Below are 56,447 nucleotides of genomic sequence, written 5' to 3' on the forward strand. Positions count from 1 at the left end.
GCCCAAAGCCATAGCCCACGGCCGGCTCGGTGATGATCGTCGGCACCGGCAGTGCGCCCTTGTGGTGAAGCAGGAAGTCGCTCATGTCGAACATCCCGTCCTCGGGGTCGAACAGCGACAGCTTCGGCTTGGGTGCCGGCGCATTGCCCCCCGCCGACGGGGCTTCGGATGGCACGGCTGACGGAACCGGCAACGCCGCGGCTGCACCGTCCGGCAGATCGGGCTCGGCGCGCACCGGCGCCGGCGCGCTGGCCAGCCACGCCGATGCCATCACCGCGAACACTGCCCAGGTACGCTTCATTTGCCGAAGGTCATGTTGAGGCCGGCAAATATCGTCCATTGCGGAACGCCACTGCCGTCATGCAGCACGGAATACTGCGGCTCGACAAACGCGTTGAAGATGGTGTGCCCGTCTTTCCACGCCTTGCCCGCGCCCAGGCCAATCGGCACGTAGTAGGTGCCATGCTGCAGGTCGAAGGTCCACGTCCCCGTGGATCGCACGTACCACCCATGCGGCAGGTTGAAGATCATGAACGGCTGGGCCGTCAGCGACTGCACGTCGGGCCGGCTGCTTTGCCCGGCGAACGAATGCTGCCACTGCACCAGCATGCCCAGCAGCCGCGCGGGCGTGGGGTCCACCACCACGGCGGCCACGCCGGCCTGCCACTTGCCGGTCCCCAGGCTGGGATCGGTGGCGGTCGGCATCGTCAGCAACGGGCCGGCGCCGATCTGCATGCCTTCACTGCGCAACAGGAAGATATCGAACAGGTTGATGTCGCCCAGGCCGGTTTCGTACGAGCCGTCGGCCTTGGGCCGGGTACTGATGGGCACCGTGCCACGGAATATCTGGGGCACGCCGATCAGGCTGCCCGGCGCCACCGGGAGGGTCGGGCGCAATAGCAGGTCGTTGGTATGGGCATTGCTGCCATACAGCCGCGGCGAATAGAAATTCTGGATATTGAATGACGGCGCCAGGTTCAGCGGGTTGTTGCTCTTGTTGGCCAGCTCGGCGCTCGATTGCGCCCCGGCCCCACCTGGAAACGCGCCGACGGCGACGCATAGGCCGCCGGCAACCTGCACTACGAATTTGCGTAGCGATTTACGGGCGGATTTTCCTCCAGCTGGCACTCGCATCGGGTGAACTCCAGAGCAATGATCGACATGGGCCTGTGTGGCATATCAAGCCCCTGCCGGGCAATGTACCGGAGTGCCCCGCCGGATAGACGCCGCGCCGTGATGAACTTTCTTGCACCCCGCCTTAAGCAGTTTCGCATCGCGTCTTCGTGATATTGCAGGCGAAAGCATTACTGGCGTCACACATTGACATAATGTCGAGTCATTCAATAACCCGTACGGGGGATTATCCAATTGCCTTCAATTGCGCCACAGAAAATCTCATCGACACAGTTTCGCGCATTTCATTTCATCTAATTCGAGACACAATAAAATTGAATTCCCCTTTCTCAGCGGTTTTGCCAGACTACGGTCCGACGAATGCCCGCAACACAGCATTCGTTCGGGGCGTGGATCGGTTACTGACCGATCAACTTTCGATCAGTGCAACGCAAAAGGAAACCGTCGTGAAGCACTACACACCTGACAATTTCCAGCTGACGCAAAGCATTGGCTTTCACCTGAACAAGGCCCGCAACAGCCTTCTGATGGAAATGGACTCGGCGCTGCGCCCACTGGACATCAACGGCCAACAAATGGGTATTCTGCTTGCCCTCACGCGAGGAATGGCGAGCACCCCGTTCGAGATCAGCAAGCTCCTTGGCATCGACAGCGGCCTGATGACCCGCATGCTCGACAAGCTCGAGGAAAAAGGCCTGCTCGAACGCAGCCGCAGCATTGACGACCGGCGCGTGGTGAATTTGACCCTGACACCCAAAGGCCGGAGTATTGCCTCCGAAATCCCGACTATTGCGCCGGAAGTATTGAATCAGCGCTTGCAGGGATTTACTGTTGAGGAATTCGAGGAATTTCGCCGACTGCTGTACAAATTCGTGAATGGCGGTTGAATCCGGTTATGCGCGGTACGTGCGGGGGAACACCGCGCGACCACCCTGAGTCCGGCCGGGCATCTCCAACCCGACGCCATCCTGCCGCGAGACACCGCCCGACACCCTTTCTTAACTGTCCGCCCGCAACGACGACACAGCGCGCTGCGCCTGGTCGATGGCTGCGGTGACCGAAGGACTTCCGGCCACATCGGCCCCGGCAATACGGACATTGCCGACGCCCAGGCCCGCCTGATCCAGCGCGCCTTGCAGACCTGCGTCGTCAGGCACCAGCGTGGAAGGCATATAGCTGTAGCCATGCGCCCAGCGGTTGACGGTGATGGCGCGAATATCGCGGGCCGACTGGAAGCCGCCGGCGGCCAGCATGCGGTCCAGCTGCGCGCGGATATCGCGCTCCAGCACATCGAAGGGCGTGCCCAGCAGGAACGCCCGCCCCGCGCGGAAGCGTTCGCGTGCCTGCATGCCGCTGTCGGGCACGGTCGGCACATACAGCATGTGCAGCACCACCGGATCATCCCGCCCGCCAGCCGTAGGCTCCAGCCAGAGATCGGAATAGACCATGGCCGGCGCATGGACGCGCCACGCCTTCAGCGCGTCAAAGGCGCGCCAGTTGTCGAGTGCCACCTTCGCGTAGACAAGCGGCGCCTTGACCTCCGCGCGCAGCGCGGCCTTGGCCGGCGCCGGCAGGGTCGGCACGATGAACGGCACCATCATGCCGTAGCCGGCCACAATCACGTGCTGTGCCTCGACGCGTTGCAGATTGCCCTGCCAGCCGTAGGTCACGCGCGTGATGCGCACATCGGGCTCGACCGCGATCGCCGTGCTGTTCAGCCGGATGCGCACGGCGCTGCCGTCCTGGTCGAGCTTGCCGTAGCCGATGCGGGACGTGCCCGCAACGCCGGCCGCCAGACTGCCGGCTGGCAGCACGTCGGGCACCAGTTGTGCTACCAGCGCCCGGGCGAGCGTGGCGTTGCCATCCGCAAACCACTGGCGCGACGCCGGTGACTTGCCCAGCCGGGCATCCACACCCGGGTCGGGCATGCCGGCGCCGGCAGGCAACCCGATGGCGATGGCTTGTGCCACGGAGATCCCGTCGGCATCCAGCGCGTAGGCGTCCTGGCTGCGGCTGCGCAGGAAACGCAGCGCGCCCAGCCCCAGCCCGGCCTTGTCGCGCAAGAACGTGGCGTAGCGCGTGGATTGCAGATACGTGCGCCGGGTCTCGGCTGGCATCCCCGCCAGAAAATCGGTGGCACCCTGCGCCAGCCGCAGCAGCGCCTCGCGATCCGCTGCGGGTAATGGCGCTTTCTCCAGAAAACCACGCAGCTTGTCGATGGCATCGGTCGATACCGCGGCGCCACGCAGGCGCGCATCGACAATGCCGGCATACGGATCGCCGGCCACCCACTGGTCCCGACCAAAATGCCCGGCGTCGAAGAACACGGCACGCCCGAGGCCGCGGCGTTCATAGTCTTCGCCGGGCAAGGCCTGCGCCTGCGCGGTGGGCGCCAGCCCCAGCCCCGCCAGCAGCGCGCGCACTGCGGCATTGTCGTTGGCCGACGGCGGCATCTCGGCGCTGCCGCCGTACGTGACCAGCGTGCGCCCACGCACCGTGAACTCGTTGCGCTTGGCATGGCCGCCGAAATCGTCGTGATTGTCGAGAATCAGGATGCGACGCCGGGCGCCAAACCGGCGCTGATAGAACCACGCCGCCGCCAGGCCGCTGATGCCGCCGCCCACCACCACCAGATCGTAGGCTTCCCTGGCCAGCACGCCGGGATACGTGGCGCCTTCGCGCGCCAGGCTGTGCGCCAGCGTGTAGGTGCCGGCATGGTTGCCGCGCAGGCCCGTCAACGCGGGCGGATAGATGCCCGGGGCCGGCCCAGGGGCCGCCAGCAGCTGCGCCGGGGCCAGACCCGCTGCCACGGTCATGGCGGTGCCGTTCAGAAAGTCTCTGCGGGTGATCGTCATGGCGTCATGGGGTCTCGGGGGCGCGCACGCCCATCGCGCGGCGGCGCTCGGCCACGGCTTCCGGGGTCACGGGCGCGGCGCGATTGCCCCAGCTGCCCCGGATGAAGGTCAGCAGATTGGCCAGCGCCTGGTCGTCCAGCGTCCAGCCGTAGCCGGGCATGTGGTAGTCGGTGGGGGCCGTGTCCACGCGTGCCGTCACGGCGCCGTCGAGCAGCAGGTTGACCAGCGATGCCGGATTCGGATCGACCACGGTCGGATTGCCGGCCAGCGGCGGAAACACCCGCGCAAAGCCCTTGCCGCTGCTCTGGTGGCAAGGCATGCAGAAGGTGGCGTACTGGCGCGCGCCGGGCGTGTCGAAGCGGCCCTGGTCAAGTTGCTGCTGCGCCGTCGCGTCGAAGCGGAATGGCTGCGTCTCGCCCCGGGCGCCGGCAATGGATTTCAGGTACGTGGCGACCGCATCGAGATCGGCGGCGCTCATATACTGCGTGGACGAGGCAATCACCGTGGACATCGGCCCGAACGACGTGGCGTGGGCGTTGCGGCCCGTGTGCAGGTACTCCACCAGGTCCGCTTTGGACCAAGCCCCCAGCCCGGTCAGGACATCCCCGGTGAGATTGGTGGCCGACCACCCCTCGACGGTGGCGCCTGACAGGAAGTGGCGGCTCCGTTCGTCGATGCCCTTCTCGCCATACAGCATGCCGCGCGGCGTGTGGCATGCGCCGCAGTGGGCCACGGCCTGCACGATATAGGCGCCGCGTTGCCAGGCCTGGCCCTGCTTCGCATCGGCCCGCACCGGATCGCCGCGCAGGTTCAGCCAGTTCCAGGGCACGAGCAGCCAGCGCATGCTGTACGGCCACTGCAGCGTTGTCTCGCGATTGGCCTGTCGCACCGGCTTTACCTCGCTGCGCATCCAGGCGTAGAGCGCCGCCACGTCGTCGCGCGTCATCTTCGCGTAGGACGTATAGGGCATGGCCGGGTACAGCCGTTTGCCATCGCGCGCCTGGCCGTGGCGCACCGCGCGGTCGAAATCGTCGAGCGAATAGCGCCCGAGCCCGGTTTCGGCGTCGGGCGTGATATTGGTCGAATACACCGTGCCGACGCCGGTCTGCAACGGCAGCCCGCCGGCCATGGGCGCGCCGCCTGCGGCCGTGTGGCAGGCCACGCAGTTGGCGATGCGGGCCAGGTAGCGCCCGCGTGCAACCTGATCGGCGGCGGCAGCCGGCGCTGGCCCGGCGCCAAGCGCGGCGCCGGCCATCGGTATCAGCGCCATCGCCAGCCACCAGTATCGGAATATCTTGAATCCACGCATGGGCATCACGGATGGGTTAGCCTCGGGACACACGCTGGCGGCGTATCCACCATTCCACGCCGCCGAACGCGCCCTGCACCAGCAGCGCCAGCAGCGCGGCCGGGATGGCGCCCGCCAGCAGCAACGTCGAATCATTGAGCGCCAGTCCGGTGACGATGCGCTCGCCGTAGCCGCCAGCCCCCACGAAGGCGGCGATGGTCGCCGTGCCCACGCTGATGATGGCGGCAGTCTTGACCCCGGCCAGCACCACCGGCATGGCCAACGGGATTTCCACGTAGCGCAGTACCTGCAGCGGCCGGAACCCAAGCGCCCGCGCCGCGTCGCGCATGCCATGGGAAATTTCCTGCAGGCCCGTGCACGCATTGCGCACGATGGGCAGCAGCGCATAGAGGAAGAGCGCGATCATCGCCGGCCAGACGCCGATCTGCCCGAGCAACGGAATCAGCATGGCCAGCAGCGCCAGCGACGGCACCGTCTGCAGCATGCCCACCAGCGCCAGCAGCACCTGCCCCAGCCGGCGCCGGCGCGCCGCCACGATGCCCAGTGGCAACCCCACCAGCGTAGCCGCGCCCACCGCGCCGCCCACCAGCGCCAGGTGGCGCAGCGTCAGCCGCCAGGTATCGGCACTCACCAGCACCGGGAGCAGGCGATGGCCAACGGCCCGGCCTTCCCCGCCACCGCCCGCAGCGACCGGCCGGCCCGACAGAAATCGCCGCGCAATGGCCGTGAACGATTCCCCGCCGATCTCCGCCGCTGCATTCATGTCGATCATGTCGGTCACGGTGATACGCCCGGCCAGCTGCCGCAACGCCTGCCAGGCGGCCGGAAATCGCTGCGGCACGTCCAGCCGGTACACGATCACGGCCTCGTAGCCGGGAAATACGTGCAGGTTGTCTTCCAGTACGCGCAGGTGGAATCGATGGATCTTGGCGTCGGTCGAGTAGATGTCGGTGCCGTCGATCTGGCCATTGCGCAGCGCCTCGTAGGCAATGCCATGGTCGATGCCGACCGGCTTGTGCGGCAGGCCATAGGCCCGTACCAGCGACGGCCAGCCGTCGGCCCGCCCCAGGAATTCATGCGACAGGCCCAGTCGCATGTTCGGCTGGCGCGCCAGGTCTGCCAGCGTATGCAGGCTGCCCGCACGGGCATCGGCAACCGCGATGGCATAGGTATTCTCGAATCCCAGCGGAATGGCCGCGCCCAGCCCCATCGGCGCCAGCGCGGCGTTGATCTGCGCCAGCGTGGCGCGGCCGGGCAACTTCAGCACCTCGCTGGCCAGCGTGCCGGTGTAGTCGGGGTAAGCATCGATATTGCCGGCCTTGAGCGCCTCGAACACGATGGCCGTGTTGCCAAGACCCTGCAGGTGCCGCGTGCCGACATGGGGCGCCGCGGCCTGCGCCAGGATTTCGCCCAGGATGTACGACTCGGTGAATCGCTTGGAGCCAATGCGCAGGGTGTCGGGCTGGGCAGCGTGGACGGCGGCCGGGCCGAACAAACAGGCAAGCGAGAACCAGACGACGAGCAGCCGGGGCGTGGGGGACAAGCCGGAGTCTCCGGGTGAGTTGTCCCGACATCATAAAGCCATACGAGGGCCATACAAGACATCCCGGCGTGCGCCCATTTCCCCCTCGCAGCCCCGGGCGGTTACTTTGCTTCCGGGCTCACATGGACGGCCAGCCAGACCGTGGGCTGCGCCGCGTCGGTCCAGGCCACCCGATGGCGGCAATGGGCCGGCAACTGCAGCCAGTCGCCGGCGCCGAGCCTGTGGCGGGTGCCATCGTCGATTTCCACGCTGGCGCTGCCGCTGATCACCAGCACCCACTCGTCGTCGGCGCTGTCGTACCAGAAGTCCGGCGGACTGGCCTGGCCGTTCGAGACGATCCGCTCGATCCGGACCCGGCCCGTGGCTTGCCACGACAGCAGGTCCGTAAAGACCTCGCCATCGGTATGGACCGGGATGTCGTGCAGCAGGTTGCCCTGGATGGCGCGCATGGCGATGGCCTTGTTCCGGTGCGTGCCGGTCAGTCGCCCGGGCCGCCGGGCGCGATGACCTCGCGCGTGCCGTTGCGGCCCATCGGCGACACCAGGCCGGCGGCTTCCATCTGCTCGATCAGGCGCGCCGCGCGGTTGTAGCCGATGCGCAGTTGCCGCTGCACGGCCGAGATCGACGCCCGGCGTGACGTCAGCACGAATTGCGCGGCCTCGTCGTAGAGCGGGTCGGCCTCGCCATCGCCGCCGCCTTCGCCAAACAGATCGGCAGCGCCTTCGGGCACATCGCCCGCCAGGATGGCTTCGTCATAGTCCGGCTCGCCGAACTGCTTCCAGTGCTCCACCACGCGGTGCACTTCCTCGTCGGCCACGAAGGCGCCATGCACGCGCTGCGGATAGCCGGTGCCCGGCGGCAGGAACAGCATGTCGCCCTGCCCCAGCAGGCTTTCGGCGCCCATCTGGTCCAGGATGGTCCGCGAGTCGATCTTCGACGACACCTGGAACGCCACGCGCGTCGGGATATTGGCCTTGATCAGGCCGGTGATCACGTCCACCGACGGCCGCTGCGTGGCCAGGATCAGGTGGATGCCCGCTGCCCGCGCTTTCTGCGCCAGGCGGGCGATCAGTTCCTCGATCTTCTTGCCCGCCACCATCATCAGGTCGGCCAGTTCGTCGATCACCACCACGATCAGCGGCAGCGTCGATAGCGACTCCGGCGCGTCGGGGGTCAGCGAGAACGGATTCGGCACCTTCTGCCCGGCCGCTTCGGCCGCGCGGATCTTCTGGTTGTAGCCGGCCAGGTTGCGCACGCCCAGCGCCGACATCAGCCGGTAGCGTTTTTCCATCTCGCCCACGCACCAGTTCAGCGCGTGCGCGGCCTGCTTCATGTCGGTCACCACGGGCGCCAGCAGGTGGGGGATGCCCTCGTAGACCGACAATTCCAGCATCTTCGGGTCGATCATGATCAGGCGCACGTCTTCCGGCGTGGCCTTGTAGAGCATCGACAGGATCATGGCGTTCACCGCCACCGACTTGCCCGAACCGGTCGTGCCGGCCACCAGCAGGTGCGGCGCTCGGGCCAGGTCCGTCACCACGGGATTGCCCGTGATGTCCTTGCCCATTGCCAGCACCAGCTTCGACGCATGGGCATCGAACGCGCTGCCGCTGACGATCTCCGACAGGCGGATCATCTGGCGCTTTGCATTGGGCAGTTCCAGCCCCATGCAGGTCTTGCCCGGAATCGTCTCGACCACGCGGATCGACGTCACGCCCAGCGCGCGCGCCAGGTCCTTCATCAGGCCCACCACCTGCGCGCCGCGCACGCCGACAGCCGGATCGACCTCGAAACGCGTGATGACTGGACCGGCGCTGGCGCCCACCACCGACACCGGCACCTTGAACTCGGCCAGCCGCTGCGCGATCAGTTCGCCGGTCTGCTGCAGCCGTTCCTCGGAAATCTGTTCCGCGCTCTCGCCGGTCTCGGCGGCGGGTTCCAGCAGGTCGGTGCCGGGCAGCCGGTAGTCAACCGGCACGCGGGGGGCTGCAGGCACCGGAAGTGGCGCAGGCGCCACCGTGAACGACGTCTGGGTCGCAGCGGGCTGGGCCGGGGTCAGCGCCACCGTATTGCCCACCACGGCCGGCAGCACGATGCGCGGCTTTGGCGTGGGCTGGACGAAGGCGTTGGCATCCTCTACCGGCGCAGGCTCCGGCGCCGGCACGGTATCGGCCGGCTGCAACGCTTCCGTCACGTCGATGGGTGCCGTCACGACGGTGGCGACTTGCGGGTCGGCCGCCGCATCGAGGGCCGTATCCACTTCGGCCCCGGGGGCCGGTTCGGCCTCGGCTTCCGAGATCGACGCGGCAACGGCGGCGTCGATGGCTTCCGATGCCGTTTGCGCCGGGGCTGTCGGCGCCTGGGATTCCAGCGCCTGGGATTGCGGCGCGCCCGGCTCGATCCACTCCGCAGCGACCGGCTCGGCTTCGGCTTCAACGGCCGGGTCGAACGCGACAGCCGCCTCGGCCGCCAACGGCTTGACAGCCGCCTGGATCGGCGCCGGGTCTGCCGCCGCTTCCAGCGGCCCGGCCTCAGCCGGCACTTCGACGGCGGGCGCTTCGATTGGCTTGCCAGCCAGCGCGCGCAATTCGGCCAGCAGCGTCATCGCTTCATCGCGAAGGGACGCCAGCGTGACGGGTTCGTCGGCCTGCGCCGGTGCGACAGCCTCCTCCGCCAAGTCGGTGGCAGCCGCGATCATCGCGATATCAGCCGCGATATCGGTCGCGATATCAGCCGCGATCTCGGTGGCGCGCGCGACGGGGGTATCGGCTTGCGCGGCCGCCTGCGTGTCGGCCACGGTCGGCGCTTCGGCGACGGCCACGTCCGATTCAGCGGGTGCCGCCACGGCCGCAGCGGGGCTTGCCGCCACCGCGGCGGGCTTAGCCATGGCCTCCGGCAGCGTCGTGATGGCCGAGCGAAGGCCGAGTTGCGGATTGCGGAACGGGCTGCTGACCACAGTGGCCTGTGGTGCGGAGGGTCTGGCGTCGGGCCGGGCTTGCGGTTGCGGCTTCGGTTGCGGCCGGGCTTGCGGCGACGGCGGCGTGGGCACGTCGGGCCTCAATGCCGCGCGGGCCGGTGTGGCCACCGGGTCGGCCTTCACGGCGCCCGGGGCGCCAGCCTGATGCAGCCAGATCTCGCCCGGCTGCGGGGGCGACTGGCGCGTGCGCGGCGGCGGTTGCCAGGCTGGCTGGCGGCGTGCGGATACGGCTTCGATACCCTTGTGACGCGGCGCCGGCCGGCTCTGACCGGGCATCGACGTCGTTTCCCAGCGATCGCCGGATTCGCGCGGCGCGGCCGGCGCGGGCGCGGCCTCGGAGCGCGGATCGGAGCGGAATTCGGAGCGGAAATCCGTGCGGAAGTCGGAACGCGCATCCACGCGCAGATCGGCGCGCGATTCGTGGCGCGATTCGTGGCGTGATTCGTGGCGCGCGGCCGCCGCAGCCGGTGCCTCGTCGGCATCCACGCGCGGGCGGCGCAGCAGGAACAGGCTGCGCCAGGTTTCGCCGAACACCATCGGCGCGGCCAGGCCCAGCACGGCCAGCATCATCAGCAGCGCGCCGGTCCAGCCCAGCATGCCGGACACCGTGCCGGCCAGCGCATGGCCGACGGCACCCCCGGCGGTAGCGCCTTCGCCCTCGCCGCCGGTCAACGCCTCCAGCGTGGCACTGGCGCCCAGCACCAGCACCGTACCCATCCATATACGCAGCGAGCCACGGCCGAACAGGCGGCGATCGCCGGCGAGCACGCGCCCCACCGTTCGCCAGACAAGCGGCAACAGCCAGAAGGTCGACAATCCGAACCAGCCCAGACCCATTTTTGATATGACAGCTTCAAAACCACGGGCAGCGATTGTAGCGGGTCTGGCTGTGCGGGACTGGCCCGGCGCGGAAAAACTTACGACTTTGCCACGCCTTATTGACCCGGCGCCCCGATGCCCGCGCGGAACGGATACCTGGCGAAGATCTGCCCCACCACCTGCTCGATCATCAGCTGGCTGGTCTGGCGCTCCGGCTGGCTGGCATCGCCCTGGGCCACGCCTTCCCAGACGAGCTGGTTCCGTCTGGCATCGACCAGGTCGATGTTCAGCGTGCCCTCGGTATAGGTGTAGGTATCGCTATAGAAACCGTAGCCGGGCCACGGCGCGTAGAGCCCGCCCCGGTAGGCGTAATAGCCCATGTAGCCGGGCGGCGGCATCGGCGCCGGGCTGCTGACGATCTTCTGCTGGAACTGCATGTTGAAGTTGACCAGCAGGTCGGGCTGGCGCGGCGCATATTCATAGCCGCGCGCCGTCATCTCCTTGTGCACCGCGTCCTTCAGATATTGCGTCGTCAGGCTTTCGTAGCCCTGCCGGTCCGTGCCCAGGCGCGGCAGGAAGGCAAAGGTGCGGTATTGGGAAAAGTCGGTGCTGTGGTTGTAGTCGGTACGGATGTCGGGGCCGGTGGCACAGCCTGCCAGCGCGGCGGCCAGCACCGTGCCAAGGGCGGCCGGTACGCGAGACATCATCAGGCCTGACATGGCAGTCTCCCTATTTCCGGGTTACCAGATCCCGCTGGCTAGTTCCACTTGCCGTCGATACCGCCGACGCTGAACCGTCCCGCCCCGAGCAGGGCCACCGCCAGCGCCGCGGCCAGGTACATCGCCTGGAGTTCCAGCGCCCAGCCCCCGGTGGGCGCCATCTCGCCAAGCTGCTTTGCATGGACAAGGGCGAACGCGAACAGCATGTTGACGGCCACGATCAGGCCGGCCAGGCGCGTCCAGAGCCCGATGATCAGCAGGATGGGGGCAATGATCTCGCCGATGTAGACGCCGTAGGCCAGCGCAGCGGGCAGGCCGGCTTGCGTCACCACCTGCGTGACAAAGCCAGGACCGGAAACGAGACGTTTACTAGAGCAGTAAGTCGTTGATTCCCAAGCTCTTCCTTCGCCGAGGTGGTCAGCGAAGGCCTCAATTGTAGCCTTGTTTTTCGTCCCCGGCAAGAAGATCGTCCAAAGAGTTCCACTGACATCCACAGACCTGCACCCGGCAAACCAGAGCCACGTTCGGTACAGCGTCATTGGCGACGGCCTCGAACTAGCAGCCTACGCGTCGTCCTCTGCTCCCGCGTCCCACGACGATAAGGACCAGGCCGATGCTTCCGGTGCCGGCTGCAGTTCGGGTGCTGTCAATGTCAAGAAGCGGCACGCATCGCACATTGCAGCGCCCATCTGTGCAAATCACGCCGAAATAACGCATGCCCTTGCCGCAGCGTGTCGGCGCACGATTCTTTGTCGATATATCAGGATGCTGGGACAAGCATGACAGGCGTGGGTTCGCTACGTCCGGCTGGACGCCGGACGGCGATTACCGCCCCCCCTGGTGCCTCGTGAAACCGCTGGCATATCAGGTCATACCTAAACGGATTTGCAGGGGCCGCAACTTCTTACGACCCTGATAGCGTGGCGTCGCTGTCGAGCCCGCTTTCTACTGCTCGACCATCCAGCGATCGATGGATTTTTGCACATCGGGCACACGACGGCTACCAGTAGCGCGACCTGGTGAGAAGTACTCAAGCCCCATGACGAAGCTGGCCTCGGAACTCGCTTCCTGCACAGGTACCAGGCCGACCATGAGGTCGGCGGCAAAGGAGTCGGCCATGTAGTTCTTCTCCTGGAAGGAGACCAAGCATGCACGAGAGCAAGAATGATGCACCCACATCAAAGGTGTTCTACCGCCCGATCGAAGCCTCCATCCGCTGGGCCGGTCTGCTGCGATACGAGCAGGTGATCCTTGCCTCGATTTCGTCGCCAAGGAATCTGCCACAGTCGCTGGACTGCCCGCGCTGGGGCGAACTGCGGCTGTACACGGACCGCATATACGACGGCATCCTCAATGGGGAACTGCCCTTCGGGCAGAACGGCATCACGGTACGCGACATCGCACTGATCGACTGCCCTGACCTTACGGTTCGCCATATCGACTTGAAGCGCTGGATGCGTCAGCACTACCCCGAGCAGCGACCCGGCTTTCTCTTCTGCCGTAGCGAGCGCATCGCCCATCCCTTCATCACGCTGGAAACGGGGCAAGCCATGCTGGTCGAACGGCTCGCCCTGAAGTCCGCCTTGGAGCAATCCAAGCGCCAACTCCGCGAGTTGCAAGACAAGCACGACGCGCTGCTCAAGCAATCCACAGTCATTCCGGCATGCTCGCAGTGCCCGATCAGTGATCGGGCCGAAGCCACTTATCTGAACATCATCGGGGGCATGCTGGAGCTGATGCTCGGCCAGTCGCCTTCGGGCACGCCGTACTCCAGCTTCAAGACGCAGGAGGCCGTCGTCAGCGCAATGGTTGCCCATCACAGTGGTGTCATGGGGATCGCTGAGCGGACATTGAACGGCAAGTTCGCCACAGCCAGGCGCCGGCTGCATAGCGCCACCCTCTGAGGTCTTCTAGCTTGTATGTGCAGTCACGGATATTGCATTTGCAATGTCTTTCCGCAGCCGTGTCTATTGAATAGAGGTCACGCCAACAAACGCCACTAAGCGTTCAGGAGTGACCGCCATGTCGCAAACACCTGTACTGCCACCGAACGAGCGCCGCATCCTGCGGCTGGAAGAAGTCGAAGCGAAGTCCGGCTTCAAACGCGCCCACATCTACAACCTGATGAGGAAGCGCCAATTCCCGCAGGCGCTGCGCCTGGGCGTGCGCGCCGTCGGCTGGGACTCCATCGAAATCGATCAGTGGATCGCCGAGCGCGTCAACAACCGGGCCTGACCCGTTCTCCAGCGGACTTTTCATCCTCACACGGAGAACGCCATGCAGGTCGTATCCATCATTTCAACGAAAGGTGGCGTGGGCAAGACCACCACGGCCGCCAATCTAGGGGGGCTCGCTGCAGATGCAGGGCTGCGCGTGCTGCTGCTGGATCTCGACGTGCAGCCCACGTTGTCGTCCTACTACGAGTTGCTCCAGCGCGCGCCCGGCGGCATCTATGAGTTGCTGGCCTTCAACGAGCGCGACCTCGGCCAGCTCGTGTCCCGCACGATCATCACAGGCCTGGATCTGGTGCTGTCCAACGACCACCGGGGCGAGCTGAACACCTTGTTGCTGCATGCGCCGGACGGACGCCTGCGACTACGGCACCTGCTGCCGGCACTGGCTCCCCTCTACGACCTGGTGCTGATCGACACCCAGGGCGCGCGCTCGGTGACGCTGGAGATGGCAGTGCTCGCCTCCGATCTCGCGCTGTCACCCGTGACCCCGGAAATTCTCGCCGCCCGAGAGCTGCGGCGCGGCACCATGCAGTTGCTGGAGGACATCGCGCCGTACCGGCACCTGGGCATCGAGCCGCCGCCGCTGCATCTGCTCATCAACCGGGTCCACCCGGTGTCGGCGAACGCCCGGCTGATCCAGCAGGCCCTGCGCGACCTGTTCCAGGACCACACCGGCATCCGCGTGCTGGCCACCGACGTGCCGGCCATCGAAGCCTATCCGCGCGCCGCGACGCGCGGCCTGCCGGTGCATCGGGTCGAGTACCGCCAGCCACCGGGCAGAGTCGCCCCCGCCGCGCTCGACACCATGCGCGGCCTCGCTGGCGAACTGTTCCCGCAATGGCAGCACCGATTTACCACGGTGTCCGGCCGCCCGCCATTTCCTCTTGATACCGGGAGGCCCCGTGGCGAACGCACATGAACTGGCCCGAGGCCACAAGCGGCTGCGCGCCCTGATCGAGTTCGCCGTCGGAGAGGGCTGGCACGTCAAGCGCACGCCAGGCGGCCACCTCAAATTCACCAAGGCAGGCTGCGCCGCGATCTACACCAGTTCGACGGCCAGCGACCACCGGGCGGCGCTCAACGCCCGCGCGCAGATCCGCCGCGCCGAGCGCGAGGCCCGGTCCCGAGCGCAGGGAGGCCGCAATGGCTGAAATGACCTCCCAGCAGATGGCCGGCAAGCTGCTCGCGGCCGGGTTCGAGCGCAGCGGCCCGTCCACCTCGGCCTTGAGCGACCCGATCGCCGACACGCCCATGGTCGTGACCCTGGACCAGTTGCGCCCCTACGACCACGATCCTAGGAAGAAGCGCAACCCGGCCTACGAGGACATCAAGTCGTCCATCCGCGAGCGCGGCCTGGACGCGGCGCCGGCGATCACCCGGCGCCCGGGCGAGGAGCACTACATCATCCGCAACGGCGGCAACACACGCCTGGCGATCCTGCGCGAACTGTGGTCGGAGACCAAGGACGAGCGGTTCTTCCGCATATCGTGCCTGTTCCGGCCGTGGCCCAGCCGCGGCGAAGTCGTGATGCTGACCGGCCACCTGGCCGAGAACGAATTGCGCGGGGGCCTGACGTTCATCGAGCGCGCCCTCGGCGTCGAGAAGGCGCGCGAGTTCTACGAGCAGGAAAGCGGCGCCGCCCTGAGCCAGTCCGAACTGGCCCGCCGCCTGGCCGCCGATGGCTTCCCGGTCCAGCAATCGCACATCAGCCGGATGAACGACGCGGTGCGCTACCTCCTGCCGGCGATCCCGACCGTGCTCTATGGCGGGCTCGGCCGCCACCAGGTCGAACGCCTGTCGGTCATGCGCAAGGCCTGCATGCTCGCGTGGGAGCGCTACGCCAAGGGCCGCACGCTGGTGCAGGACTTCGATGACTTCTTTCAGGAGGTGCTGTCGCAGTTCGATACGCAGGCCGACGAGTTCGCCCCCCAGCGCGTACAGGACGAGCTGATCGGCCAGATGTCCGAACTGCTCGGCATCGACTACGACGTACTGGCGCTTGACCTCACTGAATCCGAAAGCCGCCATCGCGCCCTGGTCAGCGACCCGACCCCACCAACGGCACCGCCCGCGCTGCCTGAGCCTGGCACCATGGCACGCCCGCCTGCGGCACCAGCCCCATCGGCCCCAACGCCGACGGCTACGAATGGGGCGCGCGAACGCGAGGGCGGCTCGGGGACGAACGGCTCGCTCGCAGGAAGCCCCGTGGCTGCTCCTGGCGATCTGCTGCAGGGGCACATCGTTTCGCCTGCACCGACGACGGAGCGGTTGCAATCCATTCAGCGGATGGTCGCCGACGAGCTGGGGGATGCGCTGCCCGATTTCTCGGCCAATGTCTTGCAGTCCATTCCCGTCCAGGCAGGCGGTCTCTACCCGATTTCCGACGTCTGGCACATCGACGCGGGGCTGGACACGCCCGATCGCCTGCGCATCCACATCGCGCAGTTCGCACGGGAGATCGCCGGCGAGGCAGGCCTCGATCAGTGCATCGAGGACCGCGCGGACGGTGTGGGCTTCGCATGCCATGCCAGCGCGCAGCCCCCATCACCACAGGGCCGCGCCGTGCTGGCATTGCTGGCGAGCCTGGCTGGTCAGAGCTTCACCGATGCCGATCTGGACAGCCGGCAGCTTGCCGCCGAGCTGCCGGCGCTGCTGCACGGCCAAGGCGATGCGAACCGGCGATTGAGCGACACCGCGCTGGTCAAGCTGTTCCGATTGCTGCGTTTGGCCCGGCGCCTGCTGGACCTGGAATCCGGTGCCGCAGGCCCTGGGGCGTGAAGGAAGGAGACCAGCATGTCCGCACCGCATCCGCTCAATCAAGCCGTCATCGCCCAGGCGCTCTACGACCTGCGCAACGGCCAACTGCGCCGCTGCAAGGCGATGGGCTTCAGCGAGGCCGAGCTGGATGCGCTCAAGCATCCCGCCATGGTGAGCGTGCTTGCCAACGCCAATGTCTCGTGGTGTTCCGTGTCCGTGAACCGCGAGGTGCTCCGGCGTCTGCTCGCGCAGGCGCAGGACGTGGAGAAGGAAATCGCGACCGTCGATCGCATGTTGCGCCTGGGGGCCAGCACGGAGATGGTCAGCCGCTTCTATGGCCTGACCCATCAGGAAGTCGCCCTGCGCCGTGAGGTGCTGGGCCTGCCCAAGCGCAAGGGGCGTCACCCTGTCCTGGACGAGAAGCAGGACGTCGAACTGTGGCGGCGCTGGAAAGCCATCACCAGCAGCAGGAATGTGGACCTGGAGGACGAGACCTCGATTCTCGACGCGGCCATGGATCTCGCCGAAGGCATGGATCTGCCCCTGTCGGTGGTCTGGGCCGCGATCAAGTCGTGGGTCGATCAGGGACTGGGTTGAGCCATGGCTGTGGACGACACCACACCACGCCATGGCCCCGTCGCACTCGCTGACCTGTTCGACGCGGCGCTGAAAGACCTTGCGCCCAAGTCCAGCCTGCCCACGCCCATACCAGCGCTGTCATCTGCGATACCAGCAGCGTCCGGCGATGCGTTCCTCTTCAGCGGCAACCGGCATGAGACCGTGCCGCGGCGGCTGTTCCTCGACCGCCGCCTGACGCCGCTGGAGCGCAACGCCTGGCAGGTGTTCCGGCTGATGCTCAACGACGACGGCGTGACCGCATTCCCCACCTACGAGCAGTTGCGGCCCTGGCTGGCCTCGATGCCCTGCGCTGGACAGGCCTCGCACGAAACCGTGGCGCGGGCCCTGACGCTGCTGCGGCTGACCCGATGGCTGAGCCTGGTGCGGCGACGGCGCGACGCCAAGACCGGCCGCATCCTCGGCAACCTCTATGTCCTGCACGACGAGCCGCTGACCCCCTTTGAAGCGATGCAGCTCGACCCGGACTACCTGCAACTCGTCAGCCAGGCGCTCGGCCATTCGGCCAAAGCCGTGCAGATCGTGGGCCTGCACACCCTCAAGGAAATCGGCGAAGACCCGATGCTGGCCGGGCGCACCCTGCCGTCGAGGCTGCAAGTCCTGGCCGAGCGCCTCGCCAGCCAGGGCGTCGGGGCGCACGAAAGTTATCCACAGGAGGACGCCACGCACGAATCCGAAGAAGGGGTGACGAGCCTTCTTCGGAATCCTGATGACCCCACTTCGGAATCCGAAGCAGGGTCGAAACCCACATCAGACGCCTCTCTTCGGAATCCGAAGCAGGCCCGTACAGTACGTAGTAGTCGTATTAATGAAGTACGTACTACCGCGCAGGCACAGGCGCAGGCGCGCGCGCTGGGCGACCTGCAATGGCCCAAACGCTTCGCGGAACTGAAGGCAGAGCAGCAGACAGGTGCGCGGGTGGCATTGCAGCAGGTCGATGCCGCGCTGAGGCAGGCCGTGCTGGACGAATGGGCTACACGATGCAGCAGCCATGGCATCCGCAATCCTGCGGGGTATCTGTTCGGCATCATCCAGCGGGCCATCCATGGCGAGTTCAACGCCTGGGCCAAGAAAGACGCGCCATCGGCACACGCTCCGCCGAATGAGCGGCCACCACCGGCACCGCCAACATCCCAGCCGCAGGGCAAGCCGGTGCCGCCAGAAGTCGCCAGGCAGCACATCGAGCGGCTGCGCAACCTGCTCGCTAGCAAGTGAGCGGGCCTGCAAGGCGGTGAAGTGGATGCCAGTGGCTTCCAGTAGAGCTATCCCCTGGGGATAGTTCTACTGACGGCTACACGTCGAACCGCTGCACGCCGGGCTCCGATCGCCTGCGGCGGGAGCGGCCTTATCCGGGCTGAGCCGGGCGTGCAGCGTTCCTTGGCGCTCCATGGAGCTATCCCCTGGGGATAGCTCGCGACGCATTCGACCGCCACGCCCTGAACCGGGGATTGGCGGGTTTCGGTTTGTTGACTGACTGCCTTCCGCTTCCTGCCGAAGCTGGCCGCTCTTTTCCAACAACGAGCGGACACCATGGCAACGACCAACGAACCCTTGCAACTGAATCTCGGCTCCTTGCGCAGCGCGATGTCGCTGACGCTGCACACGCACCACGCCTCGCGCATCTGGCACGGCCGCGCCGCCGCCGAGGGGCGACCGGGCATCGTCGGCCTGAACGGCTACATCGCCCAGATGAACAAGATGCGGCGCGGCTCGGAGCAGGACGACCCGTACAGCGACTTCTGGATGCTGCGCATCGAAGACAAGCTCGACCAGACCAAGGCCACGCTGCAATCGCTGCGCGAGCAGGTGGACCAGGCCCTGGCGAGCGTGCCGCCGGCACTGACCCTGGGAGAAAACCTCAACGTGCAGCCCGTCAAGCTGCCGCTGTTCGTCAATGCGCAGTTGGGCTTTGCTGCCGTGTATCTGCTGGCCGATTACGACGACATCGCCCGCAAGCTGATCCTCGCTCACCACACCGCGCTGATCGATCGCTCGACGCTCGAACGCTGGCTCAACGAAGGCGCACATGCACTGCGCAGCCTGTTCTCGCTGGCCCAGCAGTACCGCTACTCGGGCTGCACCCGCGACGACTTCGCCGCGAAGAACGCCGCAGCGCGTGCGGCGCTGGAGAAATTCGGCGAACTGCCGCAGGACGTGCTGGAAGGCACGCGCCGCTCGAAGTTCGCGCCGCCCATCGTGCGCCGTGGCCTGCAGCAGCGCGGTGACGGTCCTGCCGCAGCCGCATCGCCCAGCGACGAGGCCACCACCACCGAGACACCCGAGGCCACCGCGGGCGAGGACGCGCAGGCATGAGCGACCCGAACCGCGACACCCGCTACTTCCGCCCCCTGCAACAGACCGCCTTCATGCGGCTGGAACACGCAGGCTCTCAAAAAGGCCTTTTAAAGCCTTTTAAAGGTAAAGGGGACTTGGAGGCCTGGGCCAGCCAGTGCTTCGCCATGCGCGACGAGTTGATTGGCTTGGCGCAGCGACAGGTGCTGCCACAGGCCGTCGGGCATCCCTTCCACCTGCTCCCCATCGAGCTGGCCCAGCAGACCACTGGCGCAGGTACGACCTTTCTGCGCTGGCGCAAGCACGACAGGTCGGCCATGGGCGTGGCCCTGTGGCAGGAGCTGATGGCGAGCACAAGCACACCCGTCAACCTGCTGGCCGACCTGTACGCCATCGAGTTTCAGCGCATCACGCTCAACATGCAGATCAGCCTGTTGCACACCTTGGGCAGGCAGGCCCAGGAGTGCGCCAGCAAGGCCACCGAGGCGGAAGACGCCTACCTGCGCCGGCTCAAGTCCACGCCACCCGCGCTGCTCGATCGGTGATCGCGCCGGGCAACCCAGCACGCGCCCGTCACCGACCAGGTGCGGGTATTTCAACCACCACGGAGATTGCAACATGAGCACGCATTTTTCTGGCGAGGGCAACATCGGTTCGCCCCCTGAGTACCGGGAGTTCCCCAACGGCAACGACGAGCCGCGGCGCTTGCTGCGGCTGAACGTGTATTTCGACAACCCCGTCCCCACCAAGGGCGGCGACTTCGAGGATCGCGGCGGCTTCTGGGCACCGGTGGAAATCTGGCACCGCGACGCGGCGCACTGGAAGGACCTCTACCAGAAGGGCATGCGCGTGCTGGTCGTCGGCCGCATGGAGCGCGAACCCTGGACGGACAACGAGGATCAGCCGCGCGAGACTTGGCAGATCAACGCGCGCAGCGTCGGCATCCTGCCGTTCCGCATCGAGTCCGTGACCCTCAGCCCCAGGCAGCAGGAGACCGCGCAGGAGGCGCAGCCGAAACCCCAGGCCTCCCAGGACCCGACCACGCCGAAGGAGCCGAAGCGCAGGAAGTGACCCGGCATGGGGCGACGGCAGTCGTTCGTCGCCCTGTGTCCTCGCGAGCTATCCCCTGGGGATAGCTCCATCAACGTCCACCGGCTTTCACGCTCCCGCAAAAAATCGCGGCTCCCGGCCACCACGCTCCCGGCTGCACGCCACTCCCGACCCCGCCATCCCATCCCGTGAAAGTGGTCGCCACCGCATGCGGCTTGTTTGCTGCTGTACCTGGTGGTGCTCGGCATCCTCGATTCCAGCAACTCAATCAACCACGGAAATCGGATGGACGGACATGCGGCTGTTCTTGTGCGAGAAGCCCTCCCAGGGCAAAGACATTGGCCGGATTCTCGGCGCGACGCAGCGCGGTGAAGGCTGTCTCAGCGGCTCCGGCGTCACCGTCACCTGGTGCATCGGCCATCTCGTAGAAGCGGCAGCCCCCGAGGTCTATGACGCGGCGCTCAAGCGCTGGTCGCTGGAGCAGTTGCCCATCGTTCCCCAGCAGTGGCGGGTCGAGGTCAAACCGAAGACCGCCACGCAATTCAAGGTCGTCAAGGCGCTTCTGGCGAAGGCGACCCATCTGGTCATCGCCACCGATGCCGACCGCGAGGGCGAGTTGATCGCCCGCGAGATCATCGACCTGTGCGGCTACCGCGGCCCTATCGAGCGGCTATGGCTGTCGGCGCTCAACGATGCGTCGATTCGCACCGCGCTCGCCAAGTTGCGGCCGTCGTCCGACACGCTGCCGATGTACTACTCGGCGCTGGCGCGCTCGCGCGCCGACTGGCTGGTGGGCATGAACCTCAGCCGGTTGTTCACCGTGCTGGGCCGGCAGGCAGGCTACGACGGCGTGCTGTCGGTCGGGCGCGTCCAGACTCCGACGCTCAAGCTCGTCGTGGACCGCGACCGCGAGATCGGGGCCTTCAAGTCTGTGCCGTTCTGGGCCATCGACGTGTCGCTGTCCGCAGGTGGACAGGTTTTCAGCGCGCAGTGGGTTCCGCCCGATGGCTGCACCGACGATGCCGGCCGCTGCCTGCAGCAGCCGGTCGCCCAGCAGGCCGCGCAACAGATCCGCACTGCGGGCAGCGCCCAGGTGGTATCGGTCGAGACAGAGCGCGTGCGCGAAGGTCCGCCGCTGCTATTCGACCTGGGAACGCTTCAGGAGGTCTGTTCCAAGCAGCTTGGGCTGGATGTTCAAGAGACACTTGAAATCGCGCAGGCCTTGTACGAGACGCACAAGGCCACGACGTACCCGCGTTCGGATTCCGGCTACCTGCCTGAAAGCATGTTCGCCGAGGTGTCCACGGTCCTGGACAGCTTGCTCAAGACCGACCCTTCGCTGCATCCCATCATGGGCCAGCTCGACCGCTCCCAGCGCTCACGCGCCTGGAACGACGGCAAGGTCACGGCGCACCACGGCATCATCCCGACGCTCGAACCCGCGAACCTCTCTGCGATGAGCGAGAAGGAACTGGCGGTGTACCGGTTCATCCGGGCGCACTACCTCGCGCAGTTCCTCCCCCACCACGAGTTCGACCGCACGGTCGCCGAGCTGTCCTGCGGCCAACAGAAGGTGGCGGCCACCGGAAAGCAGGTGGTCGTCAAGGGCTGGCGCCTGGTGCTGGCCGAGCCGCAAGCGGACGAGGACGGTGAAGCCACGGCGCGCAGCCAGGTGCTGCCCGCATTGCGCGAGGGCCTGGCATGCCAAGTGGCCGAGGTTGAGATCAAGGCGCTCAAGACGATGCCGCCCAAGCCCTACACGCAGGGCGAACTTGTCAAGTCGATGAAAGGCGTGGCGCGCTTCGTGACCGATCCGCGCTTGAAACAGAAGTTGAAGGACACGACAGGCATCGGCACCGAAGCCACGCGCGCCAACATCATCACCAGCCTGCTGACGCGGGGTTATCTCGTGAAGAAAGGACGCTCCATTCGCGCATCGGATGCGGCGTTCACGCTGATCGACGCCGTGCCCGCGGCGATTGCCGATCCCGGAACCACCGCCGTGTGGGAGCAGGCGCTCGACATGATCGAGGCCGGACAGCTTACGCTGGACACCTTCATCGGCAAGCAGGCCGCATGGATTTCGCAGCTGATCGCGCAGTACGGCAGCACCTCGCTGTCCATCAAGGTTCCCCAGGGACCCACTTGCCCGCAGTGCGGCGCACCGACTCGCCAGCGCACCGGCAAGACTGGCCCCTTCTGGTCGTGCAGTCGCTACCCCGACTGCAAAGGCACGCTGCCGGTCGAAACCGGCGCGTCCAAGCGCGGTGCCTCGCGCCCGCGCAGTAGCGGCCGCAAAGCATCCTGACCGACCCCGCTCCCCGAGAGCCACGCCCGTCCTCAAAGGCGTGGCCCATGTCCCGCATGCCCTGCGGGACGCCCAGCGCGCAACGCCTTCTCCTGTCCGTGTGCGCGTCCCGCCCAGCCGTCCCCGGCTGCGGGACCTGAAGGCAGCTTCTCCACGAACCATGTCCGGGTTTTCCTGGCGCGTTCTGCTGATCTGCATTTTTCCGCCTCTGCGAAGGGTCCCCCGATGGCTTGCCAGCCTGCGAGCCACCCGGAGACCCTTTGCGGTCAGCGGTATTCGATGCCGTGCCCAACGGCGAAAAACTGGGCTCCTTTTGTGCGCGGATGTGCGCCAGAAGATGCCGGCGCCAACCACGACATGCGCCGGGTGCGATTGCTGACAGCAGACGGTTCTAGCGACGACCGGGCCTGCAACAGCCCACGGGTGGTTCCGTCCTCCCGAGCCGGAGGCCACACGGCCTTCGGCGCCTTTCTCCTGCCGATCAACGTCCGGCCCGACCACACGGTCCAGGGCCACACGAACAGGAGACCCGACATGAACCCGCAACCTCGCACCCCACGCGGTGCGCCCCAGGCCGCGCCACTGCTGTACGGCAGCGTGTGCAGCGGCATCGAGGCCGTGAGCCTCGCCTGGCAACCCCTCGGCCTCGAAGCCGCGTGGTTCGCCGAAATCGAGCCGTTCCCGAGCGCCGTGCTCGCCCACCGCTATCCCCGCGTGCCCAACCTGGGCGACATGACCGCGATCGCCCGCCAGGTGCGCGCCGGCACCGTGCCAGCGCCCGACATCCTGGTCGGCGGCACGCCGTGCCAGTCGTTCAGCGTGGCCGGTGCGCGCCGTGGGCTGGATGACCCGCGCGGTGCCTTGACCCTTGCCTATGTGGAGCTTGCCAATGCCATCGACCAAACCCGCCGCCAAGACCGCCGCCCGGCGGCAACGCTCGTCTGGGAAAACGTCCCGGGCGTCCTCAACGACCGCAGCAATGCCTTCGGTCATTTCCTCGGCGCATTGGCCGGAGAAAGCCGTGCGCTCCAGCCGCCAGGGGATCGGTGGGCGCACGCTGGTTATGTGTCTGGACCCTGCCGCCGCATCGCGTGGCGCGTGCTCGACGCGCAATATTTCGGTGTCGCCCAACGCCGCAAGCGCGTGTTTCTTGTGGCAAGTGGTGGAAATGACCTCGATCCCGCAGAAGTACTTTTTGAGCGCGCAGGCCTGCACGGGGATTCTTCGCCGGGCTGCTCGCCGTGGCAAGACGCTTCCCGCACTGCTGGACATGGCGCTGCAGCAGCAGGCGGCTACGCCGGATTGAAGCAGCCCTATGGTCCGGTCACCATGACTTTCGGGTTTGGGGGGGGCAATACGGCCGGTCCCATCGACGTGGCCGCTTGCCTGACCGCCGCGCCTGGTCCGAAGAACGACTTCGAGGTCGAAACTTTCCTCGCGCAGTCCATCGCAGGCAACATCACCCACACGCTCAGCACCGCAAACGGCGGCAAGGGCAGCAGCGAAGACGGCACCGGCAAGGGTGTTCCAATCATCGCCTTCACCGCCCAGGGCAGCGGTGCGGATGCGATGGCGAACCAGGCGCCGACGCTGCGCGCTGGTGGGCACCGCAACAGCCACGCGAATGCGGGTGTGGTGCCAGCCGTCGCTTTCGCGCAAAACTCCCGTGGTGAACTGCGGCTCGAATCCGGTCACGGCCAGCTCGCCGGAACGCTTTCCACGGGCGGCGGCAAGCCGGGCCAGGGCCGGCCCATGGTGCTCAGTGTCGCGCTGCGTGGTCGCGCCAAGGGACTGGCCTTCGAGTTGGGCGGCAGTGTAGCGGCCGCACTGCGCACCAGCGGCGGCGGCGCGGACAAGCCCCATGTGCTGGCCCCCGACTTCGAGGCGCATTTCCGCTACGACTGGAACGACCCCGGCCCCGGCGACTGGTCGCACTGGCGGGTGCGGCGGCTGATGCCCGTGGAGTGTGAGCGGCTGCAAGGCATGCCCGACGACTACACGCTGATCCCGTACCGCGGCAAGCCCGCAGCGGACGCCCCGCGCTACAAGGCGATCGGCAACTCCATGGCCGTCTCGTGCATGGCATGGCTGGGCCAGCGGCTGGTGCAGTGCCTGCACAAGACGGGTTCAACCGATTCGGATTGATGCACGACGACAGCGGCGGTTGACGCCACTCTCATTCCTGCATAGCCGAAGCATCGGCATTGCCAGCAGCCACGGTCTTTCAGGCTGCGCCGCGGATTCTCCCGCGCCGACCTCCTTGTCCGCATCGCACCGTGCCGCGGACACGCGCCCGCCCCGGGCGTTGGTGCTGCTTCTCCAACGGGCCATCCGCCCATTTCCCTTAGACCGGCCATTGCCGCCCAGCACGCCATCGCGGCGGGCTTCGGCGTGCGCCGCTTCATCCCCGCGCCTGACCGGTGCACCACCTCATCCAAGGAACCATGCCATGAGCACCATCCGTCTACAGACGAACCAGAACCGCCTGATCGAAACTTTTCGCCATGCGTTCACCCAAGCCTCAATGCTGGGCGAGCTGCTACAGAACGCCCGGCGCGCAAAGGCCCGCCACATCCACATCACCACCGAAGGCGACACACTCACCGTCAGCGACGACGGCGAAGGTATCGCCAACCTCCAGACCCTCATCTGCATCGCCGAATCCGGCTGGAACGAGGAACTGAAGGCCCGGGAAAACCCCTTCGGCATCGGCATCCTCTCCACGCTGTACTTCGCGCGCAGCCTGCGCGTGCATTCGCTGGACATGGCCTTTCGCGCCACCACCGCCGCGATCATCAACGGCGAGGACATCGACGTCATCGCCGCGCCAGCGCGCGTCGGCACCGAGATCCGCTTGTGCGGTGTCGAGCCTCCCTACAAGGGCCCGACACTGTCCCAGTGGGTCGCGCAGCAACTGGTGCGGCTGTGCGAAGCCTTCCCCGTCCGCGTGACATTGAACGGCGCGGAGGTCGAGCGCCCGCTGTCCCGGCCAGCTCTGGCCTGGCGGGACACGGACGTCGGCCGGGTTCTCATCGACCTGGAAGGAGCGCAGTCACAGTACCGCTGCTACCTCCAAGGGCTTCCCATCGGAAGATGGCCCTCTTCGCAACGGCACCAGATCGTGGTGCTGCGCGATGACATGATCGCCCGCCCGCCGGATCGCCAGCATCTGCTCCACGAGGAAGAGGACGGCAAGCGCATCCAGGCTGCGGTCGCGCAGGCCTTCCGTCAGGCGTTGATCGAAGCCAAGGAGCGACTGTCCGGTGCCGAGTTCGTGATGCTGTACGCATCCACGTGCCTGTCCTCATCGAACGCTGATCTGCTCAGCAGCATTCCCTTCGCGCCGCGCAGTTGGTTCCGCGACTGGACCCATGAGCCGCCAGGCTTTCGCAGCCACTGGGCCAGGCACTGGGATCGCCATCACGCCGAGGGCGTTGTCGCTCGGGAAGCGCTCCAAGAGGTCGGTGTCTGGTCCATCGACGCCGAAGACGATGATGATGTGCCGACCGCCGAGGTCTATCTGGCGGCCAGACAGGCTTTTCTGCTGGAGGAGCACCGCCTCGATGGTGACCACTGGCTGCGCGACTTGCTGCACTACGCAGACCCGGATCAGGTCGGCATCCACCACGGCGAAGTGCTGCACGTGGATGACAGCCTGCCATTCAACGGCGACATCATCGGTGTCACCTTGGTCGGAACCTTGTCCGCCAGCTTTGGCGGAGACACCCGCGAGTATGCGGTGGCTGCCATCCGCAGGCATGGCAGGCTCTACGTGACGCCTCATGCGGGAGACGTCACCAGGCTCTTGTCCGACTACATCTTCGATGACCGCTACGACCAAGGTCGCGAGGATGCGGATGCGCAGACCATCGCCACGTTCATCGCGGTCGGCTGCTCGGATTCGCCCGCCCGCGCCATCGAGGAACTGCTGCCCAGGTCCTGGCGATACACCCAGCAGCCCAAGCTCGCGGGTGCCGCCGTGTGCCTGAGCTTCGACGCCGAGGGCAAGCTCGCGAGCGTGCAGTGATCCTCCCTTTCAGCTCCCTCCGGGGAGCTTTTTTTCTTGGGGCGCGGCAATCCGGTGGCGACGAATCCAGATTGCCGGATGACGCACGCCAGCGCAGCGCCGATGCTCCCTCGCATGTGTCGCTGCCGACGCAGCGCCCATGCCCGCAGCCAGGGTGGCCAGGCTGCCGTGGGTTCCCCCCACGCCACCCGCCAGTTCGCCTCGGCATCTCACCGGCGAACGCTGCCCACCGGGGCACCGATGCCTCCTTTCTCCAACCCACGGGATGGTCGCCACATCCCATCAGGGGCGTGTCGCCACCCGGTCGATTTCAGGACTTTCCATGGACAACATCACCCAGCAAGACCGCATCACGCTAAAGAACCTCAAGGTGGCCGACTTCGCCAGCGAGGAAACGCTGTGCTTCAGCGCCACCGTCGTGTTCGACGGCACTCCCATCGCCGAGGCCCGCAACGATGGCCACGGCGGCTCGACATTCCTCCACGCACTCAACGGCAAGGCTGCGCAGTTGGCGCAGGCCGAAGCCTTCGCCAAGAGCCTGCCACCTGCGCCGCTCGACCTCGGTCAGGAGGGTGAAGACCCTCACTACATCGACATGACGCTCGACTTCCTGGTCGATGAACTGTCCGACGCCATGCACGCCGAGCGCAAGGTGCGAGCCGCGTTCAACCGCGACATCGGCAACAAAGTGCTGTTCATCAAGGATGGCAAATTGATGTTCATCAAGGGCATCAAGCTCAAGGCCATCGCCGACCGCAAGGCGTACTTCGCTTCTCTGCGTGCCCGGCAGGCCCAGCCCATCGTCATCCTCGCCGAACTTCCTCCCGAGCAGGCATTCGACCTGTGGAAGCAGCATGTCCTGGGCGACAAGCCCGACTGACCCAGCGCCGACACACCCTCCTGACAGCCCCGCACTCGATGCGGGGTTTCTTTTTTTCCGGCGGCCATCAATCGGGGCTGGGCCGGATGCCGTTTTCCAACTGACGCGGCACGGCTCGCGCACGAAGCTGCCCGCATGTTCGCTGATTCGTCAGCACATGCCAGCAGCCCGGGTTTCAGGCTGCCGCGGGTCTCTCCCGCGTTGCCCACCAGTCCGCATCGCATCAAGTCTGCGGACGCGCGTCCCCGTGACGTCGATGCTTTTTATCAACCGCGTGCGGGAGCTGCCATCCCGTGAGGGACGAGGCCCCGCTTTTCCAAGGAGCCCGTCCATGTCCCAGCAAGCCTCTTTCGGCCAATTAGCCTCGACCTACTGCGGCAAGTTCCTGCCGCTCGAAGTCCTGCAAAGCGCCGCCGGTCACTACATCGGCACGCGCGATACCGAAGGCCCAGTTTCGCGGGAATCCCACGAGTACTTCCGCAGCTATGCCGCGGCTCAACGTGCCCTCGAAAGAGGCGGCTGGTCCCAGCTCGCCATTCCCTGATCCAACTGGAGGAATCACGTCATGAACCAGCTACTGCCGCGGGAAGTCGTCGATCAGATCATGCGGGAAGAACAGCATTTCGCTGCCGCGCCCCAGGCCTTTTTCGAGGCATGGAAGCGCGGCGCCGAGATCGCTGGCCCCGAGTGGTTCGGCGACGGCACCCGTGAAGGCCTGAACCAGGCCAAGAGCAAGTGGGATCTGCGTCCCAACCTGCTGCGGCTCAACGACGCTCTCGGCGTCCTGAGCGGCGGGCAGCGGATGTTCCTCTCCGCGATGGTGAGCTTCTACAACGCCCGCGAGGGTGCCGCGATGCTCAAGCGCTGCGGCTTCGAGGGACTGTCCGATCTGGGCGGCCTCGACCTCGAACGGCGCCAGGTCATCGCCGCCCTGGTCCTCAACTACGCAGGCTGGTAAGCCGATCCCGGCGGACCTCCGCGACTTTCTTCGATCCCAACGAGGGACATCCGTCCCTTCGGGGCGGTGTCCCTCCCTTTTTTCCCAAGGAGTGACCCATGCCCCGAAATCCATCTTTCGCCGTCGTTCTCGAAGGCGGTCTGGTCCAGGCAATCCTCGTCCAGGATTGGCCGGCCCACCTGTCGCTGCCGCCGTTCGTGGTGGTGGACTACGACACCGAGGGCGCCGACGACGACGAGATCACGCGCTTTCCCATCGGCGACTCCGAAGCCGAAGCCGTCTGTCGCGGCGAATCACCTACCGTCCACGAGGCGCTGGCGGATTCCGTGTCGCCACGCGCAGTCCTCGCCGCACTGGACGAGCCTGTCGTCGATGACGGACCCGATCCGCTGGCGATCGCGCGGAGCGTGCGACAGGACATCCTCGACCTCGACGCCACGCTCAACACGGCCGAACAGCCGCCGTCGGGCGAGGACTACAACCACCTGTATGTGCTGGCCAACTGCGGCCTGATCGACGTACTCAAGGCATTGGGCGACCCGACCGACTTCGGCGAATAGCACCAGCGCCACTCCATCACCGACGCCGACAGGCGCCGGACCTCCCACCGGGTCCAATTCCCGGTTCCGGGAATTGGCTCCATTATTCAATCTGGAGAGTTCCCATGTCCCAGAAACCTAACCCTTTTCTTCGCGGCTACTGGAATCTGAAAATCGTCCGCACGCTGTCCATCAGCTACGAGGATGGAAGTCCGCATGTCTGGCGGCCCATCCATGCCAGTCAGCAGCACCTCTCCGACGAGGCGCTGATTTCCTCCTCCTGCATCGTCACCAGCGATTTCGCCGTGGTCAGCAATAGCCCCGAACCTGTGAGCGCCGAGGTACTAGCCGAATGCGATGCCGGTGAAGGCGTCAGCGGCGAAGGTGTGACCGGTGCCGTTGTCTATGCCGTCCATGGCGACGACTTTGACGGTCGTCCGGTCCACATCGGTGACACCTATTCGGCCGAAGCCGCGCGGGAAGTCGTGCAGCGCCTGAGTTTCGAGACCGGCTATTACAGCCGTTGCTGGGAAATCAGCACCGCACACATCAGCCAGGAGACCGGCCAGTACCTCGCCAACCTGGCAGACCTTGCCACGCCGGAGGCCTTCCTGTTCATCGCGTTCCGGGTTCCGTACAGCCCCGCGATCGGCGTCAAGCTGATCTCCACGCCCTGGACGGACCAGAACCTGGAGCACGCCGAGGGCATCAGCGCCGAACAGCTTCGGCAGGAGCACCGGAACAAGGGCATGCCGGACGATCTGGCGAACATCCTTGAACTGGCTGGCCAGGCCGATGTGCGTATCCTGATCCTCGACGCCGACGCTCCCGTGCTGCTGGGCCTGCCGCTGGTCGAGTCCTAGCAGCCTCGATACGCGCCGTCTTTCCTCTTCGTTCTCCCCATGCCAGCCCGACTCCTCGCCAGGAGCCGGGCCGGTCCAATTTCATAGGAGCACCCTCATGTTCCCCGACCTCATCTTGCCCGTAAGCGACTTCGAGCATCAGCTCGGGGCCTGCGTCAACGCTATGGGCCAGGACGACGCCATCGGCCAGATCCTGGTATTCGAGCGCATGCGTGGCACGCTGCACATGCGCCATATCGCCAGCGCCGACCTGGTGGACACCGACATCGACGACTACGAAATGGTCGTGTTCGATGGTGGCAACACCAGCGGCGACACGTGGAAGCACGTTTTCTTCCCGCGTCAGCGCGAGCATTACTTCGTGTACGAAGCCTGACCCCAAGCCCCTTCCGAGGGGCTTTTTTTTGGTGCGCCCGGCAGGGCGCACTCACTTGGAGGTGCAAGTCCTCTACTCGCCCGACAAGGGGAAGAGTTAGCCGAAGGCAAGGGTTCCGTGGGCGACCGCGGGTCTGAAGGAAGCCGGATGGCAAAGCGCTGGCCTGACGCACAGGAAGCGGATACGAGGCGTAGTGACTGGGTAAGGCGGCCGAAATCGTCAAAGCCCGAAACTTGTACTGGCGTTGCTACGTAGATCCGACAGGCATAAGCGCGAAGGTGGGTGCGCAATACCCGGGGAGATCTGGTCACGTGCTGGGGCATATTCCAGCTACCGGAGCCGCAAGGCAAGGGATGCGTGACCAGAAGTCAGCAGAGGGCATAGTAGTTCGAGGCGAAGGCGGTGAGCCGATGAGTACCCCGAACGAAGGCCCGAACAGAGGATACCGAGAGTAGGACAGATGATCTCGACGCTGGTTGATGAAGCAGAAGCCCTGGTGACAGGGGCCACGGAACCCAGTACCGGCCGGAAGCCGGGGGGAAGGTCTCGTGGTGCTGAAGCTGGCGCGGCGACAACTGGGCAAACGAAATCGGAGAGCGGCTCGCTCCTGGAGCGGGTCGTAGAGCGCAGCAACATGAGGCTGGCGTATCGACGGGTCAAGCGCAATGGCGGATCGGCCGGGGTTGATGGTCTGACCGTCCAGGAGCTCGGAGCTTGGCTCAAGATGCACTGGCCCAGCGTGAAGCAGGCGCTGCTGGCGGGGACGTATATGCCGCAAGCGGTGCGCCGGGTGGACATCCCCAAGCCAAGTGGCGGGGTACGTAGTCTAGGCGTGCCAACGGTGGTGGATCGTCTGATCCAGCAGGCGTTACATCAAGTTCTCCAGCCGATCTACGAGCCGACCTTCTCGGCCAGTAGCTTCGGGTTCCGGCCGGGGCGCAGCGCGCTCGACGCAGTACGGCAGGCGCAACGCCATGTCCAAGCCGGACGGCGCTGGGTGGTTGATATCGATCTGGAGAAATTCTTCGATCGGGTCAACCACGACGTGCTGATGGCGCGGGTGGCGCGCCAGGTACAGGACAGGACGACCCTCAAGCTGATCCGTCGCTTCCTGGAAGCGGGGGTGATGGCGGGCGGGGTGGAACAGTCCCGTACGGAAGGGGCGCCCCAAGGCGGCCCGCTGTCGCCGTTGTTGTCGAACGTACTGCTGACGGATCTGGATCGGAAACTGGAGAAGCGGGGCCTGGCGTTCTGTCGCTACGCTGACGATTGCAACATTTACGTCGGCAGCGAGCGGGCGGGACACCGGGTCATGGCAGGCATCAGGACCTATCTCGAGAAGGTCTTGAGGCTAAAGGTGAACGCGTCTAAGAGCGCGGTTGCTCGACCGGGAAGCCGTAAGTTCCTGGGATATCGGGTAGCCGAACGCCACGCAAGCGTCAGCCTGTACGTCGCCCCGGAAAGTATCGGGCGGCTCATGGAGCGCGTGCGTGACGTGATGCGGCAAGGGCGCGGTCAGTCCTTGGTGAAGGTTATCCAGAGGCTGAACCCGCTGCTACGCGGATGGGCGAACTACTTCCGCCTAACCGTGCAGCGGCGGCGCATGCAGGATCTGGATGGCTGGGTGCGTCGTCGTCTTCGCTGTCTGCTCTGGCGGCAGTGGAAAACTGGGCGTACACGCCAACGCCGCATGATTGCGCTGGGGCTGGACCCGCAACGGGCCTGGAAATCCAGCGGCAATGGTCGCGGCCCATGGTGGAACGCCGGGGCATCTCACCTTCAACAGGCGTTGCCTAACGCCTACTTCACGGCCATGGGGCTGGTCTCGATCCGCGACACCGTGGATCGCCTCCAGCGTATCAACTGAACCGCCGTATGCGGAACCGCACGTACGGTGGTGTGGGAGGGCTGAGGGGGTAACCCCTCACCCTACCCAATCCCGTAGCACAGGAAAGCGGGTGTGGCGCGGTGCGGTTTCCTGCGGGCGGGCCACGCATCCCTAAACCATCCTTGCCCCCATGTTCGTCGGCGCAGCCGACACATGCCCAGGCAGCCAAGACCTTCGAGGCTGCAAGCACGGGAAACCGCGCTGGTCGTTTCTTCCCACGGACGCTCCGCGTCCATCCACCCACAAGGGACCTCTCCCTTGCGGGCGGGGAATCCCTTGTTCTTCCTCAAGGAGATTCCCATGGACCGTTCTCTCATCAAATCCATGATGCCTTCGCTTGTCGCAGGCCATGTGCCCCGCAACTTGCGGTCGATCAAGTACCGCTTTTTCGATGATCAGCCGCAGTCCTCGACGCTGGGCTTCGCCATCGATCCCCAGCCCTTCGACGGCAAAGTGGTCGCGGCCAACGACGACGCCATCGTCGTCAAGCTCAAGCCCAGCGAGTTTGCGGTGCTCGATCCCAACCTGGTCACCACCGTTCCCAGCGAGGGCGCCAAGGTACATGTCCAGCCCTACGCACGGCGCCGTTTCGACGGCCTGCGCGCGGACACCCCGGAAGTGATCACCGAGAAGACCGCAGACGGTGTTCCCTACACCATCACCAGGCACATCCTCGGCTCCGCGCCGGCCAAGCTGCCCATCCCCGAGCCGCAGTGCATGGAACTGGGCCAGCTCATCCAGCAGTTGGAGGAAATGCCGGCGCCCGACGGGTTCCGGCGCATCACCCACATGCTGGTCGATGCGAGCGCCCGCGACTTCACCTGGGTCGATCCGAAGCCGTCCAAGATCATCGAGACACCCCCGGCGATCGGCTTCACGGTCTCGACCGCGAAGTTCGAGGGCCAGGTGACGATCCTCTACGACCGCGGCGGCGACACCTACGTGGTGGAACTGCATCGGGATGGCGAACTTGTCGATCGGCATGACGAGGTCTATTTCGACATGCTCGGCGAAGTACTGGAGAGACTCATCGACGACGGAAACTGGCCGGATCGACGTGAGCGTGATCGATGCCAAGGCTTCCCGGCGACGCCAGGCGGTGCCGGCGTGATGTTCGAGGCGAGCGAGTGCTGGGTGGTGTATTCGCCCAACGAGTCCGCCATCAGCGACAGCGCCGGCTTCTGGTCCAACGAGTTCGGCTGGGTCCAGTTCGACCAGGCGACGCGCTTCTCGACGCAAGAGACCGGGAGCTTGCAGCTTCCGATCTCAACGGGTGGGGATGCGCGCTTCGTTCCCTGGCACGAAGCCCAGCAGCACTACGGCTGAGTTCGCAGCCTGCCGGCGACTTGCCCCCACAGGCCTTCCATCCGTTCGGGTGGAGGGCCTTTTTTTCTTCATCCCCACAGGAGATTTCAACCATGGCACTGCGATTCAAAGGCACCGATCTGCGGCCGGTGCTGGCCGAGGCCGTCGCCAACCAATGCCGCGTCGTCCTCGCCAAGGACCAGGGCGTGTACTTCCTCGCCGAGCGCGGAGAGCGCCGCCCCGATGGCCGCGTGAAGCTGCTGGCCTACGCCGTCGGCTGCAACCCGGATACCGACCGTTCGATGACTGGTGGGAACTGGCACGCGCCGAGCTGGGCGGCGACGACTTCGGCGAGTTCTTCGACCCGAAGGAAGGCGTCTTCGCACGCATCCTGCACGGCACGGACGATCTGATGCTGTCCGCCACCCCCACGCAACTGTCGCTGGAGGTGGTGCCAGTGGTGTAGCACGGCTACCACCGTCCCTCACAGCCCCCGTCACGGGGGCTTCCTTTTCTCCGCACCGCGGTCATTGCCGCTTGTGCGCGTTCGTCTCCGGCCGCCATGGCCCGCCCCGTCGGCATGCCCGCCGACATGCCCTCGGAGACGACCGCATGCACGACCCGTTCAAGATCACACAGCCGACCTGCATCAGCTTCTCGGGCGGGCGCACCAGCGCCTACATGCTCTGGCGCGTGTTGCAGGCCAATGGCGGCCTGCCTGCCGACACTCTGGTCTGCTTCGCCAACACCGGCAAGGAGATGGAGGCGACCTTGCGCTTTGTGCGCGACTGCGCCGAGCACTGGCAGGTGCCGATACGCTGGCTGGAATACCTGCCCACGGAGCCAGGCTTCACGCTGGTGGACTTCGATCGGGCCAGCCGCCAGGGCGAGCCGTTCGAGGCGCTGATCCGCAAGCGCCAGTACCTACCTAATCCCGTCGCGCGCGGCTGCACGACCAGCCTGAAGATCCGCCCGATGCACCGCTACCTGCGGCATCTGGGGTGGACGGACTGGGACCAGATGATCGGCATTCGCGCCGACGAGCAGCGCCGCGTCGCCAAGATTCGCGCGCGCGGCCATTCCACCGAATCGACCCGCGAGACCATGTGCATGCCGCTGGCGGACGCCGGCGTCACCGTGCGCGACGTGGACGCCTTCTGGCAGGCTCAGCCGTTCAACCTCGACCTGCTGACGGTAAACGGGCGCACGCTCGAAGGGAACTGCGACCTGTGTTTCCTGAAGCCGCGTGGGCAGCGCCTGGCGCTCATCAAAGCCCGGCCCGAGGCGGCCATCTGGTGGGTGCGCATGGAGTCGCTGAACCTCGCCAGCAAGCCCAGCGGTGCCCGGTTCCGCGCCGATGGCCCGAGCTATGCCGACCTGGCGCGCTTCGCCGCCGATCAGGGCGATCTGTTCGACACCGCCGAAGAGCCGATCGCCTGCTTCTGCGGCGACTGACGAATAGGGATGCCCCCGGATGCCGATTGATTGCTGCCGCGCGCGCGAGCCCCAGCCATGCTGACCCCATGCCTGCTGACGTTGTCAGCGACATGCCAGGCAACCATCGGTCTTCGAGGTTGCCGCGCAGTACCTACTGCGTGACCGAGCCAGCTCGCACCGCATCCATTTGCGAGCGGCCACCAGTCTCTGGTGGCGGATGCTTTCGCCTTATCAACCCACCGCGGGGTTACGCACCTTTCCCCGCATGCGTGGGGCCGGTGTGTCTCCGCTTCATCCCTATGGAGATTCACCATGAGCAACACGTCCAACGAGAAATCGTATTTCGACCTCCACACCTCCGGCATCGGCTACATCCAGCGTGCCCGCGAGGTTCCCGTCCGGGGCGGCCGCCGTGCGCAGCCGTTCCTGGCTTGCACCATCGCCGCGCTGGTCGGTCCCGCCAAGGACCCGACCTACCGCTACTTCGACGTCAAGGTCTCGGGTGCCGAGGCCAAGAAGCTGGTCGAACGCTACATCGGCGTCGACGATCCCAAGCAGCGTCCGCTGGTGCGCTTCCGCACTGGCGATCTGCGCGGTGATCCGTACATCCGCGACAAGGGTGAAAAGAAGGGCCAGGCCGGCGCGTCCCTCAAGGCACGGCTGCTCAAGGCCGAGCCGCTTGACCGGGCCGAACTGGCTTCGATCAAGCAGCACGAACTGATCACCCGCGGCATCGGCTACCTCAGCCGAGTGAAGGACGTCACCCCCAAGAATGGCGACCCCTTCCTGTCATGCACCATCGCCGCCCTGAGCGGACCTGTCGATGAACCGGAATATCGGTACTTCGACACCATCGTCGCCACCCCCGAGGCCGAGCACCTGGTTCGCCGGTGCGTGCAGGCCATCGAAGGGGACCGCAAGGTGCTGATCGCCTTCCGTCTGAACGACATGAAGATCGATCCGTACATCCGCACCAAGGGCGAGCGCGCCGGGGAACCGGGAGCGAGCCTGGAATCGACGCTGGTCCACATCGGTCTGATCAAGATCGACGGCACCCAGGTCTATCCGACGAGCCAGGCGCAAGCCGAGGCGCCGCAGGCCGAGGACGCACCCGCGCCCGAAGCCGAGGTTGCCGCCGACACCGCTGCCGACCAGCCTGTCGAGCCCGCCGAGCGCGAGCCCGCAGGTGAAGTCGAGGAGCAGGAGCCGGCATTGGCTGCTTCGTTCTGATCCTGCATGGCCCCTCACGGGGCCTTGCCTTTTTCCTATTCCCAAGGAGAACCATCATGGTAGCCACCTCGGAAGCCACAAGATCAGTCCTACCCATCGTCGTCCCGGGCCAGCTCACGTTGCGAACCATCCGCGGCAAGAACGGCCCGTTCACGGTCGGTCGTTTGACCACGCCCATCGGCGAATTTGCCGTGAAAGACCCGGAATTGGAGCAGTATCCCGAAGGCAAGTACGACGGGGAGTTCGTCATCCGCGTGCGACGTGAAGTCGCTTAAGTAATTGTTCCAACGGAGGAAACTCCGCGGAGGAACCTGGTGTTCCGTCATCAGTAGCCTACCGGCACATGCAGGACTGGTAACGGTCTTGTGTGAAGCTGCCGGGACAATGTAGCTGGGCCCTCGGGCTGCGCTGATGCCGTGAGGCAAGGCGTTATCTGCAAGCATCAATGCGGATACGGCGCTAGGCTGGGTGGTATGACCAACGCAAGTGAACTGCTATTAAACATCGTTACGAATAACAAGCCAAAGATGCTGACAGGCTTGAACCAAAAGGTATGCGGTCGGTTGCTCTCTTTCGGATTGAGAGCACACGGACATCATGACCGCCGGTGAAAAGGCAGGGTCTAACCCATCTCGTTACTCAAGCGAAACACGGTAAGCCCGTATCGCTGCCCATTGGGGCAGGCAGACCGTAAGGAATGCTGTTGGCGGTGCGGGTATAGGAATGTGGAAAAAGCGAATGCTGTCCTGTAATGGGGCGGATAGGGGTTGAGCCGCAAGGCGACATCACTCCACGCGAAAGCGGGCAGACTTCCACTTGGTCTTTCTCTACGAGAGAACTTGTCCAACCTTCTTAAAGAGGGAATTGCAGATGACTACGCAAGAAATTGCTTGCGCGGGTGCGCCCTCACGCGAATCGGTCACATGGCACAGCATCGACTGGGCTGCGTGTCACCGTGAAGTGCGAAGGCTCCAAGCGCGTATCGTAAAGGCGACACGGGAAGGAAAACATGGCAAGCTGAAAGCCCTGCAATGGATTCTGACCCACTCGTTCAGCGGCAAAGCATTGGCCGTCAGACGAGTCACCGAGAACCAAGGCAAGAAGACGCCGGGTGTGGATGGCATCACATGGTCCACCCCGGAAGCCAAGTCTGAAGCCATGTTGTCACTCAAGCGGTGCGGGTATCGTCCCCAACCGCTGAAGCGTGTCTATATTCCCAAAGCCAATGGGAAGATGCGGCCGCTGGGTATCCCGACCATGAAGGACAGAGCGATGCAGGCGCTATACCTGCTTGCTCTTGAACCCGTGGCCGAGACCACTGCGGATAGGCGCTCATTTGGGTTCCGACCAGAAAGGTCCACGGCGGATGCTATCGAACAGTGCTTCAAATCACTGTCCATGAAGGCGTCTCCGCAATGGGTTCTGGAAGGCGACATCAAAGGCTGCTTCGACAACATCAGCCATGACTGGCTCATGGGTCATGTACCGACAGATCGCGAGATTCTGAGGAAGTGGCTCAAGGCCGGATACATGGAAGATCGGCAACTTTTTCCAACCGAAGCCGGTACCCCGCAAGGGGGCATTATCTCGCCAACCCTGGCGAATCTCGTCTTAGATGGTCTTGAAGCGAAGCTGTTTCAGACGTTCGGCAAAGAACGTTTTATAAATGGCAAGCAGATCACCATGAAAGTCAACTACGTGCGGTATGCGGACGACTTCATCGTGACAGGACGCTCGAAAGAGCTACTGGAACAAGAGGTCATGCCGATAGTCAAGGAATTCATGCGGGAACGGGGGCTCACGCTCTCACCGGAGAAGACCAAGATTACGCACATAGACGAGGGCTTTGATTTTCTAGGTCAAAACGTGCGCAAGTACAGCGGCAAGCTGTTGATTAAGCCGTCGAAAACGAACGTGACAACCTTTCTGGAAAAAGTGCGCTCCGTGGTCAAAGGAAACAAGGCGCTAAATCAGATACATCTGATCAAGCTACTTAACCCGATGATCCAAGGCTGGGCAAATTATCACCAGCACGTCGTCTCAAAAGCGACGTTCGCGAGTGTCGATCATCAGATTTGGCATGTGTTGTGGCAGTGGGCCGCCCGTCGGCATCCGCATAAGGGTAGTGTCTGGATCAAGCAGCGCTACTTCCATTCCGTAGGCTCCCGTAACTGGGTGTTTGCGGCGGCGACAGGTGAAAAGTTCCCCGATGGGAATTCGATCCTGGCGGTACTGCGGAAGGCAACGGATACGCCCATCCGGCGACACCGGCTAATCAAGTTGGAGGCTACTCCACTCGACCCGCTGTGGGAAACGTACTTTGAGGAGCGTATGAGCCTCAAGATGCAGAACTCACTGAGGGGCAGGAAGAAGCTCATCAACCTCTGGTTGGATCAGGATCGCCGTTGTCCAATCTGCCAGCAATTGATCACGCAGGAATCGGGGTGGCATGTCCACCACATCATCCGGCGGGTCGATGGCGGAAAGGACGGGAGTACCAACCTCGTGATGGTGCATCCGAACTGTCATAACCAGATCCACGTCAATGGTCTCAAGGTGGTGAAGCCGGTTCGCGAAAGCGAGCTTTGAAAGGCTTGAGCCGTATGAGGGGAAACTCTCACGTACGGTTCTTAGGGGGGGATGGGCCAGTAATGGCCTGTCCCTACCCGACTACATCTTCGCGAAGTCCTATCCGGTCGCGGGCGGCGCGCGCTTTGAAGTCCGCGCCAACCTCGACGGCATGACGCTCAATGGCATCGACAAACTAAGCCGTGACGAGGCCCGCAGCTTCGCCACCCAGGAAGTCGATCCGCTTGATGAAGAGCAAGAGGCACAGCCAGCGGCAACGCCGGCCAAGCCCGTCAAAGCATCCAAACCCGCCAAGCCCGCACCCGTGCAGGCGTCGGCGGACCCGCTGGTCGATACCACGCCTTTCGGGGTGGATGCGCCGACGCCCGCCGCGGTTGCTGCCACCGGCAGTGCCGAGGATGGCGATGCCGCGCTGTTCGGCAGCCTGTGGCCGCTGGGCGAATCCGTGAAACTGGATTCGACCATCGACCGCCGCGCGTTGCGTGCGCAGATCGCCCGCCTGGGTGAACTGGGCTACGCGCTGGACTTTAAGACGCAGGAGTGGAGCCGCCAGGCCGAACTGCAACCTGCGTGATCGCAGACGCCGCATCCGCGGTGTTCTTCATCCACCCGCCGGGGTTCCTTCCCCATGCGGGGGGAGGCTCCGGCTTTCTTCTGGAGGTCTCCACCATGTCCACCATCGCTTGCGATACACCTCATACCGCGCTGGACGAACCCGCGTGGCGCGCTGTCTGCAAGACGGCCGCCGAGCATGCCCAGCGTGGTTGCGGCCTGTCCTGGGATCACTGGGTCACTCTCTTCAGTTCGGAGATCGACGCGCAAGCCAGTCGATTGCCGGAAAACCAACGGGCTCAGGCCCTGGAAATCGCGACCCAGGAATGGGACTACGCAACGCCTGCCCAACGGCAGGAAACCCGGGACTGGAACGCTGCAAACGGCTACTGCTCCCATGGCATCGAACTGGGCTACTGCCCAGCCGGTTGCGGTTCCTAGTCCGCACCGGACTCCATCGCCGCACACGCGGCATTCCATCACCCGCTGGGGGTTCTCCCCCAAGGAGAGGCCTCCGGCTCCATTCTTCAGGAGGCCTCTCATGGGCTGGTATTTCTCCCCCCAATCGCGGTCTGAACTGATCGCGGAACTGATCGCACCGCAAGAGACCGAGCGCGCCAGCGTCAAGGTCATCGCCCACGCGCTGCGCGGCAACGTCCTCTGGTCCGTCGCGGAAGTGACGGCCAAGGTCGAAGGTGTGCATCGTCATCTGGCGCCGGGCCAATCCCTGCGCTACATCCGCTGCGATCTGCTCGAACGCAGCGGCGGCCAGTGGGGCTACAAGCCGCTGGACGAGTCCATGCACCCGTACTACTACTCGTGCCCGCTGTCCTATCTGGACCTCGCACCGGAGCAGTCCGCCGACTGGCGTGCAGGCGTTCGCGCCTACCACGCGCGGCGGCGCACACCCACGGCACCTGCGGCATCCACCGCAGCGCTGATGGCCTGAGCCAGGAGGAACCGACATGGACCCGATCCTGGCTGCGCTCCCGCCCTCGCTGCTGAAGCTCGTTGAAGGGAGTTTGTCCAACGACGAAGTTTCTTCCGACGAGGAAATGCTGGAGTACCTCATCAGCAATGGCCTCACCGAGGAACAGGCACGGCAGGCGCTGACCTACCGCGACCAGTACCTCAACAACATCTACCTGGACGGCTTCACGCCGATCACCGCGGTGGACGACGCACTCCACTTCAACCCGCACACCCGGCAGTTCGAGCCGGACTGAGCGAATTTCTTCCACCCCCTGGGACAGTGCTTGCCCCAGCGGGCGGTGCTGTTCCCGTTTATCCGAGGACACCACCATGCCCGCACACACTTCTTCTACCACGCTGTATCGCATCGACGAATGCTCCGACGTGATGGCCGACGCTTGCGTCGGCGACGACCAGGGCAACCTGATCTTCCTGTCGATCTGGGCGCGGGACACCGCCGTCCAGCAGTTCCTCGCTCGTCTGACCCTCGGGCGCGACAAACAGGGCCTGGACCAGTTCCACGTCATCACCGACCAGGGCGGCAGCGTCCCGGTGTTCATCGGCAACGTCGATCGTCTGGAAAAGCGCATGACCCGCGCCTACCGGCGAACGCTGTTCGGTTCGCTGTCCAACGTGTGGCTGTTCGACCGCCGCTGCGTCAAGCCCGACAAGGCCAACGCCAGCGCACTGGCATTGCTGCCCAAGGGCAGCGCCCACCGGCTTGACCGCCTGTGGATGCTGCTAAGGGACACCTGCCCACTGCCGCTGCTCGACCACTGGCGCGAACCCGTGCTGGAACTGCTACAGACCCGCGAGATGCTGGCCCGTCTTCCGTTCGCCCTCGGGCCGCTGGAAGGCCATCGGCTCGCCATCGACGTGCCGGCGCTGACCCTGGCGCTGGGCTCTCTGATCCGCAGTGACGTGCTCACCGCCTATCCCTATCCGGCCAAGATTTGGACGCCGGAAGCGGTAGCGGCTTGACCCACCCGCGAGGGCACGCCAAAGCGTGCGTTCGCACTTCATCCCCGCCAACCAGGAGACTTCCATGGCCCTCATGTTCCCGCGGCTCGCCCGCAATTTCGCCAAGAACGGGTATTACCCGACCGACGAACCCACGCTCGAAAGAGCTCTCAACGCACTGATGCCCAGCGATGGTCCGATGTGCATCCTCGATCCCTGCGCCGGCGAAGGCGTGGCGATCGCCGAAGCCGCTCATGCCCTCGGGCGCGAGCAGGCCAAGGCGTTCGCCGTCGAGTTCGACGCGGAACGGGCACGCCATGCCCGCGGCCTTGTCGATCACTGCCTGCACGCGGACCTGATGGACACGATGATCTCCAAGCAGTCATTCGGGCTGCTCTGGCTCAACCCGCCGTATGGCGACCTGTCCAAGGACGTCAACGGCAACATCGGCTATCAAGGTCAGGGCCGTCCCCGCTTCGAGAAACTGTTCTACCAGCGCAGCCTGTCGCTGTTGCAGTACGGCGGTGTGCTGGTCTTCATCGTCCCCGGCTACGTGCTCGACGCCGAGCTGGTCGGCTGGCTGACGCGCCACTACACGGACCTGCGGATCTACCGAGCGGTGGAGACGCAGTTCAAGCAAGTGGTGATCTTCGGTCGCAGGGTGCGTCAGCGCGAGCTGGCACCCGATGGTCTCAAGGCCGTGCGCAATCTGCTGCTGCAGGTCGGGCTTGGTGAAGTCGAAGCCGAGGAGCTGCCGAGCGAATGGCCGTTCCTGCCGTACATCGTTCCCGCCAGTCCGGCCGAGCCGGAGCATTTCTTCCGCGTGACGATGGAGCCGGAGCAATTCGCCGATGAAGTCGGCCGGCTGCAAGGCCTCTGGCCGTCGCAGGACACGCACCTGGGGGCAGCGCAGCAGTCGCTGCGTCCACCGGCGCGTGCCTTGTCCCACTGGCATCTCGCCCTGGCCCTGGCCGCGGGCGCGATCTCGGGGGTTGTGCGCTCCAAGACCGGGCGCGTGCTCGTCGTCAAAGGTGACACCCACAAGGACAAGACGCTCCAGCGGGAATTCACCGAACGCGAAGACGGCTCCATCGCCGAGACCCGCATCCTCACCGACAAGTTCGTGCCTGTCATCCGCGCGTGGGACATGACGCCCGGCTCCGCTACACGGGGCGAGGTCCTGACCATCCGTTAATCCATCGGACGCGCTGTCGTCCTGCTGTACCACATCGAAGGAGAAACACCATGTTCCCCAATCTGTTCAAGCGGCCCGCGCCGCAGAAGCAACCGTTGTTCGCACCAGGTACGTTGCAGTTGAGCGAGAAGGTGCATTGGCTGGCCCGCAAAGGCCTGATCGACCCCTTGGCTCTTGTCCAGCGCCATGTGCGCGGTGACTGGGGCGAGACCGATGAGGCCACCCGTCAAGCCAACGATGTCGCAATCCGTGGGGACGATCCGATGATCTCCCACTTCAGGATCACGCCCGAACTGGTGTTGATCGTCAAGACCAGCGAGGACCACCAGACCACGGTGATCCAGCTTCCCGAAGAACGGGACATGATCTGACAGCACCATCGTCGTCTTCATCCACCTGACGGAGCCACTTCACTCCGCCAGGGGTGTCGTGGCTCAATGACTCATCAAGGAGGAGCCCATGGCATCACATCACATTGAAACCTACTGCCACGGGCTGGCGTTTCCAATCGGTGCGCTCATCTTCAGCAGGGGCATCGATCGCCTGGTCCGCACGGGTCGGCTCGACCCGATCCCGTACTTCAGGCGCCACACCCGTGGCGACTGGGGCGACGTCAACATCCAGCAATGGCAGGCCAACAGCACTGCACTGCAATCCGGTGCATCGCTGGAATCCCGCTACGTGATCCATCCGGGGCTGGCCATCCGCATCGTCACCGATGCGGAGCGCAGCGCCACCGTCATCGTGCTGCCGTCCGAAGACTGAGCACGATTCACCAGCAGGCCGCCACGGCCGGCAACTTCGACCACCTCGGCCAAGCGCCGATTTCCTTCCCACTGCGGGGCATGCCATTGGCCCGCTGGGGGTAGTGCATGCCCCATTTTTCATTGGAGCATCACCATGTCCCTCGATCTCGAAACCACTGCCGCTGAAGCCGCGCCCGTACAGGGCGAACTGCTCGATGCGGAATCTTCCCCTCTGACCCTGAGCCTTCAGGATTTTGTCGGCGAGTTCGGCGACGAACTGCTCGACGCCCTCAATAGCGCGAACCCGCCGGTCTATAACGGCCAGCCGCGGGCGCACCGGCAACTCGTCGTCGCCAGCCTCAAGCGCAAGCTGTTCCCGGCCCAGGCCGAAGTCGTCCACGCCGCCGCCGAGCTGCTAGTCGATCGGGGAGAACGCGCCGCGATCGTCAATGGCGAAATGGGTTGCGGCAAAACGACCGTCGGCATCGCCACGGCCGCCGCGCTCAACGCCGAAGGCTACCGCCGCACCCTGGTTCTTTCGCCACCGCACCTTGTTTACAAGTGGCGGCGCGAGATCCAGGAAACGGTAGCAGGTGCCAAGGTCTGGGTGCTCAACGGGCCGGATACGCTCGTCAAGCTAATCAAGCTGCGCGAGCAGTTGAATGTCCAGCCCACGGGCCAGGAGTTCTTTGTCCTGGGCCGGGTCAGGATGCGGATGGGCTTCCACTGGAAGTCCGTCTTCACCCAGCGGCGCACCCGCCACGGCGACGTGGCGGCCTGCCCGGACTGCGGCAGGGTCATCACCGACCTCGACGGCGAGCCGGTCAACCCGGTCGCCCTCCAAGCCGAGGAACACCGCAGGAAGTGCAGCCACTGCGCCGCGCCCCTGTGGACACTGATCCGCCCGCGCAGCCTGTCCGGCAGCGACCAGTCCTCGGCCGTGCTGAAAGCCCTCAAGCGCATCCCGACGATCGGGGAAGTCACCGCGCAGAAGCTGATGCAGAAGTTCGGCGACGGGTTCCTGGCGTCGATGCTGGGCGACAACATCCATGAGTTCATCAACTTGATGGATGGCAACGGCGAACTGGTCTTCTCTGACCGCCAGGCGCATCGCATGGAAAGAGCGATGGCGAACATGGAGTTCGGCTTTGGCGAAGGCGGCTACCAGCCGTCCGAGTTCATCAAGCGCTATCTGCCGCAAGGCACGTTCGACTTGTGCATCGCGGACGAGGCCCACGAGTACAAGAACGGTGGCAGTGCCCAAGGCCAGGCCATGGGCGTGCTGGCGGCGAAGGCTCGCAAGACCTTGCTGCTGACAGGCACGTTGATGGGCGGCTACGGGGACGACCTGTTCTACCTGCTGTTCCGAGCCCTGCCTGGGCGGATGATCGAAGACGGCTACCGCCCGACCACGAGCGGCAGCATGACCTCGGCCGCCATGGCGTTCATGAGGGACCACGGGGTCCTCAAGGACATCTACTCCGAAAGCACCGGCACGGCGCACAAGACGGCCAGGGGCACCAAGGTATCGGTGCGCACGGTCAAGGCTCCCGGCTTCGGGCCGAAGGGGGTCTTGCGGTGCATCCTGCCGTTCACGATCTTCCTCAAGCTCAAGGACATCGGCGGCAACGTCCTGCCGCCGTATGACGAGGAGTTCCGTGAAGTCGCAATGGACGTGGCGCAAGCCGCGGCCTACCGCGACCTGGCGGGTCGGCTGACCGCGGAGCTGAAACAGGCTCTGGCGCGACGCGATACGACGCTGCTGGGCGTGGTGCTCAATGTGCTGCTGGCTTGGCCGGACTGCTGCTTCCGGTCGGAAACCGTGGTGCATCCGCGCACGCGCAACACCTTGGCGTTCGTCCCGGCTCAGTTCAACGAGTTCGAGGTGACGCCGAAAGAGCGCGAGCTGATCGACATCTGCAAGGAAGAGAAGGCGCAGGGCCGCAAGGTTCTGGCCTACACGGTCTATACCGGCACGCGCGACACCACGTCGCGCCTGAAGGTGCTGCTGGAGCAGGAAGGTTTTCGGGTGGCAGTGCTGCGCGCGAGCGTGGATGCCAGCCGCCGCGAGGACTGGATCGCCGAGCAACTGGACCGTGGCATCGATGTGCTCATTACCAACCCTGAGCTTGTCAAGACGGGATTGGACCTGTTGGACTTCCCGACGATCGTGTTCATGCAGTCGGGCTACAACGTGTACTCGCTCCAGCAGGCGGCGCGTCGCTCCTGGCGCATCGGACAGAAGCAGTCCGTGCGCGTGATCTATCTCGGCTATGCCGGCTCCTCTCAGATGACCTGCCTGGAGCTGATGGCCAAGAAGATCATGGTCTCGCAGTCCACCTCGGGCGACGTGCCCGAATCGGGCCTGGATGTACTTAACCAGGACGGTGATTCCGTCGAAGTGGCGCTGGCCCGGCAACTCGTTGCAGCGTAAATTCTGCGACAACGCCGGCATCCCCATTGGGATGCCGGTTTTTTTTTGCCGCCCCTCAGTAAGGCGCGGAGCTTGCGTTGCCTAGGCTACTGCTGCAAGCCGGCGGTCCGCATCCGATTCTCCAACTCGTCCAAGAACGGGGAGCGTCCAAGCCGCATCGGGCCGAATCGACCATCGACAAAGCCCGAATAGAGCATGTGGACCTCGTCACGGGCGCGGGTCAGGCCCACGTAGAAGAGGCGACGACTTTCGCGCAATTTCTCGGGACTCTCATTGCGCCACGGCAGGTTCCCAAGATCGAGACCGACCATGATGACCACGTCGTACTCGCAGCCCTTGGCCGAATGTAAGGTCAATAGATTGAGGTGCGCTGGCGACCCATCTCGCCCCCCGAGGCTCACGATATCCAGGGAGGCCAATGCGCCACCTTCCGCGAGTGCCGCCGTCATACGGTCCAACTGCTCCTTCTGGTCGGCGAGCGCGCTCTCTGCGTCCAGCAGGTCATCGAGGATACCGGTCCGAAGCGCTGCAACGAACTCACGCGCAGGTTGAACATCCTGGCGCAGGGACCATAAAAGCGCGGTCAGCACTTGCCCCTCGCGTTTGGCCTGGCTCTCGTCCAGATGCGCACGGCGGAAAGCCAGATAACGTTCGATCAAACCACGCAACTGCGGCCGCCCGATGCGCCAGCCGCCTGCGCACCAGGCTGCGCAGTCCTCGACCCAACTCGTCAGGCCCACCTTGCGATAAGGCGCGGCATTGTCGACCCGGATGTAGTCGAGTCCGCTGGCCGTCGCCACCTCGGCAACGACGTCGCCTGCGCGGTAGTCCTTGTAGAGGATTGCGATATCACCAAGCGTCCGACCGGGCTTGGCCGCCAGAGCCGCCGGAATGATCTGCGCAATGGCATGCGCGGCCTGATCCGCTAAGCCCCCAGGACGCAGCACGAACGCGATGGACGCCTGACGCGTCGGGTCGTTCGCCCGATAACCGCGGGCTTCGCCCAACGCCAGCTCCGAGGCGTTAACGATTCTGGTACCTGATCGATAATTGAGCTGAAGCTGGACCCGCTCAATATCGTCGCGTGCGGCCAGTTCCGTGAGCAAGCCGCCGTCGGCCCCCGTGAAACCATAGATTGACTGATCCGCATCGCCTACCGCGAATAAGCGAACACCGCCATCGAACGCCAGGCGCTTGACGATCCGATGCAGCGCGACGCCCAAGTCCTGGTACTCGTCGACGGCGAGCACCGGAAACTTCGCCTGGACCAATGGCAGCACCCAGTCGTGCTCGACAATCAGCCGCTGGCCGAAGACGACCATGTCGTCGTAGTCGATTAATCCCTCGTTACGCAACGCCGCTTCGTAGGCGATCGCCCAAGCGGCAAGCTCCTCCTCGCTGCGCCACATGACGCTGTTTCGGTCGAGAACAGAGCGTCGGTGCCGCCCCAGATCGATGGCCTTGTACGGATGATTGGGCCCGAAGAGCGCGTCCCCCGACTGCCTCAGCAAACGGTCGCTCACCCGCTGCGTTGCCACCGCCAATGGAAACGGAATCGGCAGTTTGGCCAAGCGCCCGTAGGGCATCAGCAGATGGCGCAGGCAAAAGCCATGCACCGTGCCAATGAACAGGTTTGGTGCCTCTCGCAATCCCAAGCCTTCGAGGCGGCGAGTCAGTTCGCGCGCGCATTCCTGGCTGTAGGTAATGCATGCGGCTCCACGAGGGGCGCGGACGTCCTCGGCCAAGATGCGTGCGAGCTTCAGCACCAAGGTCTTCGTCTTGCCACTCCCCGGTCCGGCGAGCACCACGCAGTGCCCTTGCGAGTCGTATGCCGCCTGTTGGCCGGGATTGCCGGCTAGGTCTGCGGCCTGCGCCAGGTAGGCGGAGCTGACACTAGACGACGGCATCACGGATGTACTCAAGCGCAGAGCGAATGTAGTCCGGGCACGTGTCATCCGATACCGACACCGCAAGCGCCTGTGCAAACCGCCCCTTACCAATGCGCTCAATCATCGCCAGCAAACGGTCTTCATCAAGCTCATCTGGATCGTCCACCCAAGACTGCAGATCGTCCAAGCTTGCCCGCTTCAAAGGCAACTCTCGTTCGATCACCTGTTGCATCGACTCGGCCAAACCACCTGCGAATAGTTCAGGCTCCAGCGTGTTCTCGTTGACGAAGTATCCGAGTTCCACGGCGCGCTCCAGGACATCGTCCACGTCCCACTCGCCGTGATCGTCGCCCGGCTCGACCACATCGAGGACATTGGCGAGGCGCCGACGTACGCGCGGCGGCTTTCCGTCGACCGGGTCACGGTCGGTCAAGATCACATGCGGGATGTTTAGGCCATGAGGCCCCAAGAGTTTCACGTAAGGAGTGAAGTTGGTGCCGCCCACCGAACACACCGTGATTCCCAGCATGTCGAGCGGGATACCCAGCGCTTCCGCGAATGCTGGGATGAGGAAGCGCTCCGCATCGCCCTCGACCAGAATGACGCCCCGTGAAAAGAAGATTTCGCCGCGCGTCACATCAATGTAGCGCTGCAGGTCTTCCTCGTCGCGTTGAGTGAAAGGAGCGTTCGCCGTAGAGACCGCCACGGTCTTCCCCTCTGACGCATCGTGACGAAGCAGGACGATCGACCGTATCGGCGCAACACTGGCGATATGCGGCGAGTGCGTGGTCAGAATCGTCGTGAGCGGAGGCACGTCCTCTTCGCCCTGTGCACCGGTGCCCAGGAAGTAGCGATACACCAGCCGCTGGACGTGGGGATGCAGGTGCGCCTCGGGCTCTTCCACTACGAAGAAGGTGTGGTCACGCTCGCCGTCCGACACCAGCCGGTCTAGTTCGAGACTCTTGAGCGCCAGGAAGATCAGGTTCGCCGTCCCGAGACTTGCGTCGCCGATGCCGCGAGCTCCGTTGTCGATCAGCAGCCGCAAGCTGCGCAACAGGGCATCGACGCGCGTCGGCGCCAGCCCGAGGCCTAGCGGGACGGCATGCTGCGCTCCCGCGAGGGCGACCAGCCTTTCGCTGATCCGTTCCGCAGCCTCTATTACCTCGTTGTGACCGGCAAGTTCCTGTTGGGCTTCGTCGACCTGCTGCTGAATCTCCTCTCGGGCGTCTTCATCGAGCGACGCTGCAAGGTCTTCGATGAGCGGCCGCAACGGTGAGTGACGCCAGCTCGCAAGATCCTTCTCCGCATCACGCAAAGCAACCTGAACGTCCAACGGCAACATGCGACGGAGCGCGCCGCCGATACGCATCTCGGGGTCGTTGCCGCCGAAGATCACGTACTCGTAGTCCCTCAGCGAATCGGGCTCCTCGGCCAGTCCGGCCTTCGGCTGAAAGCGATAGGTCAAGCGCGCCACCATGGGTGGCCCAGCCTCGATCACGCAGTCGTTGAGGTGGGCCATCAGTCGCGGATCGTCCGTGAAATCGGTAAGGTCGACCGACACCTCGATGGCTTCGCCGAGCTTGTCTGCGCCGAGGCCGTCCCAAAAGTGCTCAAGCCCCAATTGCCGGTCACGCTCGGACAATGCTGGATCGAGGATCAGTTGCAGGGCACGAATGAAGTTGCTCTTGCCGACCTTGTTCTCCCCCACGATGACGATGCTGTCGCCGGTCTCGACATCCACGTCCGAGAAATTGGCGAAATTGACTAGCCTGACACGTGAAATCCGCATTTCAAATCCCCCTTCCTTTTGGCATTTGATAGTAGCAGTCAGTGGCGAACTGCCCCATTCAGCTACTGAACAAACCGGACCACCTCCAGTTCGCATTCTTTGCTGATTGGCTGGACGCATCCGAAGAAGGTATCGGCTTATTGCAACAGAGAGCCGAGCCATGCAAGCCATTTGTCCGATCCGGCGTCTGGCCGGTGCCAGCCTGCTGGCAGCTACCGTCCTGACCACCGGCTGCGCGACGACCGCCGCACCGGTCGTGCCACCGCCCATCGAGCAGGCGATCTCGATACCCGAGCCGGCCGCGCCGGAACTCGTGCCGGTCGTGCGCTACGGTCGTTACACGCTGGTCGAACTGGCACCGACGGCCGCGCAGCGCGACCTGCTGTTGCAGACCATCGACGTGTCGATGCCGGAGGATGCCCGCGCAACGGTGGGCGATGGGCTGCGGCATGTGCTCAAGCGCAGCGGCTATCAGCTCTGCGAGACCGCGCACGCGGTAATTGAGCTGTACGCACTGCCGCTGCCGGCGGCGCACCTGCACCTCGGCCCCATGACCTTGCGCGATGCGCTGCTCACGCTTGCCGGCCCCGCTTGGGAACTGCACGCGGACGATCGGGCACGGCAAATCTGCTTCGAGCGGCCTGGCGACAGTATGTCCGCAGACAACGCATCCGCGCCGCCCGTCACCGAGGCGGCGCAGACGTTCCCGCTGGCACCCATGCCCGTGGTTTCGGGAGGCCAGCCATGAACGCTCCGCAATCCGCCCAGCGTTCAACCGCCGCCGTGGTGGTGCAGAGCCTGCTCTGGCTTTGGCTGTTCGGCCTCAGCGTCTTCGTAGCCCTCGGCTACCAGGCCATGCACGACCAGGCCGACCAGGAGAGGCTGGATTCCCGCCTGCAACGCCTCGAAGCGCAGGCAACAGGCCTGGCCGAGACCATCGAGACCATCCAACAGCGTCCGGCCGTCGCAACGGCGGTAGACCTCAAAGACACCCGCCAAATCCTTGAAGCACGCGCGGCCCAGGTCGAGAAAGCGCTGAGCGGCTATGCCGCTGCCGACGACCTTCAGTCGCTGCGCGCCGAGGTCGAGCAGCTCAAGACGCGCCAGACCGCAGCACGCGCCGCGGCACCGGCCCAGTCGCGCGCACCGAGCAAGGCTGCTGCCAGGCCCGAGCCACCGCCGCTCCCGTTCCGCATCGTCGGCGCCGAACTGCGCGCCGGCCAGCGCAGCGTGTCCGTCGCGCCGAGCAATGGGGACTTCACGCCTGACCAGCTTCAGGTGCTGCTGCCCGGCGATGCGATCGGCCTGTGGCGCTTGCTGGCCGTCGAAGGCAGCACCGCGGTGTTCCAGGCCGGCGACCAGACCCGTCGCATGGCGATTCCCTGACCGGAGCACACCACATGAAGCCGTCGATCATCCTTTCTGCGCTTGTGCTGGCGTCCGCCCACTGGCCCGCCTGGGCGCAGCAGCCGACCACGGCGCCCACGCGCAATGCGCAGAGCCAGGAACGTCCGCTGGCCGCCCGCATCCCGGAAGACCGGGTGGCAAGCGACTGGGGCCTGCAACCGCAGGAATGGACGCGCTATCGCGAACTGATGGACGGACCGCTGGGCATCTACTCGCCCAACCTGGACCCGCTATCGGCCCTGGGCATCGAGGCACGCACCGACGAAGAACGGCGGCGCTACGCAGAACTGCAGGTGCAAGCCGAAGCGCGCCGCGTCGAGAAGCTGCTCGCCTACCAGCGCGCCTACGACGAAGCCTGGCAGCGGCTGAACCCCGGCATGCAGCGGGTGAACCTGCCGGACGACAAGCCGGTCGCCGGCGCCACGCGCGGCTCCGGCCGCACGGCAGTATTCGTCAAGGACGGCTGCGTGGCCTGCGGCCAGCTCGTGCAGCGCCTGCAATCCGCGGGCGCCGAATTCGACCTGTACATGGTCGGCAGCCGCCAGGACGACGCGCGCATCCGCGACTGGGCCAAGCGCGCGAACGTCGATCCGGCGCGCGTGCGCAGCGGCAGCATCACGCTCAACCACGACGGCGGCCGCTGGCTAACCTTGGGGGTGCCCGGCGATCTGCCGGCGGTCGTGCGCGAGGTGAACGGTCAATGGCAGCGCCAGCCGTAGCCGCACCCCTGCGCGCACTGGTGCTCGCCGCTGGCCTGTATGCCTGCGTCGCCCAGGCCCAGGAGGTTCCGCCACCGGCCTACCAGCTCGCCGCGCAGCGTGCGGGCATCCCCTCGACGGTGCTCTATGCCGTCGCCTTGCAAGAGAGCGGCATCCGCCGCAATGGGCGTATGGTCCCATGGCCCTGGTCGCTCAACGTCGCCGGCCAGTCGCGCCGCTACGCCACCCGCGCCGACGCCTGCGCTGGCTTGCAACAGGCGATGCGCTCCACGCCGCACACGCGCATCGACGCGGGCCTGGGCCAGATCAACCTCGGCTATCACCGGCAGCGCTACGCCAGCGCGTGCGACTTGCTCGATCCGTACCGCAACCTCGCCATCGCCGCCGAGATCCTGAAGGAGCAGCACGCGCCGGGGGAGGACTGGCTTCTGGCGATCGGTCGCTACCACCGCCCCGCGGGTGGCGAGCCTGCCGCCCGCTATCGGCGCAGCGTGTCGCGCCACCTCGCCCGCGTGCAGGGCACGCGCCCAACCGCCGCAGCACTCGCCGCGCGCCAGGAGACCTCACCATGACGAAACCCCATTTGACCCTGTGGAGCCTGCTCGTGTCGCTGGCGGGCCTGCCGTTGGCCCTGTATGCCGGCGAGCCGCTGATTGTGGTCGAGGACCGCGGCGGCACGTCGGCGCTGCCGTACTACGAAGCCCTCAACCTCCAGCCGCGCGCAAATGCCCCGGCCCGGCCGCCCATCCCGACGCCACAGGTTCCCGTCACACCGGCGGACGAGGCCGCGATGCTGCCGGTGCGCAGCGCCAAGCTCACCCCCGGCACCGTCTCGCGGCGGGTGATCGAGGCACCGGGCCTGCGGCCGTTCGTGCTCATCGGCGACGACGAGACCTCCCATGCCTGGCTGCGGCGTCGTGCGACCTCGCTGCGCGAGCGCGGTACGGTCGGCCTGGTCGTCAACGTCGAGACGGTGCAGGCCCTTGCACGGCTGCGCGCCCTGGTGCCCGGCGTACCGCTCGCTCCCGTGGGCGGCGACGACCTGGCGGAGCGCCTGGGCCTGCGGCACTACCCGGCGCTGATCACGGCCACCGGCATCGAGCAATGAAACCATGTCTGGGAAGCAACCAGTCGAAGTACTGTTGCGGCCAGCGGTGGAGCTATACACCGTCGCAGCGTGTGCTGGCGCCGCGTTTTTGTGCGTGGTGGCCCCGTGGTCGCTCGCGCTGAGCCCCGCCATGGGCGTCGGCAGTGCGCTGGCGTTCGCGGCCTATGGCGCCATCCGCTACCGCGATGCCCGCATCATCCTGCGCTACCGGCGCAACATCCGCCGCCTGCCGCGCTACGTGATGACCAGCAAGGACGTGCCGGTCAGCCAGCAACGCCTGTTCGTGGGACGCGGGTTCCTGTGGGAGCAGAAGCACACCCATAGGCTCATGCAGACGTACCGGCCGGAGTTCCGCCGCTACGTCGAGCCGACGCCGGCCTACCGGCTGGCGCGGCGCTTGGAAGAGCGGCTGGAATTTGCGCCGTTCCCGCTCTCCCGGCTGTCGACACTCACGGGTTGGGACGTGCCATTCAATCCTGTACGCCCATTGCCGCCTGTGGGCGGCCTGCCGCGCCTGCACGGCATCGAACCGGAGGAGGTGGACGTCGGCCTGCCGCTGGGTGAGCGCGTCGGGCACTCGCTGGTGCTGGGCACTACGCGCGTAGGCAAGACGCGACTGGCCGAGTTGTTCGTGACCCAGGACATCCGGCGCAAGAACGCCGCGGGCGAGCACGAGGTCGTGATCGTCATTGACCCCAAGGGCGATGCGGATCTCCTGAAGCGGATGTACGTCGAAGCCCTGGGTGCCGGCCGCGAAGGCGAGTTCTATGTGTTCCACCTGGGTTGGCCGGACATCTCCGCACGCTACAACGCCGTGGGCCGCTTCGGCCGCATCAGCGAGGTGGCCACCCGCGTCGCGGGGCAGCTTTCCGGCGAAGGCAACTCAGCCGCCTTCCGAGAGTTTGCGTGGCGATTCGTCAACATCATCGCCCGCGCCCTGGTGGAGCTGGGACAGCGGCCCGACTACATGCTGATCCAGCAGCACGTCATCAACATCGACGCGCTGTTCATCGAGTACGCGCAGCACTACTTCGCCAAGACGGAGCCCAAGGCCTGGGAAATCATCGTCCAGCTCGAAGCGAAGCTGAACGACAAGAACATCCCGCGCAACATGATTGGGCGGGAAAAGCGCGTCGTGGCGCTGGAGCAGTATCTCTCCCAAGCCCGCAACTACGACCCGGTGTTGGACGGCCTGCGCTCTGCCGTCCGCTACGACAAGACGTATTTTGACAAGATCGTCGCCAGCTTGCTGCCGCTGTTGGAGAAACTGACAAGCGGCAAGATCGCCCAGCTCCTGGCCCCGAACTATTCCGATCTGGCCGACCCGCGCCCGATCTTCGACTGGATGCAGGTCATCCGCAAGCGTGCCGTCGTGTATGTCGGCCTCGATGCACTGTCCGACGCCGAGGTTGCCGCAGCGGTCGGCAATTCCATGTTCTCCGATCTGGTTTCGGTCGCAGGGCACATCTACAAGCACGGTATCGACGACGGCCTGCCGGGCGCATCGGCCGGCACGCGCGTGCCGATCAACGTCCACGCGGATGAATTCAATGAACTCATGGGTGACGAATTCATACCGTTGATCAACAAGGGCGGCGGTGCCGGGCTGCAAGTCAGCGCCTACACGCAGACGCTCTCCGACATCGAGGCCCGCATTGGCAACCGCGCCAAAGCCGGTCAAGTCATCGGGAATTTCAACAACCTCTTCATGCTGCGCGTGCGCGAGACCGCGACCGCCGAACTGCTGACCAGGCAATTGCCGAAGGTCGAGGTCTATACGACCACCATCGTGAGCGGCGCGACCGATAGCTCGGACATTCGTGGGACGACGGACTTCACGTCGAACACCCAGGATCGCATCAGCATGTCCAGCGTCCCGATGATCGAGCCGTCGCACGTCGTCGGCCTGCCCAAAGGCCAGTGCTTCGCGCTGCTGCAGGGCGGCCAGCTTTGGAAGGTCCGCATGCCGCTTCCGGCCCCCGACTCCGATGAAGTGATGCCGGCAGATCTGCAGCAACTGGCCGGGTACATGCGCCAGAGCTACAGCGAGGCCACGCAGTGGTGGGAGTTCACCAGTTCCCCGGCCTTGCAGGACGCGGCTTTACCCGACGACCTGCTGGACGATGTCGCTCCGCCCGAGCCTGCCGCGGTGACCTCCGCCACCGACGACGACGCCGACATCGGGGCCTCACCGTGAACGACGCCGCTGCTACCACACAGCGGGAACAGAGCCGCCGGCAGGGACTGATCGTCGGCACCATTACGTTCCCGTTCCGGTTGCTCGCAGTGCTGATCGGCTCGCTGCTGTTCTCGATCGTGGTCGAGTGCGTCGGTATGCACCTGTTCTGGAAGGACCAGGGCTGGCGCCACTCCCAGCAGATGCTGCAGTACGAGCTGGGGCACCTATCCAGCCACTTCACGCGCAGCGTGGTCGTGCAGGAGCCTGGGCGCACGGCGCACGAGCTGGTGGACACCGGCTACGAATGGGTGTTCGTGCGTTCCGGGCTGCTGGAGCGCATGAGCCAGACCGCCGAGCGGGCCCGCGCGCCCAGCCAGGCCGGAGGGCGCAACTTCCGCTGCTACATCAGCCAGGTTTATGTCTGGACCGAGAGCTACCTGATCGCTGCGGCCTTCACGACGCTCACGTTCCTGGTTCGCTTGCTGGTCCTGGTGCTCACGCTGCCGCTGATCTTCACTGCGGCGTTTGTCGGCCTGATCGACGGCCTGGTGCGGCGCGACGTGCGCCGGTTCGGCGCGGGCCGGGAATCCGGCTTCATCTACCACCGCGCAAAGGCGAGCCTGATGCCGCTGGCCGTGCTGCCCTGGGTCACCTATCTGGCCTTGCCGATCTCGGTGCATCCACTGCTGATCCTGTTGCCGAGCGCCGCCTTGCTGGGGCTGGCGGTATCCCTGACTGCGGGGAGCTTCAAGAAGTACCTTTGAAGGTTGAGCACGCCGCGCAGCGCTGATGCTCAGGCCTTCATCCGCGCACGCACCTGTTCCCAGGCCTGCGCAGCGCGCACCTGCGCTTCCTGCATTTCGGCTCGGATCAACTCAGTCATCTCGGCGTGGCCGGCTTCCGCTTCCTCCCAGATGAAGTACCGGCGCATCTGGTGCGTCACACCATCCACAAAGACCATCGTCTCGAACAGGAGTGGATCTCCACTAAGTCCGTGGTTGTGGTCCAGCCCAAGAAAGACCGTGGAGATACGGACGTCATCGACCCAGGTTTCCACCACCCGCCGATCAGCTACTGAAAACCAGGCGCCCCACTCGGCAATGCTCTCGCACGGTACGGCACGACGACCGTCGAGCTTGTAGTGCATGTGGCGAGGGAATTGGGGAAGCGGCATACCGAAAGAGTACCCGAAGGCGCTCGCGCTCCCAAAGCCGACGCCAGTTTCTCGCCACGCTGACGCGGCGCTAGTTCCCACTCTCCAGACCCTGAAACCGCGCGCAAGCCCATGAATCCGGGCATGCGCGGGTTCCTATTGTTTGCGGCCTAAAAGTACCTCGCTGCCCACGATCAAGCCATTGCTGATCACACAGGAATGGCGCGATGTTGGCTCCGATCTGGCAGCGCGCCGCGTATCGCGGCGTGCCCATTTTTCTCGTGACGGCCCTGCTGCTGGGTCAGTCCCCGATGGTGTTGGCCGAGTCCCCGGCACAGCGCCAGGAACTGGTCGCCGCGCTGCGCCAACTCGACGCGCTGGAGCGCACCGTCGCCGACAGCGCCGCGCGTGCCCCCATCCAGCCGGGCGAGCGCTACCACTTCGATTACCCGCGGTTGCTGGCTGACCTGGCGCGCGTGCGCGCCGGCATCCAGGCCCATCTCACACCGTCGCGTGCCCAGCCGCGCGACCTCTCCGAACTGGCCGGCGACTACCGCACCGAGCGGTCCGCTTCGCCATCGCCGACGACGACTTCGGAAGACACGCCATGAACGGCGCC

Annotated in this window: 54 protein-coding genes and 5 pseudogenes (2 of these 59 running past the window's edge); 46 read left to right on the plus strand and 13 right to left on the minus strand. The window is 65.3% G+C overall.

Translation table 11 applies throughout. The annotated features are described in order from the left end of the window. Window positions 1-301 carry the beginning of a BamA/TamA family outer membrane protein gene (locus tag AC3G88_RS12930; RefSeq protein ID WP_488773077.1) on the minus strand. 935 nt of this gene lie to the left of the window's left edge, so 301 of the gene's 1,236 nt are visible here — the first part of the coding sequence; it begins with the start codon at window positions 299-301; its stop codon lies beyond the left edge, outside the window. Next, complete coding sequence (locus AC3G88_RS12935; protein WP_488773078.1) at window positions 298-1,080, minus strand: hypothetical protein; 783 nt, start codon at window positions 1,078-1,080, stop codon at window positions 298-300. The genes AC3G88_RS12930 and AC3G88_RS12935 overlap by 4 nt, the downstream gene beginning before the upstream one ends. Before the next feature lie 500 nt (window positions 1,081-1,580). Between AC3G88_RS12935 and AC3G88_RS12940 the strand changes: the two genes are divergently transcribed. Then, the gene (locus tag AC3G88_RS12940; RefSeq protein ID WP_249641081.1) at window positions 1,581-2,021 is read left to right on the plus strand and encodes a MarR family winged helix-turn-helix transcriptional regulator; all 441 of its coding nucleotides are present in this window, start codon (window positions 1,581-1,583) and stop codon (window positions 2,019-2,021) included. A 111-nt stretch (window positions 2,022-2,132) separates the two neighbouring features. Here the strand turns inward: AC3G88_RS12940 and AC3G88_RS12945 are convergent, their stop codons facing one another. The 8 genes and pseudogenes from AC3G88_RS12945 to AC3G88_RS12980 all read right to left on the minus strand — a co-directional run bounded on the left by AC3G88_RS12945 (window position 2,133) and on the right by AC3G88_RS12980 (window position 12,475). Beyond that, the gene (locus tag AC3G88_RS12945; protein WP_488773079.1) at window positions 2,133-3,989 is read right to left on the minus strand and encodes a flavin monoamine oxidase family protein; all 1,857 of its coding nucleotides are present in this window, start codon (window positions 3,987-3,989) and stop codon (window positions 2,133-2,135) included. Between the two features lie 4 nt (window positions 3,990-3,993). Further along, window positions 3,994-5,298, minus strand: a complete 1,305-nt coding sequence (locus AC3G88_RS12950; RefSeq protein WP_488773080.1) for a c-type cytochrome — start codon at window positions 5,296-5,298, stop codon at window positions 3,994-3,996. Between the two features lie 16 nt (window positions 5,299-5,314). Then, window positions 5,315-6,841 carry a glycine betaine ABC transporter substrate-binding protein gene (locus tag AC3G88_RS12955; RefSeq protein WP_488773081.1) on the minus strand — a complete coding sequence of 509 codons (1,527 nt, stop codon included), beginning with the start codon at window positions 6,839-6,841 and terminating at the stop codon, window positions 5,315-5,317. A gap of 101 nt (window positions 6,842-6,942) precedes the next feature. Then, complete coding sequence (locus AC3G88_RS12960) at window positions 6,943-7,290, minus strand: cupin domain-containing protein (RefSeq protein ID WP_153947742.1); 348 nt, start codon at window positions 7,288-7,290, stop codon at window positions 6,943-6,945. A gap of 29 nt (window positions 7,291-7,319) precedes the next feature. Continuing rightward, window positions 7,320-10,664 (minus strand): FtsK/SpoIIIE family DNA translocase, encoded by a 3,345-nt coding sequence (locus tag AC3G88_RS12965; protein ID WP_488773165.1) that lies wholly within the window; start codon window positions 10,662-10,664, stop codon window positions 7,320-7,322. Between the two features lie 89 nt (window positions 10,665-10,753). Continuing rightward, complete coding sequence (locus AC3G88_RS12970; RefSeq protein WP_488773082.1) at window positions 10,754-11,356, minus strand: DUF4136 domain-containing protein; 603 nt, start codon at window positions 11,354-11,356, stop codon at window positions 10,754-10,756. Between the two features lie 38 nt (window positions 11,357-11,394). Then, window positions 11,395-11,712, minus strand: a pseudogene (locus AC3G88_RS12975) (DoxX family protein); the annotation flags it as partial. 589 nt (window positions 11,713-12,301) lie between these two features. Then, window positions 12,302-12,475, minus strand: a complete 174-nt coding sequence (locus tag AC3G88_RS12980) for a hypothetical protein (protein WP_023082351.1) — start codon at window positions 12,473-12,475, stop codon at window positions 12,302-12,304. Window positions 12,476-12,504: 29 nt separating this feature from the next. Between AC3G88_RS12980 and AC3G88_RS12985 the strand changes: the two genes are divergently transcribed. From AC3G88_RS12985 to AC3G88_RS13160, 36 genes and pseudogenes are all read left to right on the plus strand, one after another. Then, a complete protein-coding gene (locus AC3G88_RS12985) occupies window positions 12,505-13,260 on the plus strand; it encodes a hypothetical protein (RefSeq protein WP_023082350.1) in 756 nt (251 codons plus the stop codon). 118 nt (window positions 13,261-13,378) lie between these two features. Continuing rightward, a complete protein-coding gene (locus tag AC3G88_RS12990; protein ID WP_023082349.1) occupies window positions 13,379-13,591 on the plus strand; it encodes an AlpA family transcriptional regulator in 213 nt (70 codons plus the stop codon). A gap of 42 nt (window positions 13,592-13,633) precedes the next feature. Further along, entirely contained in the window at window positions 13,634-14,509 is an 876-nt protein-coding gene (locus AC3G88_RS12995; RefSeq protein WP_023082348.1) for a ParA family protein, read from the plus strand. Further along, complete coding sequence (locus AC3G88_RS13000; protein WP_023082347.1) at window positions 14,493-14,741, plus strand: hypothetical protein; 249 nt, start codon at window positions 14,493-14,495, stop codon at window positions 14,739-14,741. The genes AC3G88_RS12995 and AC3G88_RS13000 overlap by 17 nt, the downstream gene beginning before the upstream one ends. After that, window positions 14,734-16,368, plus strand: a complete 1,635-nt coding sequence (locus tag AC3G88_RS13005; RefSeq protein WP_023082346.1) for a ParB family protein — start codon at window positions 14,734-14,736, stop codon at window positions 16,366-16,368. The genes AC3G88_RS13000 and AC3G88_RS13005 overlap by 8 nt, the downstream gene beginning before the upstream one ends. A gap of 15 nt (window positions 16,369-16,383) precedes the next feature. Next, a complete protein-coding gene (locus AC3G88_RS13010) occupies window positions 16,384-16,944 on the plus strand; it encodes a DUF2857 domain-containing protein (RefSeq protein ID WP_023082345.1) in 561 nt (186 codons plus the stop codon). Window positions 16,945-16,947: 3 nt separating this feature from the next. Then, the gene (locus tag AC3G88_RS13015) at window positions 16,948-18,198 is read left to right on the plus strand and encodes an STY4528 family pathogenicity island replication protein (RefSeq protein ID WP_023082344.1); all 1,251 of its coding nucleotides are present in this window, start codon (window positions 16,948-16,950) and stop codon (window positions 18,196-18,198) included. 315 nt (window positions 18,199-18,513) lie between these two features. Next, complete coding sequence (locus tag AC3G88_RS13020) at window positions 18,514-19,296, plus strand: PFL_4669 family integrating conjugative element protein (RefSeq protein WP_023082343.1); 783 nt, start codon at window positions 18,514-18,516, stop codon at window positions 19,294-19,296. Further along, window positions 19,293-19,820, plus strand: a complete 528-nt coding sequence (locus tag AC3G88_RS13025; protein ID WP_023082342.1) for a DUF3158 family protein — start codon at window positions 19,293-19,295, stop codon at window positions 19,818-19,820. The genes AC3G88_RS13020 and AC3G88_RS13025 overlap by 4 nt, the downstream gene beginning before the upstream one ends. A 73-nt stretch (window positions 19,821-19,893) precedes the next feature. Continuing rightward, window positions 19,894-20,346 carry a single-stranded DNA-binding protein gene (locus AC3G88_RS13030; protein ID WP_023082341.1) on the plus strand — a complete coding sequence of 151 codons (453 nt, stop codon included), beginning with the start codon at window positions 19,894-19,896 and terminating at the stop codon, window positions 20,344-20,346. A 274-nt stretch (window positions 20,347-20,620) separates the two neighbouring features. After that, window positions 20,621-22,633: a DNA topoisomerase III gene (locus AC3G88_RS13035; RefSeq protein ID WP_023082340.1), complete on the plus strand. Its 2,013-nt coding sequence runs from the start codon at window positions 20,621-20,623 to the stop codon at window positions 22,631-22,633. 534 nt (window positions 22,634-23,167) lie between these two features. Further along, on the plus strand, window positions 23,168-24,778 hold the full coding sequence (locus AC3G88_RS13040; RefSeq protein WP_154355079.1) for a DNA cytosine methyltransferase: 1,611 nt from the start codon (window positions 23,168-23,170) through the stop codon (window positions 24,776-24,778). A 304-nt stretch (window positions 24,779-25,082) separates the two neighbouring features. Further along, on the plus strand, window positions 25,083-26,660 hold the full coding sequence (locus tag AC3G88_RS13045) for an ATP-binding protein (protein WP_023082338.1): 1,578 nt from the start codon (window positions 25,083-25,085) through the stop codon (window positions 26,658-26,660). Window positions 26,661-26,982: 322 nt separating this feature from the next. Then, window positions 26,983-27,540, plus strand: a complete 558-nt coding sequence (locus AC3G88_RS13050; protein ID WP_023082337.1) for a hypothetical protein — start codon at window positions 26,983-26,985, stop codon at window positions 27,538-27,540. Between the two features lie 331 nt (window positions 27,541-27,871). Continuing rightward, window positions 27,872-28,084 carry a hypothetical protein gene (locus tag AC3G88_RS13055; RefSeq protein WP_023082336.1) on the plus strand — a complete coding sequence of 71 codons (213 nt, stop codon included), beginning with the start codon at window positions 27,872-27,874 and terminating at the stop codon, window positions 28,082-28,084. Between the two features lie 21 nt (window positions 28,085-28,105). Then, a complete protein-coding gene (locus AC3G88_RS13060) occupies window positions 28,106-28,498 on the plus strand; it encodes a hypothetical protein (RefSeq protein ID WP_023082335.1) in 393 nt (130 codons plus the stop codon). 98 nt (window positions 28,499-28,596) lie between these two features. Continuing rightward, a complete protein-coding gene (locus AC3G88_RS13065) occupies window positions 28,597-29,058 on the plus strand; it encodes a hypothetical protein (RefSeq protein WP_023082334.1) in 462 nt (153 codons plus the stop codon). A 104-nt stretch (window positions 29,059-29,162) separates the two neighbouring features. Then, window positions 29,163-29,900 (plus strand): DUF5983 family protein, encoded by a 738-nt coding sequence (locus tag AC3G88_RS13070; RefSeq protein WP_023082333.1) that lies wholly within the window; start codon window positions 29,163-29,165, stop codon window positions 29,898-29,900. Between the two features lie 97 nt (window positions 29,901-29,997). Beyond that, window positions 29,998-30,276: a hypothetical protein gene (locus tag AC3G88_RS13075; RefSeq protein ID WP_023082332.1), complete on the plus strand. Its 279-nt coding sequence runs from the start codon at window positions 29,998-30,000 to the stop codon at window positions 30,274-30,276. A 460-nt stretch (window positions 30,277-30,736) separates the two neighbouring features. Beyond that, window positions 30,737-32,143, plus strand: coding sequence for a group II intron reverse transcriptase/maturase (gene ltrA, locus AC3G88_RS13080; RefSeq protein ID WP_031668819.1), 1,407 nt, complete (start codon window positions 30,737-30,739; stop codon window positions 32,141-32,143). A gap of 321 nt (window positions 32,144-32,464) precedes the next feature. Further along, window positions 32,465-33,275: pseudogene (locus AC3G88_RS13085) on the plus strand (GTPase). Next, the gene (locus AC3G88_RS13090) at window positions 33,275-33,490 is read left to right on the plus strand and encodes a hypothetical protein (protein ID WP_031668818.1); all 216 of its coding nucleotides are present in this window, start codon (window positions 33,275-33,277) and stop codon (window positions 33,488-33,490) included. Before AC3G88_RS13085 ends, AC3G88_RS13090 begins: the two are co-directional and overlap by 1 nt. A 92-nt stretch (window positions 33,491-33,582) precedes the next feature. Further along, window positions 33,583-33,935: pseudogene (locus AC3G88_RS13095) on the plus strand (DUF3085 domain-containing protein). 146 nt (window positions 33,936-34,081) lie between these two features. Next, window positions 34,082-34,924: a phosphoadenosine phosphosulfate reductase domain-containing protein gene (locus AC3G88_RS13100; protein ID WP_023082328.1), complete on the plus strand. Its 843-nt coding sequence runs from the start codon at window positions 34,082-34,084 to the stop codon at window positions 34,922-34,924. Between the two features lie 294 nt (window positions 34,925-35,218). Then, a complete protein-coding gene (locus AC3G88_RS13105; protein WP_023082327.1) occupies window positions 35,219-36,136 on the plus strand; it encodes a DUF3577 domain-containing protein in 918 nt (305 codons plus the stop codon). Between the two features lie 56 nt (window positions 36,137-36,192). Next, window positions 36,193-36,390, plus strand: a pseudogene (locus AC3G88_RS13110) (DUF3275 family protein); the annotation flags it as partial. Between the two features lie 616 nt (window positions 36,391-37,006). Then, a complete protein-coding gene (gene ltrA / locus AC3G88_RS13115; protein ID WP_023082325.1) occupies window positions 37,007-38,725 on the plus strand; it encodes a group II intron reverse transcriptase/maturase in 1,719 nt (572 codons plus the stop codon). 82 nt (window positions 38,726-38,807) lie between these two features. Continuing rightward, a pseudogene (locus tag AC3G88_RS13120) lies at window positions 38,808-39,299 on the plus strand (DUF3275 family protein); the annotation flags it as partial. Between the two features lie 95 nt (window positions 39,300-39,394). Then, window positions 39,395-39,718, plus strand: coding sequence for a hypothetical protein (locus AC3G88_RS13125; protein ID WP_023082323.1), 324 nt, complete (start codon window positions 39,395-39,397; stop codon window positions 39,716-39,718). A 100-nt stretch (window positions 39,719-39,818) separates the two neighbouring features. Further along, window positions 39,819-40,226 carry a hypothetical protein gene (locus AC3G88_RS13130; RefSeq protein WP_023082322.1) on the plus strand — a complete coding sequence of 136 codons (408 nt, stop codon included), beginning with the start codon at window positions 39,819-39,821 and terminating at the stop codon, window positions 40,224-40,226. Window positions 40,227-40,242: 16 nt separating this feature from the next. Further along, complete coding sequence (locus AC3G88_RS13135) at window positions 40,243-40,503, plus strand: hypothetical protein (RefSeq protein WP_023082321.1); 261 nt, start codon at window positions 40,243-40,245, stop codon at window positions 40,501-40,503. 76 nt (window positions 40,504-40,579) lie between these two features. Further along, on the plus strand, window positions 40,580-41,230 hold the full coding sequence (locus AC3G88_RS13140; protein ID WP_023082320.1) for a hypothetical protein: 651 nt from the start codon (window positions 40,580-40,582) through the stop codon (window positions 41,228-41,230). 40 nt (window positions 41,231-41,270) lie between these two features. Beyond that, window positions 41,271-42,404 carry a class I SAM-dependent methyltransferase gene (locus tag AC3G88_RS13145; RefSeq protein WP_258153065.1) on the plus strand — a complete coding sequence of 378 codons (1,134 nt, stop codon included), beginning with the start codon at window positions 41,271-41,273 and terminating at the stop codon, window positions 42,402-42,404. Between the two features lie 50 nt (window positions 42,405-42,454). Continuing rightward, window positions 42,455-42,775, plus strand: coding sequence for a hypothetical protein (locus AC3G88_RS13150; protein WP_023082318.1), 321 nt, complete (start codon window positions 42,455-42,457; stop codon window positions 42,773-42,775). An 88-nt stretch (window positions 42,776-42,863) separates the two neighbouring features. Beyond that, complete coding sequence (locus AC3G88_RS13155) at window positions 42,864-43,169, plus strand: hypothetical protein (protein ID WP_023082317.1); 306 nt, start codon at window positions 42,864-42,866, stop codon at window positions 43,167-43,169. Between the two features lie 135 nt (window positions 43,170-43,304). After that, window positions 43,305-45,584 (plus strand): DEAD/DEAH box helicase family protein, encoded by a 2,280-nt coding sequence (locus tag AC3G88_RS13160; RefSeq protein ID WP_023082316.1) that lies wholly within the window; start codon window positions 43,305-43,307, stop codon window positions 45,582-45,584. Between the two features lie 86 nt (window positions 45,585-45,670). Here the strand turns inward: AC3G88_RS13160 and AC3G88_RS13165 are convergent, their stop codons facing one another. Together AC3G88_RS13165 and AC3G88_RS13170 are read right to left on the minus strand one after the other, a co-directional pair. Further along, the gene (locus tag AC3G88_RS13165) at window positions 45,671-47,491 is read right to left on the minus strand and encodes an ATP-dependent helicase (RefSeq protein ID WP_023082315.1); all 1,821 of its coding nucleotides are present in this window, start codon (window positions 47,489-47,491) and stop codon (window positions 45,671-45,673) included. Next, window positions 47,478-49,262 (minus strand): ATP-dependent nuclease, encoded by a 1,785-nt coding sequence (locus AC3G88_RS13170; protein WP_023082314.1) that lies wholly within the window; start codon window positions 49,260-49,262, stop codon window positions 47,478-47,480. The genes AC3G88_RS13165 and AC3G88_RS13170 overlap by 14 nt, the downstream gene beginning before the upstream one ends. Window positions 49,263-49,422: 160 nt before the next feature. On the opposite strand from AC3G88_RS13170, the gene pilL2 reads away from it, so the two are divergent. Genes pilL2 through AC3G88_RS13205 form a run of 7 tightly spaced genes read left to right on the plus strand, consistent with a single transcriptional unit; the run spans window position 49,423 to window position 55,439 of the window. Next, on the plus strand, window positions 49,423-50,010 hold the full coding sequence (pilL2, locus tag AC3G88_RS13175) for a PFGI-1 class ICE element type IV pilus protein PilL2 (protein ID WP_023082313.1): 588 nt from the start codon (window positions 49,423-49,425) through the stop codon (window positions 50,008-50,010). Beyond that, complete coding sequence (locus AC3G88_RS13180; protein ID WP_023082312.1) at window positions 50,007-50,648, plus strand: hypothetical protein; 642 nt, start codon at window positions 50,007-50,009, stop codon at window positions 50,646-50,648. The genes pilL2 and AC3G88_RS13180 overlap by 4 nt, the downstream gene beginning before the upstream one ends. 14 nt (window positions 50,649-50,662) lie before the next feature. Beyond that, window positions 50,663-51,388 (plus strand): TIGR03759 family integrating conjugative element protein, encoded by a 726-nt coding sequence (locus AC3G88_RS13185; RefSeq protein WP_023082311.1) that lies wholly within the window; start codon window positions 50,663-50,665, stop codon window positions 51,386-51,388. Next, window positions 51,370-51,960, plus strand: a complete 591-nt coding sequence (locus AC3G88_RS13190) for a transglycosylase SLT domain-containing protein (protein ID WP_023082310.1) — start codon at window positions 51,370-51,372, stop codon at window positions 51,958-51,960. Before AC3G88_RS13185 ends, AC3G88_RS13190 begins: the two co-directional genes overlap by 19 nt. Then, entirely contained in the window at window positions 51,957-52,496 is a 540-nt protein-coding gene (locus AC3G88_RS13195; RefSeq protein ID WP_023082309.1) for an integrating conjugative element protein, read from the plus strand. The genes AC3G88_RS13190 and AC3G88_RS13195 overlap by 4 nt, the downstream gene beginning before the upstream one ends. A 4-nt stretch (window positions 52,497-52,500) precedes the next feature. After that, window positions 52,501-54,693: a type IV conjugative transfer system coupling protein TraD gene (gene traD, locus AC3G88_RS13200; RefSeq protein ID WP_023082308.1), complete on the plus strand. Its 2,193-nt coding sequence runs from the start codon at window positions 52,501-52,503 to the stop codon at window positions 54,691-54,693. Beyond that, on the plus strand, window positions 54,690-55,439 hold the full coding sequence (locus AC3G88_RS13205; RefSeq protein WP_023082307.1) for a TIGR03747 family integrating conjugative element membrane protein: 750 nt from the start codon (window positions 54,690-54,692) through the stop codon (window positions 55,437-55,439). The genes traD and AC3G88_RS13205 overlap by 4 nt, the downstream gene beginning before the upstream one ends. Window positions 55,440-55,468: 29 nt before the next feature. On the opposite strand, the gene AC3G88_RS13210 is transcribed toward AC3G88_RS13205, so the two are convergent. Continuing rightward, the gene (locus AC3G88_RS13210) at window positions 55,469-55,822 is read right to left on the minus strand and encodes a hypothetical protein (RefSeq protein ID WP_023082306.1); all 354 of its coding nucleotides are present in this window, start codon (window positions 55,820-55,822) and stop codon (window positions 55,469-55,471) included. Between the two features lie 233 nt (window positions 55,823-56,055). Between AC3G88_RS13210 and AC3G88_RS13215 the strand changes: the two genes are divergently transcribed. Both AC3G88_RS13215 and AC3G88_RS13220 read left to right on the plus strand, forming a co-directional pair. Continuing rightward, on the plus strand, window positions 56,056-56,439 hold the full coding sequence (locus tag AC3G88_RS13215) for an integrative conjugative element protein, RAQPRD family (protein ID WP_023082305.1): 384 nt from the start codon (window positions 56,056-56,058) through the stop codon (window positions 56,437-56,439). Continuing rightward, a protein-coding gene (locus tag AC3G88_RS13220; protein ID WP_003050225.1) for a TIGR03758 family integrating conjugative element protein crosses the window boundary here: on the plus strand, window positions 56,436-56,447 show its 5' portion. 222 nt of this gene lie beyond the right edge of the window; 12 of the gene's 234 nt are visible here — the first part of the coding sequence; it begins with the start codon at window positions 56,436-56,438; its stop codon lies off the right edge, out of view. Before AC3G88_RS13215 ends, AC3G88_RS13220 begins: the two co-directional genes overlap by 4 nt.

The organism is Cupriavidus sp. 86D6, from assembly GCF_057815095.1.

Coding starts and splice junctions, on each gene's coding strand:
- AC3G88_RS12945 (WP_488773079.1), bottom strand. CDS start 3,989: ATGACGATCACCCGCAGAGACTTTCTGAACGGCACCGCCATGACCGTG.
- AC3G88_RS12950 (WP_488773080.1), bottom strand. CDS start 5,298: ATGCGTGGATTCAAGATATTCCGATACTGGTGGCTGGCGATGGCGCTG.
- AC3G88_RS12960 (WP_153947742.1), bottom strand. CDS start 7,290: ATGCGCGCCATCCAGGGCAACCTGCTGCACGACATCCCGGTCCATACC.
- AC3G88_RS12970 (WP_488773082.1), bottom strand. CDS start 11,356: ATGTCAGGCCTGATGATGTCTCGCGTACCGGCCGCCCTTGGCACGGTG.
- AC3G88_RS12980 (WP_023082351.1), bottom strand. CDS start 12,475: ATGGCCGACTCCTTTGCCGCCGACCTCATGGTCGGCCTGGTACCTGTG.
- AC3G88_RS12985 (WP_023082350.1), top strand. CDS start 12,505: ATGCACGAGAGCAAGAATGATGCACCCACATCAAAGGTGTTCTACCGC.
- AC3G88_RS12990 (WP_023082349.1), top strand. CDS start 13,379: ATGTCGCAAACACCTGTACTGCCACCGAACGAGCGCCGCATCCTGCGG.
- AC3G88_RS12995 (WP_023082348.1), top strand. CDS start 13,634: ATGCAGGTCGTATCCATCATTTCAACGAAAGGTGGCGTGGGCAAGACC.
- AC3G88_RS13005 (WP_023082346.1), top strand. CDS start 14,734: ATGGCTGAAATGACCTCCCAGCAGATGGCCGGCAAGCTGCTCGCGGCC.
- AC3G88_RS13010 (WP_023082345.1), top strand. CDS start 16,384: ATGTCCGCACCGCATCCGCTCAATCAAGCCGTCATCGCCCAGGCGCTC.
- AC3G88_RS13015 (WP_023082344.1), top strand. CDS start 16,948: ATGGCTGTGGACGACACCACACCACGCCATGGCCCCGTCGCACTCGCT.
- AC3G88_RS13020 (WP_023082343.1), top strand. CDS start 18,514: ATGGCAACGACCAACGAACCCTTGCAACTGAATCTCGGCTCCTTGCGC.
- AC3G88_RS13025 (WP_023082342.1), top strand. CDS start 19,293: ATGAGCGACCCGAACCGCGACACCCGCTACTTCCGCCCCCTGCAACAG.
- AC3G88_RS13030 (WP_023082341.1), top strand. CDS start 19,894: ATGAGCACGCATTTTTCTGGCGAGGGCAACATCGGTTCGCCCCCTGAG.
- AC3G88_RS13035 (WP_023082340.1), top strand. CDS start 20,621: ATGCGGCTGTTCTTGTGCGAGAAGCCCTCCCAGGGCAAAGACATTGGC.
- AC3G88_RS13040 (WP_154355079.1), top strand. CDS start 23,168: ATGAACCCGCAACCTCGCACCCCACGCGGTGCGCCCCAGGCCGCGCCA.
- AC3G88_RS13045 (WP_023082338.1), top strand. CDS start 25,083: ATGAGCACCATCCGTCTACAGACGAACCAGAACCGCCTGATCGAAACT.
- AC3G88_RS13050 (WP_023082337.1), top strand. CDS start 26,983: ATGGACAACATCACCCAGCAAGACCGCATCACGCTAAAGAACCTCAAG.
- AC3G88_RS13055 (WP_023082336.1), top strand. CDS start 27,872: ATGTCCCAGCAAGCCTCTTTCGGCCAATTAGCCTCGACCTACTGCGGC.
- AC3G88_RS13060 (WP_023082335.1), top strand. CDS start 28,106: ATGAACCAGCTACTGCCGCGGGAAGTCGTCGATCAGATCATGCGGGAA.
- AC3G88_RS13065 (WP_023082334.1), top strand. CDS start 28,597: ATGCCCCGAAATCCATCTTTCGCCGTCGTTCTCGAAGGCGGTCTGGTC.
- AC3G88_RS13070 (WP_023082333.1), top strand. CDS start 29,163: ATGTCCCAGAAACCTAACCCTTTTCTTCGCGGCTACTGGAATCTGAAA.
- AC3G88_RS13075 (WP_023082332.1), top strand. CDS start 29,998: ATGTTCCCCGACCTCATCTTGCCCGTAAGCGACTTCGAGCATCAGCTC.
- ltrA (WP_031668819.1), top strand. CDS start 30,737: ATGATCTCGACGCTGGTTGATGAAGCAGAAGCCCTGGTGACAGGGGCC.
- AC3G88_RS13090 (WP_031668818.1), top strand. CDS start 33,275: ATGTTCGAGGCGAGCGAGTGCTGGGTGGTGTATTCGCCCAACGAGTCC.
- AC3G88_RS13100 (WP_023082328.1), top strand. CDS start 34,082: ATGCACGACCCGTTCAAGATCACACAGCCGACCTGCATCAGCTTCTCG.
- AC3G88_RS13105 (WP_023082327.1), top strand. CDS start 35,219: ATGAGCAACACGTCCAACGAGAAATCGTATTTCGACCTCCACACCTCC.
- ltrA (WP_023082325.1), top strand. CDS start 37,007: ATGACTACGCAAGAAATTGCTTGCGCGGGTGCGCCCTCACGCGAATCG.
- AC3G88_RS13125 (WP_023082323.1), top strand. CDS start 39,395: ATGTCCACCATCGCTTGCGATACACCTCATACCGCGCTGGACGAACCC.
- AC3G88_RS13130 (WP_023082322.1), top strand. CDS start 39,819: ATGGGCTGGTATTTCTCCCCCCAATCGCGGTCTGAACTGATCGCGGAA.
- AC3G88_RS13135 (WP_023082321.1), top strand. CDS start 40,243: ATGGACCCGATCCTGGCTGCGCTCCCGCCCTCGCTGCTGAAGCTCGTT.
- AC3G88_RS13140 (WP_023082320.1), top strand. CDS start 40,580: ATGCCCGCACACACTTCTTCTACCACGCTGTATCGCATCGACGAATGC.
- AC3G88_RS13150 (WP_023082318.1), top strand. CDS start 42,455: ATGTTCCCCAATCTGTTCAAGCGGCCCGCGCCGCAGAAGCAACCGTTG.
- AC3G88_RS13155 (WP_023082317.1), top strand. CDS start 42,864: ATGGCATCACATCACATTGAAACCTACTGCCACGGGCTGGCGTTTCCA.
- AC3G88_RS13160 (WP_023082316.1), top strand. CDS start 43,305: ATGTCCCTCGATCTCGAAACCACTGCCGCTGAAGCCGCGCCCGTACAG.
- AC3G88_RS13165 (WP_023082315.1), bottom strand. CDS start 47,491: ATGCCGTCGTCTAGTGTCAGCTCCGCCTACCTGGCGCAGGCCGCAGAC.
- AC3G88_RS13170 (WP_023082314.1), bottom strand. CDS start 49,262: ATGCGGATTTCACGTGTCAGGCTAGTCAATTTCGCCAATTTCTCGGAC.
- pilL2 (WP_023082313.1), top strand. CDS start 49,423: ATGCAAGCCATTTGTCCGATCCGGCGTCTGGCCGGTGCCAGCCTGCTG.
- AC3G88_RS13180 (WP_023082312.1), top strand. CDS start 50,007: ATGAACGCTCCGCAATCCGCCCAGCGTTCAACCGCCGCCGTGGTGGTG.
- AC3G88_RS13185 (WP_023082311.1), top strand. CDS start 50,663: ATGAAGCCGTCGATCATCCTTTCTGCGCTTGTGCTGGCGTCCGCCCAC.
- AC3G88_RS13190 (WP_023082310.1), top strand. CDS start 51,370: ATGGCAGCGCCAGCCGTAGCCGCACCCCTGCGCGCACTGGTGCTCGCC.
- AC3G88_RS13195 (WP_023082309.1), top strand. CDS start 51,957: ATGACGAAACCCCATTTGACCCTGTGGAGCCTGCTCGTGTCGCTGGCG.
- traD (WP_023082308.1), top strand. CDS start 52,501: ATGTCTGGGAAGCAACCAGTCGAAGTACTGTTGCGGCCAGCGGTGGAG.
- AC3G88_RS13210 (WP_023082306.1), bottom strand. CDS start 55,822: ATGCACTACAAGCTCGACGGTCGTCGTGCCGTACCGTGCGAGAGCATT.
- AC3G88_RS13215 (WP_023082305.1), top strand. CDS start 56,056: ATGTTGGCTCCGATCTGGCAGCGCGCCGCGTATCGCGGCGTGCCCATT.